Below are 57,671 nucleotides of genomic sequence, written 5' to 3'. Positions count from 1 at the left end.
GGGATGCGCCCCGGATGCCGCGAGCATGCAACTCGCCTACAACGATCTGCGCGAACCCGGCATGCAGCTCGCGCAGGAAGCACCGGCCGCCGTCCCCGCGCGACGCGCGCAGCCGGTTCCGCCCGCGGCCGATACCGCGCAGAACGCGCCCATCACGAGCGCCGCGCGCGATGCCGAAGCCCGCGTGCGCGACGCCGAAACCATCGCGACGCTCTCGAAGGAAGGGCAGTTGCTGCTCGCGCGCGATCAGGTCAAGCTCGACGGCTACGCGTACTGCAGCATGTCGGTCGCGGCGGCGGAACGGGGCGACTTTCGCGAAAGCATCGAGGCGGCGTCGCGCGCCCTCGTCGTCGCGCAACGCACGGACAACGCGAACCTCGCCGCGCTGTCGCGCCGCGATCTGGCGATCGCCTACAGCTACGCGGGCGATCTCGACGACGCCGAGCGTTACGCGAAGGAAGCCATCGCCGCGGGCGCGAAGAGTCCTGATCAAGTGCTCGCGCCCGCTCACAAGGTGCTCGGCGATATCGCGGCGCGCCGCGGCGACGCCAGCGCCGCGCTCTCGGAATACCGCACGGCGCTGGAGACGGCGTCGCCGCGCTATCGGCCGCTCGTGCTGCTCTCGCTCACCAGCGCGCAGATCGCAAGCGGCGATCCGGCCGGCGCGCGCGCGACCTTCGAGCAGACGGCCGGCGTCGATGGCACCCTGCTCGCGCCGCTCAGAAAGCGCATCGAAGGCAATCTGCTGCTCGCCGAAAACCGGCCCGAGGCGGCGCTCGCCGCATTCGCCGCGAGCGCGGGCAAGGGCGGCTCCGACGCGAGCTACGACAACCTGTGGGCGCACGAAGGCATGGGCCGCGCGTATCTCGCGCTCGGCCAGCGCGCGAAGGCGCGCGAGGCGTGGCTTGCCGCGCTCGACGATTCCGAGTCGATCCGCGCGCGCTTTCGCAGCGAAGAGTTCAAGACCGGCCTCTTCTCCGACACGCAGACGGTGTTCGAGGAAACCATCGCGCTCGTCGTCGATGACGGCGACTACGCGCTGGCCTGGACGCTTTCCGAGCGCAGCCGCAGCCGCGCGCTGCTCGATGTCGTGCGCAACCGGCTCGACAAGAGCGTCGACGCAACGCAGCTCAACGGCCGCACGCTCTCGCTCGACGAGGTGCGGCGCGCGCTCGCGCCCGGCGAGGCGATCGTCGAATATCACGGCCTCGCCGATCGCCTGATCGCGTGGGTCGTGCGCGCCGACGGCATTCAGGGCTTCACGCTGCCGATCGCGCGGCGCGACATGACGCTCGCCGTGAGCGACTTCCGCGGCGCGATCACGCGCGGCCGGCCGCAGGCGATCGCCTACGGCGCGAAGCTCGATGCGCTGCTCATCGAGCCGCTTGGACTGCGTCCCGGCGAGCGGCTCATCATCGCGCCGAACGGGGCGCTGCACTACATGCCGTTCCAGGCGCTGAAGAACGGCCAGGGCTTTCTGATCCAGCGCCATGCGATCGCGCTCGCGCCCTCGGCGAGCGTGGCGGTGCAGCTCGTGCGGCGCGAGCAGAAGATCGCCAGCAATCTCGTCGCGTTCGGCAATCCGCGTATCGGGCCGGAGTACGAACTGCCCGCCGCCGAGGCCGAAGTCAGGGCGATCGGCCCGCTCTTCGCGAAAAGCGAGACGTTCCTGCAAAGCGATGTGACGCGCAAGACCTTCAGCGACAACGCGCCGGGCGGCCGCATCGTTCATGTGGCGACGCACGCGCAGGCCGACACCATCGATCCGCTGCATTCGCGCGTGCTGCTCGCGCCCGCCGCGCAGCCCGCCGACGGCCCCGACCCGATGCTCGCCGCCGACATCTACAACCTGCGCTTCGATTCGGTCGCGCTCGTCACGCTCTCGGCGTGCGAGACGGCGCTCGGACGCATCGCGCGCGGCGACGAAATCATGGGCTTCACGCGCGCGTTCTTCTACGCGGGCGCATCGGCGCTGCTCGTGTCGATGTGGCCGGTCGCCGACGAATCGACCGAACTCACGATGCGCACGTTCTACGGCGCGCTCACCCGGGGCGAGCAGGCGATCGACGCGATGCGCGACGCCCAGCTCGCCGTGCTCGCCAACAGCCGGTTTGCCCATCCGTTCTACTGGGCGCCCTTCGATCTGATGGGCAACTGGCGGCTGTCGGTCGCCCGTTGATCTTGTACCGCTCCCGCGCATCGCGCCGGTCCCGATGAGGATGTCGCCGTGAACCACGCCATGAAAACCGAACGCCTCGTCTTGCGGCCACGCGCGCGCGCTCTGCGCATCCGGTGTCTCGCGCGCGTGGCCGGCGCGGGCCTAGCCTGCGCGGGCGCGCTCACGGCGTGGGCGCAGCAGACGCCGCTGCCCGGCACGGCGCAGGTGCCGAGCGCCGGCACGCTGCTCAACGAGCAGCCGCGCCCGCCGGTCACGGCGCCGCCGCCCGATGGCGAAGCCGTGTTGCCCGTGCCGGTCGCGCCGCCGCCGCCCGCCGCGCCCGAAGGCAGGAAGTTCGTGCTGAGGCGCATCCAGCTTGCGGGCAACGACACCTTGCCCGCGGATACGCTGCTCGCGCCTGTTGCCGGCAGCATCGGTCAGGAAGTTTCGTTCAGCGATCTCGACGCCATCGCCGCGCGCATCGCGCAGGTGTATCGCGATCGCGGCTATCCGCTCGCGCAGGTCGTGATTCCGCCGCAGGACGTGACCGATGGCGACGTCACCTTCACGGTGCTGGAAGGCAAGATCGGGCGCGTGCGGCTGACCATCGCGCCGGGCGCGCCGATCAAGGAATCGCTCGTGCGCGCGCGGCTCGCCGCCATCGAGCCGGGGCGGCCGCTCAGGCAAGGCGAGCTCGAACGCACGATGCTGCTGCTCTCGGACTTGCCCGGCATCCGCGTGACCTCGGCGCTGGAGTCGGGCAGCGCGCCTGGCACCGTCGATCTGAACGTGAACGTGGAGGGCGTGCGCCGCTGGAACTTCGCGCTCTCCGCCGACGACTACGGCTCCGCGCCCGCCGGACAGTGGCGTCTGGGCGCGCTCGGGCGTCTGGCTTCGCCGTTCGGCATCGGCGACAACCTCGACGTCAATCTGCTCGCCGCCGAGCGCGCCGACACGCTGTACGGGCGCATCGGCTACGACGCGCCGGTCGATGCCAACGGCACGCGCGTGGGCCTTGCGTACTCGCATCTGTACTACTACCTCGGTCAGGATTTCGCGTCGCTGCAGGCGCACGGCAACGCGGATGTCGTGACGGCGTCGGTCTCGCGTCCGCTCATCCGCTCGCGCAGCCAGAACCTGCTCTTTCGCGGCGCATTGGAGTATCGCGCGCTCACCGACAAGATCGACAGCGTCGCGTTCGAGAATCCGCAAAAGCTCTATGTCGCGAGCGTCGGGCTGTCGTACGAAAGCCGCGACAGCTTTCTCGGCGGTGGCTTCAACAGCGCGGATGTGCAGCTTGCGTTCGCGCATCTGAACATCGATTCGGCGGCGGGGCAGGCCATCGATCAGGGTCCGGGCGGACGCAACACGGCGGGCAACAGCGTGCGCCTCGTCATGCAGGCCAACCGCCTCAACGCGATCACGCAGAAGACGAGCTTCTTTCTGGGTGTGTCGGGGCAATGGGCGAATCAGAACCTCGACAGCTCGTCGCGCTTCGCGCTCGGCGGGCCGAGAGCGGTGCGCGCGTATTCGCCCTCGGAGGCGATCGTCGACGAAGGGCTGGTCGGAACCGCCTCGTTGCGCTACGCCGTGATACCGACGCTGACGCTCTCCGCGTTCTTCGATATCGGCGTGGGGCGCTACAACGCCCGGCCGGTGCCCGGACAGGGCGCCAACACGGTGACGCGCAGCGGAGCGGGGCTCGGGCTCTTCTGGAACGGCCCGTACGGCATCTCCGTGGACGCCAGCGTCGCATGGCGCACGACCCGCGCCGACAGCACCGGCGACGACAAGGTGCCGCGCGTGTATGTGCAGGTCTCCAAATCGTTCTAGCCGTTCAACGCCGCATCGAAGCAGTCAGACAGGAGTTCAAGATGAGCGACAACCACTGCCTTCGGACCCGCAGGGATCGCCGGGAATGGGAGCGCGCGGTGCGGCGTCTCGCGAGGCGCGCCGCGCGCCACGCGGGCATCGATCTCACGCCGGCCGCGCTTTTGCCGTTGATCGCGCTCGTCGTTGCGCCGGGCGCGTTCGCGCTGCCGGTGGGCGGACAGGTCGTCAACGGCGACGTGAGCATCAGCACGCCCGCGCCGAACGCAATGGCGATCACGCAAGGCTCGCAGAAGGGCATCGTCAACTGGAACGGCTTTTCCATCGGCGCGAACGAGACGGTGAACATCTCGCAGCCCTCGGCGCAGGCGGTGCTCCTCAACCGCGTGACGGGCGGCGACGCGAGCACGATCGCCGGCCAGCTCAACGCCAACGGCAAGGTCTTCCTGGTCAACCCCGCGGGCGTGCTGTTCGCGCGCGGCGCGTCGGTGAACGTCGGCTCGATCGTCGCCTCGACGCTCGGCATTTCGGACAGCGATTTTCTGGCGGGCAAGTATCGCTTCGTCGGCGCGCCGGACGGGCGCGGGCGCGTCGTCAACAACGGTTCGATCACGGCGGGCGAGCGCGGCACGGTCGCGCTGCTCGGCGCGCAGGTGGACAACGGCGGCACGGTGAGCGCGAAGCTCGGCACGGTTGCGCTGGGCGCGGGCAGCGACATCACGCTCGATTTCGCGGGCGACGGCCTCACGATGCTCAAGGTCGACGGCGCGGCGGCCCAGGCGCTCGCGAGCAATTCGGGCGTGCTCGCGGCCGACGGCGGCCAGGTGCTGATGTCGGTGCAGACCGCCGACGCGCTGGCCGCGACGGTGCTGAACCAGACGGGCACGGTGCGGGCGCGCAGCGTGACGGAGCGCAACGGGCGTATCGTGCTGGACGGCGGCGCAGTGGGCGTGACCGACGTGTCGGGCGGCATCGACGCGACGGGCGGCGCGGGATCGAAGGGCGGGGCCATCGACATCACGGGCTATCAGGTCGCCGTGACGGGCAACGCGCGCATCGACGCGAGCGGTTCGGCGGGCGGCGGGCGCGTGCGCGTGGGCGGCGGCGCGGCGGGCAAGGAGACCGACATCCATAACGCCGATGCGGTGTGGATGGGCCCGGGGGCCGCGGCGCGCGCCGATGCGATCGACAGTGGCGATGGCGGCCATGTCGTCGTGTATGGCGAGAACGCGGCGCGCGTGTACGGGACGCTCACGGCGAAGGGCGGCGCGGCGGCGGGCAATGGCGGGCTGATCGAAACGTCGGCGCGTTTTATCGATGTCGCCGGCGCGCACATCGATGCGTCCGCGCCGCACGGGGCGGGCGGCACATGGCTGCTGGACCCGTACGACGTCGATATCGTGGCGGACACTTCGGCGCGCGACTTCGGCACGTCGTCGGATGCGACGGGCGTCACCTTCCGGCCCGTGTCGCCCACGCAGAGCCCGAGCCAGCTTGCGGTCGGCCAGATCACCGGCCAGCTCGACGACGGCGTCTCGGTGACGGTGAACACCGGCACGGGCGGTTCGGAGTCCGGCACGATCCGCGTGCGCACCGACATCATGAAAAGCGGCGACCGGGACGCCGCGCTCACGCTGAACGCGGCGGGCTCGATCCATCTCGATAGCTACACCGTGCCGAGCGGCGAGTTCCCGATCCGTGTCACGCCGCAGATCGGCGTGACGAAGGGGCCGGGCAATGGCGGCAAGCTCGACGTCAATCTCAATGCGAACGTGAACGGCACGAATCCGTCCGCGCTCGTGACGATGGACGGCATGCTGGTCGATGGCGTGCCGACGCATCCGGGCATCGCGACCAACGGCGGCAAGCTGACGATCAACGGCGCGGCGTCGCCCGGCAACGCGGCGGGCGTGCAGCTCACCTACGCCAACATCGACACGACGTCCGCCGCGACGGACGGCGGCACGGGCGGCGACGTCATCGTGCGCGGGACCGCGCCGAGCGGCCCCGGCGTGAGCCTCGAAGACACGTCGATCACGACGGCGACGGGCGCGATCACCATCGAAGGGCATGGCGGCGTGCAGTATGTCGCGCCGGATGTTTCGGGCTACGACTACGTGGACGCCACGGGAAGCGGCGTCGTGCTCACGGGCGGGCGTCTTTCCACGACGCGCGGCGCGATCGGCGTGACGGGCTTCGGCGCGACCGGCGGCCCAGAGACGCTCGACGGCCGCGCGGGCCGCTTTCAGGGCGACGGCGTCGCGCTCTCGGGCGGCGCTTTGGTCGAATCGACGAGCGGGGCGGTCAGCATCCGGGGCACAGCGGCGAAGGGCAAGGACGCGCAGGTTCTGGTGCAGGGCGACGGCGTGAACGTCGCTGGCTCGACGATCCGCACAGGCGGCGCGCTCGATCTGAACGGCGTGGGCGCGACGGCCGATGAAAGCCGCGGCAGGGTGAGCGGCGCGGGCGTCGCGATCGCCGGTTCCACGCTCACGGCGGGCGGCGCGATGACGATCGATGGCACCGGCGCGGCGGCCGTGCAGACCATCAGCGGTGTCGTTGGCGACGGCGTTTCGATCACGGGCGAATCGAGCGTTGGCTCGACCGGCGGCGGCATCACCCTTCGCGGCACGGGGGCGAGCAGCACGACGAAGACGCTCACGGACCGCGGCGCGATTCAGGGCGACGGCGTGCTCATCGACGGCCCATCGATCAGTTCGGCGGGCGCGCTCGCGATCACGGGAACGGGCGCGTCGGCGCGCAACGAGCAACCGTCGGACGGCGGCACGGGCATTTCCGCCTCCGGCAACGGCGTGTCGATTCGCAATGCAACGATCACCGCGGGCGCGTTCAGCGTCGATGGAACGGCGGCATCGACGAGCGGCGCGCGAACGGCCACGGCGGGACCGGTCGTGTCCGGCGTCGGCGACGGCGCGCAAATCGTCAATACCACGATCGACTCGGCGGGCGCCCTGCGCATCAAAGGGACGGGCGCGCAGGCGAGCGGCCAGCAGGCGAGCGTCGCGGGCGCGGGCGTCTATGTCGCGGCATCGGCACTCACGTCGAGCGGCGGCGACGTCACGCTGGACGGCACGGGCGCGGCCGGGCTGAACCGCTTCGTCGCCGGTTCCGGCGTGGACACGCTTCATTTCGGCGGCACGTATGTCAGCGCGTCGGACATCGGCGCGACGGTGGGCAACGTGTCGGTCTTCGGCGTCGCGCCGGATGCGAGCGTTGCCGCGGGCGGCGTCGTCGTGAACGGTATGGACCGCGACCGGAATCGGGGCATCCACGCCAACGGCGATGTGCGGATTTACGGCATCGGCAATGTGTATAGCGGCGTGACGCTGTTCGGTCTGGGCGCGACCGTGCCCGCCTCGGCGAGCGTGCGCGGCACGGTCAGTTCGGCAGCCGGTTCCGTCGATATTCGCGGCGCGACCAATGCGCAATCCAATACGCTCTACCACGGCATCTCGCTCGGCTCGGTGAACCTGCAGGCGGACGGCGCGGGCCAGACGGTCTCGCTCACCGGCTCGACGCCAGTGGACGCCAACGCGATCGGCTTCGCCAACACGAACATCTCGGCGGGCTTGCGAGGCGTGATCGTCGTGCGCGCGGACAATGCGGGCGGCGATTTCACGGTGTTCGACGACCAGAACACCTCGTTCTACTCGCCTTCGGGCACGGTCGTGTTCGTGCCGGGCAAGGTCGGGCCCGGCTTCGAGATCGTCGACGACCCCGCGCGGCCCATCAACGTGTGGGGCGGCAGCGGCGGCTTCACGGTCGGACCGTCGATCCTCGGCGCGGTCTCGTCGAGCATCGATACGATCGTGATCGGCTCGTCGAGCCATACCGGGCAAATCACGGTGAACGCATGCAGCGGCGCGCGCTGCCAGGCGCCGGCGCAAACGGTGCGCAACAACCTCACGCTTCAGAACGAAGGCGCGGGCAGCGGCGGCATTTCCCTGGCCGCGGGCCTTTCCGTGCAGACGGCGCAAAACGGCGCATATGTGCCCGGCACGCTCACGCTCGCGTCGGCGGGACAGGTGAGGCAGGCGGCGCAAGCCACGCAAGCCATCACGGCCGGTCTCGTGACCCTCAGCGGACCCGGCGCCGTCACGCTCACGAACGCGGCCAACGTGTTTTCCGCGCTGGCGCTCGTGAACAGCGGCAACGTCGCCGTCACGCGCGCGGGCAATTTCAGCATCGTCGGCAACTATGGGGCGACGCCCGTCACGTTCGCCTCCTTCGATACGGCGACGCGCACCGTGACGCGCATCGGATCGGGCGGGCTCGTCACGCCCGGCGGCAACGTGACCGCAACCGCGCTGGCGGGACCGGGCGGTACGGGCGTCATCACGCTGAGCGATCCGCTCGTCAAGACGTCGGCGGGCGCCGCGACGCTCACGCTCAACGCGGCGGACACGGTTTCCATCGCCAATAACATCACGTCTTCCGGCGGCCCGCTCGATGTCAGGGCCGATGCCGGCACGCGCGTCCTCGTGTACGGCGAGCGCGGCGACGGTCCGCCTGCGCGCATCCGCATCGCCACCAACGGCGGCAGCGTCGCGCTGGGCACGCAGGGCGGGGCCTACGATGTGGTCCAGTCGGCGGATATCGATACGCGGAGGGGCGGGGCGGCGGGCGGCGATGTGACGATCCACGGCGTCGCGCCTTCGGCGCCGTACGAGGGCCTCGCGCGGTACGCGGTGGACCTGAACGACGTGAAGATCGACTCGGGAACGGGCGCGATCGAAGTGGACGGGCGCGGCGCGAACGGGTCGAACTACGGCGGCGGCGTGGTGCTGCGCAACGCGGGCAATCCCGCTTCGGTGCAGCCCGGCGCGACGCGGCTCACATCGAACGCCGCCGATGACGCCAATGGCGGCGCGATCCGCATTCGTGGCGCGGCGAACTCGGGCAGCGGCGTCGCGATGCTGGACGGCGCGGCGCTCCAGGCCCCGAACGGCACGGTCGATGTGCGCGGCAGCGCCACCGGCGCGAACGCGGCGGCGTACGGCGTGCGGCTGGATTCGGCGTCGGCTTCGGGCCGGGCGGTCGCGGTGACGGGCATGGGTGGCGCGGGCGGCGCGGGCGGCGTGTCGCTGCAGGCGGCGCGGCTCACGGCCGCGGGCGGCGCGCTGCGCGTCTATGGCGGCGGGCGCGGCGCGGGCGCATACGGCGTGGCGCTGCTCGACGGTTCGTCGCTCAGCAGCGCGGGCGGCCCGATCGACATTCGCGGCAGCCTCACGGGCGTCGCCGCGGGCGCGACTTCGCCGTCCTACGGGGTGCTGCTGCTCAACGGTTCGATCAACGCGAGCGCGCCGTCCGGCACCGTCTCGATTGCCGGTTCGACCTCCACCGCCGATGCCGGCATCGCGTACGGCGCGGTGCCGCTGCCCGCCAATGCCGGGCTCGTCGCCGGGCCGTTCTCGATCACCACGGGCGCGGGCGGCGTCGTCTCACTGCGCGCGTCCAACGACGGCACCGCGACCAGTCTGCTCGGCCGCAGCGGCGCGGGCTCGATCGGCGCGCCGGGCGGCACGCTCGCCATCGCGCCGGGATCGGTCGCGTCATCGGACTTCGGCGTCACCGCGCAGAACGGCACGCCGATCACGCTGTTCGGCACGAACGTGACGCCGGGCCTCTCGATCGACGACGCGACGTACCGCACCTTGTCGACGCAGACGAACACGCTCGTCCTCGGCTCGCCGACGCAAACGGGGCGCATCACGGTCGAAGGCGCGTGCGCGGGCGGCGCGAACTGCGCGGCGCGTCCCGCCGTCGCGACGAATCTGACGCTGCAAAACCCCGGCAGCGGCAGCCAGGGCATCGACCTGCCATCCGGCATCGCGCTACCCGCCAACGCCACGCTCGCGCTCGACACGGCGGGCGCGGCGACCGACCCGGGCGGCATCCAGGCCCAAACGCTCTTGCTCGCGGGCGACGGCGTCTTCACGCTGCTCGATGCGAACCAGGTCGATACGCTCGTCCTCGCCGGCGCGCGCACGGTGAATTTCAGGAACGCGGGCAGCTTCACGATCGGCACGGGCAGCGCGAACGGCATCGATGCGGCGACTGGCGCCGTCGTGCCGGTCGGCGGTCAGCAGGGCACGGTAACGGGCGATCTCGCGGCGATTTCCGACAACGGCAAGATCACGCTCGGCACGCAAGACACGCCGATGCATCTGCAGGCGGGCGGCAGCATCGACCTCGTGATGCAGAGCGCGCAGTTCGACAACCCGTTCGGCGGCACGCTGAGCGCGGGCGGCGCGTGGCGCGTGTGGGCCTCGACATGGCGGCAGGAGAACCGCAACGGCATCGCGCCCGGCGGCCCGATGCCGAATTTCTACGGCTGCAGGTACAGCAGCGGGTGCAGCTGGACCGACCGGCCTTCACGCGATGTCGTATCGGGCAACGGCAATCACTTCGTCTACGCAGAGCGGCCGACGCTCGATGTCGTCATCGGCGATCAGCAGCGTTCCGCGGGCGCGGACAACGCTCCGTTCTCCGTCTCCGTCGACGGAATGCGAACGGGCGACCTGCGGGACAACGTGCTCACCGGCGCGCCGCGTTCCGATGCCGACCGCAACTCGTCGCCCGGCACGTATGGCATCAACGGCGCGTATGCGTCGCCGGTGGGCTATGTCGTGAACGTGAAGCCGGGCACGCTCACGGTGCAGCCTGTGGATCCGCCGCCCACGCCGCTGGAGGGCGCGGTGTTCAACCGCACCGGCCTGCAGCCGCTTTTCACCGCGCAGGAACAGAGCTTTGTCTACGAGAGCAACCTCGGCGGCGTGAATGTCTGTGTGGGCACGAGCGAGCCAATCCTCGCCATGCAGCAGTCCGAAGGACCGGCCGATTCGCTCGCGTCCGAATGGAAACGCGTGCGCTCGCGGCCGAACCTGAACAACTGTCTCGTCGTGAACGGCCAGCACGGCTGCGGCGAATTCTGACAAGGAACCACGATGATCGACGTCGAACCCCTGCTCGCGCCGACCGAGACGATGCCGCCTGCGGGCATCGATCTCGAATACGACCCGGCGTTTCTCGCGCTCGATGCGCTCGCGCGCGGCAATCCCGAGCGCCAGTTCGAAGCGCTCGCCGAGCCGACCGCCTGGCCGGACGTGCTGGAAGCGTCGCAGGCGCTGCTCGCGAAGTCGAAGGATCTGCGCATCGGCGTGGTCTATGCGCGGGCGGCCTCGCGCGTGCACGGGCTCGCGGGTTTCCATGCGGGCTTGCGCCTTCTGACCGGGCTGTTCGAGCGCTACTGGGACACCCTCTATCCGCCGCTCGATGCCGACGACGACAACGATCCCGCGCTGCGCGTCAACGCGCTCGCGCCGCTCGCCGATGCGTACACGCCCTTCGCCGAAAGCGAAACGCTGCTGCACGATTTGCGGGAGTCCGAAGTGTGCCGCGCGCGCGGCGAACGGCTGACCGTGCGCGATATGCTCGTCGCGCAGGGAAGGCTGGCGGCGGCACAAGGCGAGAGCGCGGCGACGCCCGCGCGCGTCGAAGGCATGCTCGCCGACGCGCTCGCGCGGGATCGCGACACGCTCGCCGAAGGCCTCGATCTGCCGCGCGCCGTGCAGGCGCTCTCCGATGCGCTGACCGGCCGGCTCGGCGCGGAACGCGCGCCGCTGCTCGCGGACATGCTGGGCACGGCGCGTCTCGTGGCCGCGCAGATGCACGCGGCGGCGCCTCAGGCGGAGCCCCAAACCGAGACCGCGCCGCAAGCGGGCGTCGAAAGACGCATGACCGCGCGCCCCGGCGAGATCGCCACGCGTGAGGACGCCGTTGCGCTGCTCGATTCGGTTTGCGCGTTCCTGGAGCGCACCGAGCCCGCGCATCCCGCGCCGCTTTTGATTCGCCGGGCGCGCGGGCTGATGGGCAAGGACTTTCTCTCCGTGATGCGCGATCTCGCGCCCGGCAGCCTCGACCAGATTCATTTGATCGCGGGGACGAAGCCGGAGTGACGGATTCGATGCCGCTTTCAATCCCCGGCCGGCTGAATCGTCCTCCAGACGTGGTTCACGCTCACGCGAAGGAGACCTCATGGCAACCAGCAGTCAGAAATTCATCGGCCGCAATCGCGCGCCGCGCGTTCAGATCGAATACGACGTCGAAACCTACGGCAGCGAGAAGAAGGTCCAGCTTCCGTTCGTGATGGGCGTCATGGCCGATCTTTCCGGCAAGCCCGCCGAGCCGCTGCCGCCCGTCGACCAGCGCAAATTCCAGGAGATCGACATCGACAACTTCGACAGCCGCATGAAGGCGATGCACCCGCGCGTCGCGTTCCAGGTGCCGAACAGGCTGACCGGCGAGGGCAATCTGAGCGTCGATATCACCTTCGACAACATGAGCGACTTCTCGCCCGCCGCCGTCGCGCGCAAGGTCGATGCGCTCGGCAAGCTGCTCGAAGCGCGCACCCAGCTCGCCAATCTCGTCATCTTCATGGACGGGAAGACGGGCGCGGAAGAATTGATCGCGCGCGTGCTCGACGATCCCGCGCTGCTCAAGACGCTCGCTTCCGCCGCGCCGGCCGCGAACGATGCCACCGCCGCCGATCCCGCCGCCGATGCCGCCGCAAAGCCCGCCGAATGAGTCCCGAAAGGAAAACGACCATGTCCGACGTTTCTCAAATGACTGAAGCGAAACCCGACCTGCAGGGCGCGACGCTCGAAGGCAGCGATCTCGAATCGCTGCTGAACCGGGAGTTCCGCCCGAAGAGCGACGAGGCGAAGTCCGCCGTGCAAATGGCGGTGCAGACGCTCGCGCAACAGGCGCTCTCGCAGACGCAGATCATCTCCGGCGACGCGATCCGCTCGATCCAGTCGATGATTGCCGAAATCGACAAGAAGCTCACCGATCAGGTGAACGAGGTGATCCATCACGCCGACTTCCAGAAGCTGGAAGGCTCATGGCGAGGGCTGCACTATCTGATCAACAACACCGAAACCGACGAGATGCTCAAGATTCGCGTGATGAATATCTCGAAGAAGGAACTCGGCAAGACGCTCAAGCGCTTCAAGGGCGTCGCGTGGGACCAGAGCCCGCTCTTCAAGCAGATTTACGAGCACGAATACGGGCAGCTCGGCGGCGAGCCGATCGGCGCGCTGTGCGGCGACTTCTACTTCAATCAGTCGCCGCCCGATGTCGAACTGCTCGGCGAGATGTCGAAGATCGCGGCGGCGGCGCACGCGCCGTTCATCGCCGCGGCCGATCCGAGCCTGTTGCAGATGGACTCGTGGCAGGAGCTTGCCAATCCGCGCGATCTCACGAAGATATTCGGCACGCCGGAGTATGCGAGCTGGCGTTCGCTGCGCGCCTCGGAAGACGCGCGCTACATCGGCCTTGCGATGCCGCGCTTTCTGGCGCGCGTGCCGTACGGCGCGCGCACCGAGCCCGTCGACGAATTCGATTTCGAGGAAGACACCAACTCCGCCGATCACACCAAGTACACCTGGGCCAACTCGGCCTACGCGATGGCCGTAAACATCACCCGCTCGTTCAAGCTGTATAGCTGGTGCTCGCGCATTCGCGGCGTGGAGTCGGGCGGCGCGGTGGAGGGCTTACCCGTGCACAGCTTTCCGACCGATGACGGCGGCGTGGACATGAAGTGCCCGACGGAAATCGCCATTTCGGACCGGCGCGAAGCCGAACTCGCGAAGAACGGCTTCATGCCGCTGATTCATCGCAAGAACTCGGATTTTGCGGCGTTCATCGGCGCGCAGTCATTGCAGAAGCCGTTCGAATACGAAGACCCCGACGCCACCGCGAATGCCGCGCTCGCCGCGCGCCTGCCGTATCTGTTCGCGTGCAACCGCTTCGCGCATTATCTGAAGTGCATCGTGCGCGACAAGGTCGGCAGCTTCAAGGAACGCGCCGACATGGAAACCTGGCTCAACAAGTGGATCACTCAATATGTGGACGGCGATCCGGCCAATTCCTCCGAGCACACCAAGGCGCAGAAGCCGCTCGCCGCCGCGGAGGTGAAGGTGCAGGAAGTGCCGGGCGCGCCGGGCTATTACACGTCGCAGTTTTTCCTGCGCCCGCATTATCAGCTTGAAGGGCTTACCGTGTCGTTGCGGCTGGTTTCGCGGTTGCCGTCGGCGAAGCAGGCGGCTTGAGGGCCGCCATTCATGCGATGGGCATGGGCGCATGGTCACGTCACGGCGAATCCTGTTTCTGTTGTCGATCACTTCCTGCCGAAGCAGACGGGCAAGAAGGAACATCAACCCGCGATGCCTGGGCGTGACGTGCCCGCCTTAGTTAAGAAGCATGTTGCGGAGTTCAAGCAAGGCGAAGCGACGCGCATCGCCTTGCTATTCCAGATTCTGACGACGGCGCGCAGTGGCGAAAGTGCGTGGCGTCTCCGGCTATTGAACTTCCCGAATGGCCTGCTTCCTGCAACTTTCCAGTGACTTCTCGTCGCCATCCGTCATCCCATACGCATACTTGCAAAAATCGGAAAGCTCTTTTCGGACGGCAGGCGATAGTTCATTCGTAGGCAAAGGATTTCCCTCGTTCGCAAATGGATTGACGAACTCTCTTCGTAGCGTCAGCCGCCTTTTTAAGAAATAGACAAGGTTATCCTCATGATCGATATAGGAATGATAATATCCAACGCTTAGCCAAAATCCGAGTGCGGACAAAACAATCATCAAGGAAGCAGCAGCGGATTTTTTCCCCTTCATTGCAAACTGCCCCCAGGTTTGGATAGCGACAGTTCTGAGCGTAGTATTTTGACAATATCCATTCCCAAATTTCCGGGACATGCTCGCCCCTTATTTGTTGCGAGTCGCTGATATTCGCGATGCCCACCTAGTCCTTTAATATTAAAAAAATCTGTGAGCACACTACACAACGTTCTGCATGCTCTGATCTGTTCCAGAGTTGGCTTGTCATGCCACAAAACAGCCTGATCTGTGAGGATTCCGCGAAGATTCTTAATTTTGTCAACGAATGACAAGGAGCTATATTCTTCTTGATAGGCCTCACCTGCTTGCACAAGGTCCGCCAGAAAGACGATCCCAATCTCACCCGTATTGTCGCCAGCAACGTGTTCGCCGGTGAACCTGATATCGCGGCCCTCATATATTTCGCCGTGGCATGAAATGGCGTAGTGATATCCTGCATCCTCGAAAGGCGGGTTTCGATCCATATCCTCCGCCTGCACGCGTTGCATTTCTTCAATGGACGGCGCACCACAGGAATAGCTACGGCCAGCGTGATGCAAAACGATATCCCTGTAATCCCAATGACTCTCCATTAAGGCTCCTCTCGGCGGTTTTGCATGCCATTCCGATCGCTCGATCAGCCTGTAGCCTTTTCTTGATAGCGCATTAATAATCGCCTTTCGAGTCGCCGCCCGATTGTTCACAGATATAAATATCGCCTCATCTTTGGTACTTCCTGCCGCCGAACAATTCGAAGTCCAATGTTCGATCTTGTAATCCATGGTCATATGCTCAAACACCTCGTCCCGGATTGAGTTGACGTTTGGGTGACGAGAAAGAGACGTGGACATCGATCGTACTCACGCCATCCGTTTCGATCTTTGCGTAGCCGTTTGCGTCCGTCTTGCCGAATTGTTCGACGCCAGCTACGCGCGCAACATAACGCTGATTACGCAGCGGCTCACCGGTAACGCTGTCCTGCACATAAAACCAACTTGTATGCTTGACTTCGCTGCCAGCGTGTTTGGTCGGCGCTGCAATTGGAGCGCCGCCGCCCGTTGATGCGCGCGTTCCTTCTCCTTTCCCGTCCCTTATCAAGAAGTCGGGATGCCCCGAAAGCACGCGATTCTGCCCGCACGGACAAAGTACGCGATCCATATGCCTGACGAGAGGTAACCCTTCATCAAGGATCGTTTCGGCGGTGCCCAATATCGGAAAACTACCTTCACAGTCGCCACAGGTGGCAATGTCGTTGCGACGTGAGAGCGTTTGCCCATTCTCTGCAAAGAACGTCGAAGAACCGCCTAGAACTCGGCCTCGCGTGGTCGTCCAATCACCTTTCCCTACCAACCTGTCTGTCATGCAGCCCTCGCCGTTCTGTCGATAGCGAGGATGGTTGATTCGTTATACTTGCTTTTTGGCATCTACTCTGGCTCCTGTATGGAAACGCTCACTGAACCGGTGAGATTGCCAGCATACGAGAGCACCGACGGCACGCAACCGGGCACAGACAGAGGCACGTTACGATTAACGAATTTTGACAACACCGTAAAATCGGTGCTGAGGGGTTCTGTCGTATTTTGCGAAGGGTTTCGAATTGGCGGATGCCTGCTTCAGATGGCAGGCGTCCGCAACACCGTCGCCTCCGACCCACCCCCCACCCAAACCGCGCTAGCCGTAAAGTTGTCATGATCCGGCCGCGCGGCTTGCCGCAACTGCGCCACCATCAGATCGAGCCATGCCGCGGGCGTGGACGCCCGTCCAATCGCGTCGATCATCGCCGATTCGTCGAGATACTCCCAGAAGCCGTCCGTGCAGAGCAGGAACGCGTCGCCTTCGGCGATGGGAAACGGCGCGCCGGATGCCGCGATCGCGAGATCGTCCGCCGTGCCGAGCGCGGAGAACAGCACATTGCGCCGCGGATAGTGCCGCACGTCGCGGGCGTCGAGCAGGTTCGCATCGATCATGCTTTGCACGAGGCTGTGATCCTGCGTCTGCACGACCGTCGCGCCGCGCCGGAAGCAGTAGAGGCGCGTGTCGCCGCAATGCGCCCAGGCCGCGAGCCCGGCCGCCTCGTCGATGCCGAGCAGCACCGCCGTCGAGCGCATGTGCGCGAGGCCGGCGTCGTGCTCCTGCGCGTCGACGATGGCGTCGTTCGCGCGCAGAAGCACGCGCAACAGGTTCGGCCCGGTGAGCGCGACGCCCGCCTGCGCGATGCGCGCCAGTTCCGCGAGCACGGTATCGACGGCGATGCGCGATGCCGCATCGCCGCCGCCGTGACCGCCCGCGCCGTCCGCCACCACGTTCGCGAACAGCGTCGCGTGCCGCCATTGGCCGTGGGCGTCTTCGTTGCGCGACCGGCCGCCTGCCTCGCTCACGCTTGCGGTTTGCAGTTGCATGTCGGTTCTCCGGCGCGCGTCATGGGCGGCCGCGGCGCTTCAGTTCGTTGATCTGCGCCTCGTAGGCGGCGACGAACGCGCGGCCGAACAGCACATGGAAATCTTCGGTCGCCTCGTTCGAGAGCTGGCCGTAAGTCTCCATGAAGCGATCCCAGCAGCGCGCGCGCCGGTTGATGCCGGGCAAGAGGCCGTCCAGCATCGAGTGGCCCGACAGGCGCGCCTCGATGCGTTTGGGCTCGAAACGCTCGAACACGCCGTCGAGCGCCGCGCGCATGCCCGCGACCATGCCGACCTGATGCGCGCGCAAGTCGGCGTGTGCATCGGCGAGCGCGGCGGCGGGCGGCATGAAGCCGCGCACCGGCGGGCCGAACAGATGCGCGAGCGCGGCTTCCACGTTCGGCGAGAACTTGAGCGGATTGTTATCCGCCGCCGCGATGATCGTCGCGTCCGTACGCATTTCGCGCTTGAACGCGGCGCGTGCGGCCAGCAGATCGAGCGTGCCTTGCGTCGCTTCGTGCAGCAACTCGCCGATGAGCCGCATGAGCGCGGGCGTGAGCGCGTCGAGCCGCACGCCGGGTGCGCGCAGGCCTTCCAGAAAGGCGTCGATGAGCGCGCTATCGTCGGTTTGCACCTCAGCTGGCGTGAGCGCAGGCGTCGGCGCGGCGCGCGGTCTCGGCGGCGTGAACGCGCTGCGCAACTCCGGCCCCGCGTCGGACAGCGTCGCGAGCGGCGCGGCAGGTTGGGCGCCCGTCAGGCTGGCGAACGGATCGTCGGCGTGGGCGGTGTTGGGCTGCGTCAGCGGTTCGACGAGCGCGTCCATCGGCGCATCCGTCGAGTGATGCGCGCCCGGCGCGAGATCGAAAAGCTCGTCGATGGTGCGCTTCGAAGACGGATCGTCGAGACCCAGCTCGAAGCCGCCGCACACCACGTCGGCGTCGGGCGGCGCGAGCGATGCAGCCTGCGCCACCGAAGGCGCGGCGCACGCATCGAACAGGCCCGCGAACGGATCGTCCGATGCCGCATAGGTCGTCGCATCCGGCATCGCGCGCGCGTTCTGCGTATCGTCCCCGGCGGCGACTTCCGCGCGCAGTTGATAGCCGCCGATCTGCACTTCGTCGCCGTGCGCGATCCGCACTTCCTCGCCGGGGTCGAGCGGCGCGCCGTTGACGAGCGCCGGATTGCTGCCGCGGTCGATCAGCCGGTACGTGCCTTCGCGCCACACGATCTGCGCATGCATGCGCGAAACGGTGCGCTCGGCGTCGTCGAGCACGAGACGGTTCGTGACCGCGCGCCCGATCGTGCCGCCGCCGGCATCGAAGCTCGCCGCGAGGGGCCTGCGCGGCGGCTGGCCGTTGTGTCGTATCACCGTGAGTTTGAGCATCGCCTGCGCCTTTCGCGTGTGCGCGTGAGTTCAGTCGAACGCATAGACGAAGTCGTTCGCGCTCGCCGATAGCCGGATGCGTTCGAGCGCGCCGCCTTCGGTGAGCCGCGTCAGATACTCCGTCGAAATGCGCGGCAAGACCGTGTTGGTGAGCAGCGCATCGATCACGCGTCCGCCCGATTCGGCCTCCGTGCAGCGCGACACGATGAGCCGCACGGCGTCGTCGTCGTAATCGAACGGAATGCCGTGATTCTCCGCGACGCGCCTGCGGATGCGCTCCAGTTGCAGACGCACGATGTCGGCCATCATCGCGTCGGAAAGCGGGTAGTAGGGCACCGTGACGAGCCTGCCGAGCAGCGCGGCGGGAAACACGTCGAGGAGCGGCCGGCGCAGGGCGGCGGCGAGCCGCTCGGGCGCGGGCATGCCGGCGGGATCGCGGCACATCGACATGATGAGATCCGAGCCGACGTTCGAGGTCAGCAGGATGATCGTGTTCTTGAAGTCGATATAGCGTCCTTCGCCGTCCTCCATCCAGCCCTTGTCGAAGACCTGGAAGAAGATTTCGTGCACGTCCGGATGCGCCTTCTCCACTTCGTCGAGCAGCACGACGCTGTACGGACGGCGGCGCACCGCCTCCGTGAGAATGCCGCCTTCGCCGTAGCCCACGTAGCCGGGCGGCGCGCCCTTGAGTGTCGAGACGGTATGCGCTTCCTGGAACTCGCTCATGTTGATGGTGATGACGTTCTGCTCGCCGCCATAGAGCGTTTCGGCGAGCGCGAGCGCGGTTTCCGTCTTGCCGACGCCCGACGTGCCGGCCAGCATGAACACGCCGATGGGCTTGTCGGGATTGTCGAGGCGCGCGCGCGACGTCTGGATGCGCTTCGCGATCATCTCGAGCGCGTGGCGCTGGCCGATCACACGGCGATCGAGCGCATCGGCGAGATTGAGCACGGCGGCGAGTTCGTTCTTGAGCATCCTGCCGACGGGAATGCCGGTCCAGTCCGCGACCACGCCCGCGACGACGCCGGCATCGACGCTCGGCAGGATCAGCGGCGCGTCGCCTTGCAGGTCGGCGAGACGCGCCTTCAGTTCCGCCAGGCGCGCGAGGCGCTCGTCGCGCGAGGGCGGCGGCGCATCGACCGCTTCGCCTTGCTCGCGCAACGACGCCCGCAGCGCGAGCAGTTCGTCGACCACGCGCTTTTCGTCGGCCCAGCGCGCTTCGAGCCCGCCGAGCGCGTCGCGTTCGCGGGCGAGCGACGCTTCGACCTCCGCGGCGCGCGTGCCGACATCCACGCCGACATTCGCTTCGCGCGCGACGATCTGCGCTTCCACGTCGAGCGACTCGATGCGGCGCTGGCAGTCCTCGACCTGCGGCGGCGTCGCATGCTGGCTGACCGCGACGCGCGCGCAGGCGGTGTCGAGCAGCGAAACGGCCTTGTCGGGCAACTGGCGCGCGGGAATGTAGCGATGCGAGAGCCGCACGGCCGCCTCGATCGCCTCGTCGAGCAGTTGCACCCGGTGATGGCCTTCGAGCACGGCCGCCACGCCGCGCAACATGCGCACGGCCTTCGCCTCGTCGGGTTCGTGAACCTGCACGACCTGAAAGCGCCGCGTGAGCGCGGGATCTTTCTCGATGTGCTTCTTGTACTCCGACCACGTCGTCGCGCCGATGGTGCGCAAGTCGCCGCGCGCGAGCGCCGGCTTGAGCAGATTGGCCGCGTCGCCGGTGCCGGCCGCGCCGCCCGCGCCGACGATCGTATGCACTTCGTCGATGAAGAGAATCACCGGCTTCGGGCTCGCCTGCACGTCATCGACGACCTGACGCAGGCGCTGCTCGAATTCGCCCTTCATGCTCGCGCCCGCCTGCAGCAGACCGAGGTCCAGCGACCACAGCGCAACCTCTCGCAAGGACGGCGGCACGTCGCCGCGCACGAGGCGCTGCGCGAAACCTTCGACCACCGCGGTCTTGCCGACGCCCGCCTCGCCAGTGAGAAGCGGATTGTTCTGCCGCCGCCGCATCAGGATATCGATGAGCTGGCGAATCTCCTCGTCGCGGCCCGTGACCGGATCGAGCGCGCCCTGACGCGCGCGGTCGGTGAGATCGCTGGCGTACTTGTGCAAGGCTTCCTGCCGGCCCATGCTGGCCGGCGCGGCATCGCCATTGGACGGGGATGGCGGCGCGAGCGCTTCGTCCTCGCCTTCCTCGGCCGAATCCGCGACGATGCGCGCGAAGTTGTCCGAAAGATCTTCCGTCCCGATGCGCTCGAACTGCCGCGAGATGCCGACGAGCACATGGCGCAAGCGCGGCGTCTTGAGCATCCCGACGAGCAGATGGCCGGTGCGCACCTTGTTCGCGCCGTAGAGCAGGGTGCCGTACACCCAGCCGCGTTCGATCGCGTCGGTGATGTGCTCGGAGATATCGGAAATCGACGTCGCGCCGCGCGGCAGGCGATCGAGCGAGGCGGTCAGCTCGCGGGCGAGTGCGGCGGCGTCCACGCGATAGTGCGCGACGATGCGCTGCAGATCGGAGCGCGGCGTCTCCAGTATCTGCATCAGCCAGTGCGCGAGCTCCACGTACGGATTGCCGCGCATCTTGCAGTAGATCGTTGCGCTTTCGACGGTTTTGTAGCCGAGCCTGTCCAGCTTGCCGAACAGCGCCACCCGATTGATTTCCGCCATCGTCCGACTCCTTCTCAACGGGCGCGCGCCGACCGAAGCCGCGTCCTCATCCGGTAAGACGGCGCTTGCCGTGCGTTTTTGCAATGCCCGGCGCCGCGCGGCGTCTCACGGGCAACGCGCATCGGCATCGAGCGCGAGATCGGCTCGATCGGCGCGATGTTCACGCCGGCCGATCCACGCCGAATAGCCGAGCCGCCCGTAACGGCCGGGCTGCGCCGTCGGCACTTCGCCAGCGAGGAGCACGAGTTGCGCATCCCAGGCAAGCTCGCCGTTCAGATGCCGCCGAACCAGCGCGGCGAGCACCGGCAGCGCCGCGCCTCCGGGCAGAAAGGCTTCGTACTGCGCGAGGGTCAGCGGCCCGATCACGAGCCGGAACGCATGCTGGCGGTCCCACGCCCGCGCGCCGAGCATTGCGCCCCGGCCAAGCTGCGCGAAGCCCGCCGCCTGCGAGGAAAAGCGCGTCGCGCCCGCGCGCAACGCCGTGCGCTCCTCGCGCGGGAGCGTCATCCAGTGGCCGCGAAACGGCTCGACGCGCACCGGTGCGCGCAACAGCGCCGACGCGATGCTCTCGATCACTTCGGCGGGGCGCGTCTGCATATTCACGAGGCCCGCGAAGTGCAGCCGCGCATGATCGGAGACGGCATCGCGCGCGTGGCTCGCCGGATCGGCGGAACCGATCAGCGCGCCGGTATAGAACGCGAACCGGTCGTGCTCCGGCCGGTCGAGCCCGGTCACGGGCCGCCCTTGCGCCCACGCGCGATAGAACAGCAGCAGGAAGCGATGCAGCAGCGTATCGAGCAGCCGCGCGAAGGCCGTGTCGCCGTGATGCAGCGCGCGCTCGCGGGCAAAATCGGTCAGATGCAGCGGCAGCGGGCCATTCGGACCGAGAAAGCCGAAGAAGCGCTGAGTGAGACGCGGCGCGCCGCCGCCGTCCGGGTGCGCGAGCGCGGCGAGCGGCGCGGGCGCGAACGCGAGCGAAACGTCCTGGGCGAGGCGCACGGCTTCGTCGGCGGGACGCGCGCTTGCGCCGAGACGCGGCAGGTCCGGAGTGAGCGCCTCGACGCGCCGCATCAACTGATAAAAATCGAAGCGATGCGGTTCGGCGGCGACGGCCTCGAACAGATCGACGAGCGCGCGCGTGGACGCGGCCGGCGTCGCGATGGGCCGTGGCGCGGGCGCGTGCGCCGCCGCGCCTAGAAGATCGCTCGCGTGCCGCATCGCGTGCGCGAGCGCAGGATTTCGCCGCGCGCGTCGGTGCGCAGCGTCGTCTGCACGAACGAATTGATCGACACGTAACGCGCGAAAAAGCGGTCGAGCACGCAGCCGAAAAGCCAGGCGCTGCCGCCCTGAAACGCGAGTTCGTCGACCAGCACGTCGATCGACAGGCCGCGCCCGAAAGCGATCGGGCCGGGCATCGGCAAACGTCGCACGACGGGCTTCGCATCGACGGACACGACGCCCGCGACCTGGCCACGGCCCGCGCCGTCGTGCGGCGCGACATGCAGCATCAGAAGCGCGCGCAGTGCCGCCGCGGCCTCGCGCGGGCCGTTGCACAGCGACAGATAGTGCAGCGATAGCTGATCGATGAGACGCCAGGTCTGCGCGCCGTCGAGCGTCGCGGGCGCGGGCCGCGACGGGCCGCTCACGCAGCGCACGGCGGCGACGGGCGCGGCGATGTCGAGCGTGAAGTCGCTGCCCGCGCCGCCTGGCACGAGCATAAGCGGCAAGTCGCGGTTGCTGCACAGCGTGGCGAACGACAGTTGCCGCAAGGCGCCGCGATACGGCGCGGCGCGCGGATCGACGATCGATACATACGTTTCGCTGCCGACATAGTCGGTGCGCGCGCCGCTCTTTTTCCGCGCGGCAGGCACGAGGCGCGGCTCGCGCTCGACGGTGAAGTACGCGGCCTCGCCGGGCCGGTCCGCGAGATAGTCCGCATAGAACGGATGGAACGCCTGCTCGCTGTCGTCGCTCGCGCCGTAGCCGGTCACGCCCGTAACCGAATGCACTTCGTAATCGAGCGGATGCGTGCGGTCGGGAATCACATGAAAGCGCGCGGCGGCGTCGGTGACGAGCGCGGGGTTTGCCTGCTTCGGGAAGAGATTGACGGCGGGCACGCAGTGCAGCAGCACGTGATCTTTCGTGACGATGCGTTCGAGCGAGGCGTCGCCCGCCGCGAGCAGGAACGTAAGCTCGATTTCGCGCACGGCAAAGGCGCGCAGGACGCTCGCGAGCCCTTCGATGTGGGCGAAGCGAAAGCGCTCGGGCAGCGCGAAATACTCGTGCAGCACGCGGTAGCCCTGGAACGCGTTCGGCGTGACCGGCAGGAGCGCTTCGTCCGCGTCGAAGCCCGGCAGCGAGACGGCGTCGCCGGGCAGGACGGCGAGCGCGCGGCTCGGGCGCTCGGGCGTCGATACGACGATCGCGAGCGTGCCGCCGAGCACGCGTTCGGCGAGCCGGTACGCGGTGTCGTCGCCGCCCGCGAAGTAGAGCGGTAGCGTATCGAGACGCAAAGCGTCGAACGAGAGGCCTTCGGGCGTCGCGAGCCTGATGCGCAACGCGCCTTTCACGCGATGCGCGAGCGGGCGCGTCGCGGGCAGCGCGGCGAGCGGCAGGTCCGGAAGCTGCGCGAGATAGCGCGCGTCGGTGAGCTCGACGGGCCAGAGCGTGAGCGCCGCGGCCGTGCGGAATTCGCACGGCGTCGTGTCGGCGGGCGCGCGCGTGGAAAGGAGCGCGGTGTGACGCGGCACGGTGAAGCCATCGGCGAGATTCGGATTGGCGAGGTCGGGCGCGAGACGCGCGATCAGCATCGCGGGCGTCGGGCAGCCGGCCTGCGGCAGCACGACGTGCGCGAGTTGCTGCGTGAAACGCGGGAACTCTTCTTCGAGCTTCAGTTGAACGCGCGCGGCCAGAAACGCCGTGCCTTCGAGCAGCCGCTCGACATAGGGGTCGGCCACGTCGATGCCCTTCATGCCGAGCCGCGCCGCGATCTTCGGAAACTGCTGCGCGAATTCCGCGCCCATCTCGCGCAGATGGGCAAGCTCGGTGTTGTAGTGACGCAGCAGGCGCGGGTCCATGTGTGATCCCCTCAGCGCGGCAGTTCCATCACGGTGATGCCGCCTTCTTCCAGATCGATCTGCGTGCGCAGCGCGAATTCGAGCGGCACCGGCTGCGCCCACAGCAGGCCGCGGATCACGAGCGCGATCTGGTTGTGCATGTCGAGCACGGAGCGGTCGAGCACGGGTTCGATCTCCAGCGTCGAAGGATCGATGCGCGGCTCGAAGCGCTCGATCGCCTGACGGATCGCCTGTTCGAGCAACACCGTGTCGATGGTCGATGCGAAGCGTCCCGACAGGCACGGCAAGCCGTAGTTGAGCACCGAGGCGAACGCGTGCGGAAAGTGTTCTTCCTCGATCGCGCCGCCGAGGTTGGTCGTGTTGAAGAGCCACGACACGTCGCGCAGCACCGCCGCGCGCAGACTGCGATGCGTCATGAAACGCTCGGCGGCGGGATCGTCGTCGATCAGGCGATCGAGCAGCGACGGCTGGAGCCGGTCGGCGGCGCTGGGTTCGTTCATCGGCGCGAGTCCTTTTTTGAGGGCGCGCTAGCTCACGCGCCGCGTGGACACGTCGAGCGCGAAGGTCACGTCCGCGCCGCGGCTGCCGGCGTCGGTTTGCGGCGCGCAGGTCATCGTGAGCTGCTGCGCGGACAGTTCGAAAATCTCGCACGGGCGATTGAAGCGCGGGCTCGTGAAGACCTGATAGTTGCGGATATACGCCTGTTCGAGCTTCATCGACAGATATTCGATCTGCACGCCATGATCCGTGCCCGCCGACTTGAAGCAGCGGATGTGCGCGAGCGCGAGCAGTTCCGCCTGCGCGCACAGTTTCGCGATGACGGGCGACGCCGAATCCGCCGTCCTGATCACGCCGAGCGCCGTCACGCGCATGTCGTTCGCATTGAGCGCGGCCCCGTGCGAGGCCGCGTCGTAGCCTTGCGCCCAGCGCCAGCCGTGAATCTGCATCGGCGTGTCCCAGTCGCCGCGCTTGCCGGCCTCGCCCTTCACCGGCGTGTTGCTGCGCTTGGGCACGACCTGCAGCAGCATGTCGTCGGATTGCGCGAGCGCGAGCAGCTCGAACTGGTGCAGGGTGTCGATCGAGAGCGCGTCGTGCAGGCGTGGATCGCGTGATTCGGGGCTGGGCATCGTCCTCATCCGGAAGAAAGCGTCGGCGAAGACAAGACGGCCGCCGCCGCGCGATTTTGAATGCGGCCGACGTTGAAATTCGGCGGGCGGCGTTCGTTCTACCTCCAGGCGCGATACCCCGCGACGAAAGCCGATCACGACGGAGGACTTCATGGCAACGATCGACTGCTATCTCAAGGTGGATGGAATCGAAGGCGAATCGAAGCACAAGGGTGCGGAAGGGCAGATCGAAGTGCAGACCTTCGACTGGGATGCGACCAACTCCGGCAGCGCGACCGTGGGCGGCGGCAGCGGCCAGGGCAAGGCGCATCCCGGCCTGTTCACGTTCTCGCATTTCTACGACAAGGCCTCGCCCACGCTCGAAAAAAGCTGCGTGAGCGGCAAGCACCTCGCGAGCGCCAAGCTCACCGTGAGCAAGGCGGGTGAAGGTCAGAAGGAGTTCCTCACGGTGACGATGAAGCAGGTCACGGTGACGCACGTCGCGGTGGGCGGCGGCATGGGCGGCGAGTTGCGGGAGACCGTGAGCCTGATGTACGCGGACATCGAATTCGAGTACAAGCCGCAGGACGACAAGGGCGCGCTCGGCGGCGCGGTCAAGTTCGGCTGGGACGTGCGCACGACCGAAGTGCGCTGATTCTCGATGCGGAGGCGCCGATGGCCAGCAACGATGCCGTAACGGCGCAACCGCTCGCAAGCGTCGATACGCCGCTCGCCGACGACCTGCGCTTTCTGTCGCTGCGCGCGAGCGCGGCGCTCGGGCGCATGCCGTGCTGCGAGCTCACGCTCGTGTCGAAGCGCGCGGATATCGACATCGCGCGGATACTCGGCAAGCGCGTGAGCGTGTCGCTGCACCTGGAAGGCGCAAAGCCGCGCGTGTTCGGCGGCTATGTGGTGAGCTTCCGGCAGACCGGCATGCGCGGACGCCTCTTCATGTACGAAGCGGCGGTGCGCCCGTGGCTGTGGCTGCTCACGCGCCGCAGCAACTGCCGCATCTTCCAGAACAAGACGGTGGAGGAGATCGTGAAGGCGATCTTCGCCGATCCGGTCTACAAGCAGCTCGAAATCGGCGAAGTCAAGTGGAAGGCCAACGCGCGCACGCATCCGCCGCGTGAATACTGCGTGCAGTATCGGGAGTCGGATTTCAACTTCGTCAGCCGTCTGCTGGAAGACGAGGGCATCTACTACTGGTTTCAGGACACGGACGGCAAGGAAGCGCTCATCCTGACCGACACGCCCGCCGCGCACGACAGCGTCGCGGGCTGCGAATCGCTGCCGTACGGCGCGGTGATGAACGCCGCGCCCGCCATCGATTATGTGAGCGAGTGGCGTGTCAATCACATGATCGAAACGCGCAACTGGTTGCTCACCGACTACGACTTCAAGCATCCGTCGCGCGCCTTGCAGAAACAGGCCGTCAAGCAGATGCCGGGCTTCGACGCGTTTTCCGGGCTGGAGCATTTCGATTATCCCGGCGGCTATGCCGATGCGAACCACGGCGAAAGCCGGGCGAAAACGCGTGCGGACGAATGGCTCGTCGAAGGCGGCGCGAGCGCGGACCCCGACATCAACTGGCATCAGGCCGACGCGCGCACCAACAGCAAGCGCGTGCGCACGGGCGCATTGCTCAAGCTGACGCGCCATCCGCGCGCCGATCAGAACACGCAGTATCTCGTCACGCGCACGCAATACGAGATCGATCTGGCGGATTACGAAGCCTTCGACGGCGCGCAGTCGAACCGCTGCGAGTGCTGGTTCTCCGCGATCGACGCGAAGCAGCCCTTCGCGCCCGCGCGCGTGACGCGCAAGCCGTTCGTTCAGGGGCCGCAGACGGCGGTGGTCGTCGGGCCTGGCGGCGACGAAATTCATACGGACCCGTACGGCCGGGTCAAGGTGCAGTTCTTCTGGGACCGGCAAGGCAAGCGCGACGAAAACAGTTCGTGCTGGATACGCGTGTCGCAGCCGTGGGCGGGCAAGGGCTTCGGCGCGATTGCGATTCCGCGCATGGGGCAGGAAGTCATCGTCGATTTTCTGGAAGGCGACCCCGACCGGCCGATCATCACGGGGCGCGTCTACAACGCCGAGCAGATGCCGCCTTACGACCTGCCCGCGAACATGACGCAGACGGGCATCAAAAGCCGCTCGTCGAAGGGCGGCAGCGCGGCGAACTGCAACGAATTCCGCTTCGAGGACAAGAAGGGCGCCGAGCAGGTGCTGCTGCATGCCGAGCGCAATCAGGATATCGAAGTGGAGAAGGACGAGACGCATTGGGTCGGCAACGACCGCAAGAAGAACATCGACCACGACGAGACCACGGTCGTGAAGCACAACCGCACGGAAACGGTCGGCAACGACGAGAAGATCGATGTCGTGATGAATCGCACGGAGACGGTGGGCGTCGACGAGCGCATCACGATCGGCTCGAACCGCACCAAGACCGTGAAGGCGAGCGAGACCGCGACGGTGTTTCTGCAACGCACGCACAGCGTGGGCATCAACGAGACCATTACCGTGGGCGCGGCGCAGGAGGTCACGGTCGGCGCGTTCCAGGCCGTGACGGTCGGCGCGTATCAGATCGTGACCATTGGCGCTTATCACACGGAGACCGTCGGCGCGAGTCAGACGGTGAGCGTCGGGTCCAGCCAGACCGTATCGGTGGGCTCGGATCAGACCGTGAGCGTGGGCGGCAAGCAGTCGACCAGCGTGGGCGGCGATCAGTCGCTCGCGGTGAGCGGCGCACAGACGGTGACGGTCGCCAAGGACGCGAGCGAGTCGATCGACGGCGCGCAGTCGAGCACGGTAGGCAAGGGGCGCACGACCTCGGTGACCGAGGACGATGCGCTCAAGGTGGGCAAGAATCTGATCATCGAGGCGGCCGAGTCGGTGGTCATCAAGACGGGCGATGCGAGCATTCTCATGAAGAAGGATGGCACCATCCAGATCAAAGGGAAGAATGTGTCGATCGTCGCGAGCGGGAAGATCAACGCGAAGGCCGACAGCGAAATCTCGATGACGGGTTCGAAGATTCTGCAGAACTGAATCGTGCCGCCGGGCCGCCCGGCGCGTTCACGGCGTCTGCGCGCCAGGCTCCAGAAACGGATTCGATGCGGCGTTGGCTTGCCGGAGCAACGCCGCACTCCAGCGTGCGCCTTCGCCGATGTCATAGGCATGCGTCGTGTCGAGCACGCTGCGCGCGATCGGCGCACCGCGGCGGCGCACGGTTTCCTCCGAGAAGAGATCGTCGAACGGATCGTCGGGCACGAAGGGAAAAAGCGCGGTGAGGCGGGTCAGCACGTCGCGCAGCCATTGCTCGAATGGATCGCGCCACGGGCAGACATGCACGGCGAGACGCGTCAGGTATTGCAGCGCGTCTTCGATTTCGAAAGGGAAATCGTCGCCCGAGGCCACCGCGGGCCGAAGCCATGTGACCGCGCACCACAACGGGCCGCGCACGGGCCCGAGCCACTCGCGGCGCGCCAGCTCGAACAGCGCGATGCGCGACGGGTCCACGGTGGCGCACCACGCGGCTTCGAGCACTTGCCGGGGCACGGGGTCATCGACGAAAGCGTCGAAGCGCCACATGATCCATTCGTAAAGGCCGACGCACAGCACCATGTTGGCGCGCGTGGACATGCCCGCCGCCGCTTGCAGCACCCAGTCCGGATCGTAGCGATAGTCCGCCGAAGCGCGGGTGTCGTCCCAGATGTAGCGAAGCGGCGCATGCCGGTCGAGACAGGACGCGATGGGCGGCAGGCAGTCGAAGTGCATCATGGCTTTTGGGGCGGCACGGAAGCGGGATCGCGTTGCGCGCGCAGCACTTCGTCGGCGATCAGATACGGATTGCGCGCGGGGTCGAGCGAGGCGAGGAATGCGCGCAGTTCGGTGGTGGCGTGGGCGGGGGTCCAGTCGGGGGTGAGGTCGAAGAATTCGCGGGGGACGGGGGACTGCTGTTCGGGCGGTTCATCCTCCACGTAGGGGTAGTGCTTCGCCGCGCCCTTCAAGACGGCGGATAGCCACGCATCGTATTTCTTTCGCTGCGGACACACATGTCGCGCGAGCAAGGCCATGCTCAGCGACTCGTCCACCACGCCTTCGCCGTCTTTCATGTACTCGAACGCCGTCGTAATGATCATGCGGGCGAGTTTCAAGGGACCGTGCGCATCTTGCAGTTCGTCGGGGAACGGTTCGTCGGGCGTCGGCAGTGTCGCGAGCCGCGGGTCGATCACGGCGGCGTAGCCCGCCTCGATGCGCATGAGCGCGTCGCCGATATCGATGATTCCCTCGAAGCGTTGCGCCACCCATTCGGCGCTGGCCATCGCAAGCGCGAGCGCCGCGCGGTCGCTGATGAGTTCGAATGCGCGCGCGAGTCGCGGATGCTCCTCTTCGAGCGGATAGGTGATGCTTCTCGACACCTCGACGTCCCACTCGTACTGGAGCGGGGCGCCCGCAATGCCCGCGTCGCGGATGACAGAAAGAATTTCCATGTCGTGCCCTCGTGTGTGAGCGTGGTGCATCATCAGGTTATGCCATACAAGGGATGCTCGCCCATGCGCTTGTCGAGATCGGCGAGGCCGTCTTTCGCGGGATCTTTTTTCTTTTTGCCGCTGCATCCGGGTTTGCCGCTCGGGTTCTCGAACGGAACGAGCTCGTTATTGGCATTGCACAGCATGATCTCGAGGCCGCATTTCGTCGCTTTGCACATGGCCTGGTAGCAGCCACGGCACGGCATCCCCGATTGGCAGGCCCCTTTCTTTTGCTTCTTCCTGCGCAGCGACGTGTAGCGCCAGTCCGTTTTGAAAATGAGGGTGCCCCCGGTGAGGTTTCCGCCGGTCGCGTTCGCCACTTCCGTGATGAGCCGCGCTTCGGCGTGGTAGCCATACCCGCCCTGCTTGTGCTTGAAACTCGCGCCGTCGCACAGCCTGACGGTGGTGGTGCCCGCTCCCTGCTTGGATTCGCCGCCCGCCTTCAGCGAATCGGAGAAGCGCTCCTGGGCCTTCCCGCTGCTGCATGCGCTCCACGTTTGCCTGAGCGGGCCGCCGTTCGCAGCGGGGATGTTGGCGCGCATCGAGCCGAAGGTCATGCCGGCTTTCGACGCTTTCTCATGCACTTCCTTTCCTGCAACGGTGCGGGAGCCCTCGAATGCCTCGGTGACTTGCTCGCGGTTTTCCTGGTTCCGCTTCTCCATGTCCTCGCACCTGGGATCCACCTTCGGCTCCGCATTCGCCTTGTTGTTCGTCACGCCCCCGTTAGTCGTCATACTCACCTCAACTCGTATGGTTTCCTGTCGTCAGATCCAGTTGCCGCGCGGCGTTCTCGCCCTCGAACTTGACATCGAAGGACCAGGCCGCGAAGTAGCTCGGATGCGTGAGTTGGTGGCTCATCACACCCATGCCGAGCGACTTCGTCGCCGCTTCGTTGCCGGTGCTCGTCTTGTAGTTCGACGTGCTCTTGATCGTGACCTGCTCGTCGCCGATCTTTACCGAGCGCGTGCCATTGCTGATGTCCGACGCCTTCGCGAAGTTCGGATACGGAATCGGCACCGGCCCCGCCGGCGGACTCGGCGGCGACAGGCACACGTCGGGCATCATCGCGAGCGACTCGTTGCCGTCCTTGCCCGCCGACACCTCGCGTCCGTTGGCGAAAACGTTCTTGCTCATCGCGGCTCCCCGTTCATGCGCGCGACAATCGCCACGCGCTCGCCCGCGTCGCTGCCGATATGGCACAGCGCGACAGGGCCGGGCGCGTAACGCAGCGTCGCGGCGTGCAGCGCCTGCGCGAGCAGGCACGGCAGGATGGCGGCGCCGATCTCGCCCAGATATTCGACCGGATGCCACAGCGCAAGCGGGCCGCTTCGTTCGTCGTCCTTGAAACGGTTGTACGCGAACGCCGCTTCCTTGAACTTGTAGTGCTCGCCCGACAGATCCGTCAGCCGGTAGCCGATGTCCTTCATGCGCAACCCGGCGCGCGCGAGCGCCTCGCGGATCGCCCGGGTGAGCGCGCGCGCAGTCAGCGGATTCGTCGAATCGATCGTCGCGCTCTCGGTATCGGCGGCCATGCCTTCGATCACCAGCGCGCGCGCCGGCAGTTCTTCCGCACCGGCCACGAGCACCGCGCAGCCCGCTTCGCCGGGATAGAAGCCGTTGGAGTTCATTTGCGTCATCACGCGCCGCCGCTGCATGTAGATATCGAGCGCGGGCTGGCTCAGGAAGCTGTCGACGCCCGCGACGATCACACGCGTCGCCACGCCCTCGTCGATGAGCGCCTGCGCGTGCAGCAGCGCATGCGCGCAACCGGCCTGATCGTGCGCGAAAACGCGCGTATGCGGATGCCGCGCGAGCCGCAGACGGTCGTGCAGTTCATCGAGCAGGCCTTCGTCGAGGTGCGCGAGGCGTGCGGGCCGCCCCGGCGCGGCAATGCCGATGAGCAGCGGAATCTCGCGCAGCGGCAACGGATGCGCGGCGGCCGCGCACTCGTGGATCGCGGGCGCGAGCAGGTTCGCGAGCTTGCCGACGCCGTCCCACCATTGCGGCAAGCGCGCCTTCGCGCCGCGCAGCGGCACGCCCGATTCGGTGTCGGCGAGCCACGTCTGTTCGATGCCGCTGACGCCCGCGCGCAACGCGGCCAGCGTCGCGGGCGCGTTGAAGCCTAGCGCCGTGACCATGCCGCTCGCGAGCACGGCGAGGCGCGTCATGACCGGCTTCCTTTGCGCCGGTCGAGCGCGCGCACGGCATCGGCGAGACTCGGATACCACGGCTTGCCCGCGAAGCGCTGCGTCATGCGCGCCGCCCGCGAGCGCTCGCCGACGATGACCTCGCGCACATCGAAGATGCTCTTGCCGAGCGGCAGCACGCTGCGCCATGTGAGCGTATAGCGCGCTTCGTCGGGTTCCAGCACGATGGTGTCGAGGAGGGCGTCGCGCTCGACGTCGCGGCCCTGATACGGAATGAACGTGACCGGCATCGGCCGGTGAGGAATCGTGAAGCGCCGGTCGCCATCGGGCGTCAGGTTCGACAGCCGCACGTCGAGCGGTGCGCGCGGAAACGCGATGATCTGGTCCGGCGGCGCCGCCTGAAAGTAGCGGTCGTCGAAATCGTCGGGCCAGCACGGCGCGGTGTTGTCGATCCACTGCTGATCGTAGGTGCCCGCGAAGCGGCTGCGCGGCAGCCAGTTGCGTCCGATCGGCGAGAACGCCATCGGCGTGTAGCGCGCCTCTGCCTGCGTAACGGGCTTGCCGTGTTCCGACGTGAAGGGCAGAAGCTGCCCGTCGAGGCTCGCCGGATGACGCGCGAAACCCCTGCCGGCGGGATTGGGAAGAAACGTGTCGACGCGCCCGGTCCGCTTTTCCTCGCTGCGGTCGACGCCGCCGAACGCGGTGCCGTAGTGAATCGGCAGACGCTCGAACGCCGCGGGCGCGCTGGCGGCCATGACGCTCGTGCCGAGCCGCCGGTGCCACACGCGCGGGCCGGTCACGTCGAAGCGTTTGGTCATCGCGCCGACCTGCAGGCCGACCTGCACGCGCAAGGCGGCACGCTGGCCCGGCGCATGGGCGCTGCCGAGCAGCAGAACGTCGCACGCGGTCTTGCAGTGCGCGTAGTCGGTCTCCCACAACGGCGCGGAATACCCCGGTTCGCCGATAAACTGGTCCGCTTCCACGAGCGCTTGCTGCTGCGTTGCGAGCACGGTGGGTTCGCCGTTTTCCGGCAAGGTGTACGTGCCCTTCACGACGACGATGAGCCGCTCGCGTCCATCGCGCTGATAGCCCACGGTCCAGCTCGCGGGGCAGGTCGTTTCGTTGACGAAGATCATCCGCGTAGTCTCTCGTGCTGCCGGTCCGTGCGATCGCGCACGGGGAAAAGACCCAGCGCCGGATCGCTCAGCGAAAGTTCGAGCGCCGCCGCCGTGCGCTGGCGCTGGTAGCCTTCGGCCAGAACGCGGCGGGCCTGCGCGGCGCACACCGGCTGACCGCGCAGATGGCGCGTGCCGGCCGTGAACCGGCCGCGCTCTGCCTGCCACCACGCATGCACGCGCGGCGGGTCGGGCCAGTCGAGATCGTCGTCGTCCGGGTTCGCTTCGGGCGCATCGTCGGGCGGCGGGCGCTTCAGGCCGTCATAGTCGAGATCCGCGCCCGTGATGAGCGAGAACGCCGCGCCGGCCGCGCGCGCGCACGCCGGGTCGTCCGCATGATTGAGCAGCCACGGCACGCTCGCGGGATCGCCGAATGCGCCCGCGGCCCGCAGGGCAAGCCTGCGCTCGTCGTCGTTCGATGCGAGCGCGCGGATCGTGCCGCGAATCCAGCGGGGATCGCCACGGCGCATCGACATCTCCAGCGCGGCGAGGCGCAGCGGCGGCACGGCGTCGCCGGCTTCCATGAGCGCGGGGCAATGCCGTGCATCGCCGAAGAGCACGAGCGTCCACGCCGCCCAGAAGCGGCACGCCGGGTCCGGGTCGCGCAACGCGGCCTCCGCCTCGCGCGCCCGGCTCGTCAAAGCGAGCACGCCGATGCCGCGCAGGGCGATGGCGCGCAGTCCGGCGTCGTCGTCGCGCAAGGCGGTGTCCAGGCGGGCGAACGACGCCTGGCGCCGCGCGATGGCCGCCGCGAGCGCGAGCTTTCTGTGCTGCACGTGCCTCGACCGGCCGATGATCGCAAGCACCGCGCGCATCGCGCCTTCCTGCTGCCAGGCGAGCGCCGTGCGCACGGGCTTGTCGAAACGCGGTTCGTTCGCGAGCAGCGCGAGGACCTCGGCCATCGCGTTCGGTTCGAGCATCGCGAAGGCTACGAACGCCGCGACGAACACCGTGCCCGGCCCGGCGTCCTCGAGATTGCGCTGCGCCGCGCGCAACCCGGCGGCGCCCGCGATCTCCAGCCCGCACAGATGCGCGATGAGGCGCATGTCGAGCTTGTGGAAGTGAAGCAGCGTGTAATGCGGCGCATCCGCTGCCGACGTGCGCAGGCGCCACAGAAAGGCCGCTTCGCTCGCATGCTCGTCGATGACCGCGCGATGGGTCATCGTCGAGATTTCGCGAGGCTCGAAGCCGAGGTACGGCTGTGACGCAGAGGGCATCGCGCGGGCTCCGGTTGGGTCGGCATCGAACGCATCAGTTAAGGGAGATGCGCCCTCCGCGAATGCGATTCACCGCGACGGCCTCGCTCACGATGCTGTGTCCCTTGATGTCGATACGGCCGTCGCGATGCAGCACGATGCGCGCCTCGCCGCAGGCAAGCACGAGCTGCTCGCGGGCGCGCACGAGCATGCGCTCGCCGTCCGCCTCGACTTCGACCTGCGCCGGCATGTCGGGCAGCGGCCAGCCGGACTGGCCGCGCAGCACGCCGAGCACGATGGGGCGCGTGATGTCGCCCGCCTCGAAGGCCAGCACCACGGTCTGGCCGATATGCGCCGCGTGCAGATCGACCGTGGCGCGGGCGCGCACGACCTGAGGCTGTGCGTTGCGCTCGATCATGACCAGCGCGTCCCGGGTTTCGCCCGCGATCGCGAGCAGCTTGCCCGTGACGATCGGCGGCGGTGCGGCCGGGCACGCGGCGCTCGCACCCTCGGGCAGGCAGCCCGGTTCGGTCAACTGATCGCGGAATCCCATCGGTGGCTCCTGGCAGCGTGTCATCCACCGTTAGACGAGCGAAGGGCTCGCCGTTTGAAGTGCGGAAGCACGCGGTATCACGCCTCGAACGTCAGAGCAATCGATAGTCATCCCGATCGTATCCGGCATCCCCGCGCGTACGATGGGTCTTCCCGAGCGAATGCGATGCAGGAGACACGTCCCGTGAAAGCATCTCGTTTGATGGTCCTGTGCGCCGCGCTAGCCTCGTCCGCCACGGCCAGCCACGCGCAATCCCTGCAGAATCTCTATGTGACCGCCGGCTGGTTCCATCTGGCGCCGCAGGACAGCAGCGGCCCGTTCACGGTGACGTCGGTCAATGGCCGGCCCGTCAATATCGTGCAGCCCAACACGGGCGCGGGCGCGTCGAGCGCCGATACCTTCGGCGTCGTGCTCGGCTACTTCGTGACCCCTCATATCGCGGCGGAGCTCGAAGTCGGCATTCCGCCCAAATTCGATATTTCCGGCACGGGGTCGCTCGACAGCTTCGGCAAGCTCGGCACCGTCAAGCAATGGAGCCCCGCGCTGCTCTTCAAGTACGTGTTCTTTGAGCCGCAGGCGAAGTTCAGGCCGTATGTCGGCGTGGGCGTCACGCGCACCTCGTTCAGCGACGCGGAAATCACCAACGCCGCGTTCGAAGCGCGGGCGCTCGGCGGCGCGACGACCGCCGAGGCGGACACGACCTGGGCGCCCATCTTCAACATCGGTTTCAACTACGCCGTCAACGAGCACTGGTTCGGCGTGATGTCGCTGTCGTATATTCCGCTGCATACGACCGGCCACTTCACGACCACGAGCCAGACGCCGCTCGGACCCGTCACGCGGCGCTCCGAGGCCAAGCTCACGCTCGATCCCATCGTTTTCTCGCTGCGCGTGGGGTATCGCTTCTGATGCGGGCTCAGTCCGGCGTCGCGCACGTCGACAGCAGCCGCCGCGCTTCTTGCACCAGCGCGCAGTCGTGCTCGTCGGCGAAGCTCGGGACGATGGCTTCGAGACACGCGCTCGCTTCGTCGCCGCGTCCTTCGATGCGCAGCACGCCGGCCATCTCGATGCTGGCGCGCAGTTCCAGCAGCCGCAGGTTCTGCGCGCGCGCCTCGCTCGCCGCCGTGCGCAGCCGCGCGAGCGCGAGACCGGGCGCGGCGTGCGGATCGGCCTTCTCGACGATGCCCGCCGCATAGGCGAGATCGACGAGGCCGGTTTGCTGGCCCGTGCGCAGGCAATCGGCGCGCGCGGCGGCGATGCACTCGCGCGCGTCGTCGTGGCGTCCGAGGTGCGCCAGCGCCTGCGCGCGCCACGCATGCACATAGGCGAGATCATTGCGGCCGCCGTTGCCCGCGAGATGCGCGACCGCTTCGTCGAGCCGTGCGAGCGCGCTCGCGTGCTGTCCTTCGCGCGCCGACGCCACGCCTTCGTACACCATCGCCCAGCCCTTCCAGAAGGGCAGACGCTGCGTGTCGCACAGTTCGATGCAGCGGCGGCACAGTTCGCGCGCCGCGCCGATATCGCCGACCTCGACGAACGGCCGCGCGCCGACCGCCAGCGCCTGCGACAGCACGAACGGCTGCGCGAGCGCGTCGGCGTGATCGATGGCCATGCGCGCGAGCCACAGCGCCCGGCCGAAGCGGCCCGCCGCCAGCTCGCAATAGCCGAGCCAGGAGCACGCCGTCACCTTGGCGTCGTTGAAGCGCCCGTAGCCGGTGGAGTGCGCGACGTCATAGGTGTCGATCACGTATTGCAGGCACGTCGCGCAGCGTTCGAACTGGGCCTGCTGATACAGGATCGGCCCGACCGCCGCATAGGCGACGATCTTGCTGCCGGTATCTTCCGTGCGCGATGCGAGCTCGATCAGCCGTTCCGAGGTCGCGACGCACTTGGGCGAATCCGCGGCGGCGTACGCGAAATTGTTGATGCCGACGAGCGCCAGCACGCGTAGCCGTTCCTGCGTCACGCCGTCGAGCAGCGCTTCGGCGCGCGTCCAGAGCGCGGCGCATTCCTGGCACGCATAGCCCTTGAGCGCCCAATGGCACGCCGCGCCCATCACCAGCAGCGCGACTTCGCAATCGGCGCGACGGGCCGGATTCGAGTCGGCGACGAGCGCAAGCCCCGCATCGACATGCGCCAGCGCCTCGCGATGACGATAACGCGCCATCGCGACCCGCGTGGCCGCGATCCATTGCGCGAGCGCTTCGTCGATCATGCCCGCGCAGGTTAAATGCAGCGCGAGCAGTTCGGGACTCGCCTTGACGCGATCGGCGAACGCTTCTGCGAGCGCCTTCGCGATGCGTGCATGGATGCGCACGCGCTGGCTCTTCAGAAGGCTGTCGTAGGCCACGTCGCCGACGAGCGCGTGCTTGAAGCGGTAGATCGCGTCGTCGCCGCCGCCGCGCCGGAACACCAGTCCGCTCGCTTCGAGCGACGCGAGCGCCTGCGCGAGCCGCGTGCCGTCGACCGGCGCGATCGCGGCCAGCAGCGCGTGATCGAACTCGCGGCCGATGCACGCGCCGATCTGCGCGATCGTCTTGACCGGCGCGAGATGGTCCAGACGCGCCATCAGCGAATCATGCAGCGTGAAGGGAATCGCGAGCGGCGCGGCGCGTCCGTTCGTTTCCCAGTGATCGCCGGCGTCGCGCAGCAGGCCCGCTTCGAGCACGGTCTGCGTGAGTTCTTCGACGAAGAGCGGCACGCCGTCGGCGCGTTCCAGAATCTGTTCGAGGACGTCCGCAGGAAGCGGCTTGACGGCGGTCAACTCCGCCGCGATCTGCGCGCCCTGGCGTCTCGCGAGGCGGTTCAGATGCAAAAGCGTCACGTTGCCGTGCGCGGTCCACGCGGGCGTGAACTCGGGGCGGCACGTAATCAGCATCAGGATCGGCCAGTGACGGATTCGCTCGATGAAGCGCGCCATTGTTTCGAGGGTGTCGGCGTCGGCCCATTGCGCATCCTCGAAAATGATCAGCAGCGGCTGTCCGCTCGACAGCCGGATCGGCTGCTCGACGAGCGCTTCGATGGTCACTTCGCGCAGCCGCTGCGGAGAATCCATGCGCGGCGGATAGCGGTCGGTCGGCAGCGAAAGCAGCGCGGCGAACAGCGGCGCGACGTCGTCGCGTTCGCCGGGTTCGAGATGAAGCGTCGCTTCGAGCTTGTCGAGGCGCGTCTCGGGCGAGTCCTGACGCAGGAAGCCGCTCGTCTCGGACAAATGCCCGATGATCGGGTGAAACGACGAACTGGTCTGGAACGGCGAGCACTGGTAGAGCAGCGTCAGATGCTGCTCGCCGCTCAGCCGTTCGCGCAGCACATGCGCGATGCGGCTCTTGCCGATGCCCGGCTCGCCCATGAGCAGCACGGCCTGACCCTCGCCGTCGCGGGCGATGCCCCAGCGCGAAACCAGCAGATCGACTTCGTGCTCGCGGCCGACGAACGGCGTCGCGCGATTCGGCCGGAACGCGCTGTAGCGGCTTTCGCGATGCGCGAGGCCCGCCACGCGCGAGAGATTGACCGGCGTGCTGATGCCCTTGAGTTCGTGCTCGCCCAGTTCTTCGAGTTCGAACGTGCTGCCGAGCAGCCGGCGCGTGCTCGGCGCGATCACGATTTCGTCGGGGCCGGCGTGGGCGCACAGGCGCGCGGCGAGATTCGGCGTTGCGCCGACGGCGGTATCGAAAGGCGACGATTCGTGGCCTTCCAGTTCGCCGACCACGACCGCGCCCGTCGCGACGCCCATATGCACGCGCAGCGGCGCGCTGGCGGACAGCCGGCCGACTTCGGCGACGATATCGAGCGCGGCGCGCACCGCGCGTTCGGCGGCATCTTCGCGTGCCTGCGGGAATCCGAAATAAATGAGCATGCCGTCGCCGAGATATTGCGCGACGTGTCCCTCGTAGCGGGTCACGACGCGTGCGCAGGTCTCCTGAAAAGTGCGCATGACTTCGTGCAGTTCTTCGGCGTCCAGACGCTGCGCGAGTTCGGTCGAGCCGGCGAGATCGCAAAAGAGCACCGTGAGCTGACGCCGCTCGCCCGGCGGACGCTGGGCCCGCGAGGGTTGCGGCGCTTGCCGCGCGGTGTCGCGTTGCGGATGGGAGAGGGCGTCGAGCAGACGCCGGCGATGGCCGAGCAGCACGCCCAGTTCGGCGAGATCGCGGTCGGTGAGAAGCGGCAGCGCTTCGAGGTCCACACCATTGGCCTCGAGTACCGTCGCGTAACGTTCGAGGCCAAGCTCGCCAAGCCATGTCGAAAGCGAATCCATTACGCGACTCCTCTGTGCGAACGGACGCGCGGGCCGTGGGGCCGATTCGGCAGGGCTGTGTGGCATGCCGAAGGGGCGACGGACAGGCGCGGCAGAGTTCGTCTGGCGTATAGATTATGGTGGATACGAACGCTTTTAATTAGCCCCAAAAGGAGGGTATCGAGACGATTTGCGCGCGCGCGACATTCCACCCTGAAGCGGTCGCTTCAAAGGCCTGGCCGGGCGGGCGCGTCACGGCGAACGATCGATCGATCGGTTAATTCGAAGGAGCGACGCTCGCCGTGAATTCGAAGCGTTTGGCGATGGACTTGTCGCCTTCCCAGTGCCGCCACAACTTGAATGCGATGGCTTCCTGTCCCACGCCCTTTGCCCGCAGGAACCAGCATGTCTGCCCGCCGCTGCCGAGGTTCGCGGAGGCGGCGGTGTAGCGGTTGTCCTCGATGTCGAACAGTCTGGCTTCGCCGTCGAGCGCCCAGCGAAATCCGGTGCTCGGATTTTCGTTCAGGCATACGGCGAGGCGTTCTCCCGTGCGCATCTCGACGACGGCCCCGCGATCGGCTTCCGTGATGGTTCGTATGGCGTTCATGGTCGGATTGGACTGGGTCGAGCAGGCGAGGAGCGCGAGCGGCACGCACGCGAGAAGAAAGGTTGACCGCATCGCGACTCCGGTTCAATGCGCTTGCTGTGGTTCAGACGGTGATCCCGTAGCTTTCGTCGAAGAAGGCGTCGGTGATGTATTGCTCGGTGGCATAAGCGAAGCCATTATCGCCCCAGCCCGTGCCCCAACTGTTGCGAATGATGAAGCGCTGATCGGCGGTGTATCCCACGACGCACGGCGCATGTCCGCCACGGGTCGTCTGGGCATTGAAGACGTCCAGCTTGCCTTGCGTCGCGGTCGCGTTGTCCCAGGTCGAATCGACGTTCACGCCGACGAGAATCGGCCCGTGCGAGGCGAGCCAGGTCCGCCATTGATTGAAGTTCTTCCCGAGGTTGAAGTACGCGGTGGCGCGCCGTTGCGAGGCCGTCGCGAAGAATTCGTTCTCGTTTCCGGTGTACATCAGCGTGGCGATATTGAACGGCAACAGCGCATCGGTGACGACGCCATAGTTGCGGCAGATGTCCATCGCGGCTTTCAGCGTCGTCCCGGCGCCTTCGATGAAGGTTTCCGGACGCGACACGAACGTATCGGTTTCCTTCGACGCCATCCACGTGTAACGCGGCGACAGCATTTCCTCTTCGGCCAGCTTGCCGGCTTTGACCATGTGATAGCGCATCAGTCCGTCGGTCGATCCCCAGCCGACGCACGAGCCGGTCTGCCCCTGGTCCCCGACCGGCCACCACGGCGCGCGAAGATCGACGGCGTCCGGCAGCGCGGCGACGGCGCCGACCGCGCCTGCTTCCAGCGCATCCCTGAACTGCCAGTCCTTATGCGTGTTCCTGGATGGAATCAGATTGCAGATACGGTGAGGTTGGTTGGCGATCATGGCGTGCTCCTCGAAATGGTCTCGGTCGAAAGCCGGCGGCTTTCGCTCTGGAAGACGATGGAGTGCCGCGGAATTCGAAACCGGCGCGTCATGGCGCGCGCGCCGCGGCGGCATGACCGCGCCAGTGGGTATAGCATTCCTTACATGTACATCCTTCTCACCGGACCGGCGGGGCTGTTTCGCGACGGCGTTGCGGCGCTCTTGCGCGGATTCGCGCAGGATGCCGAAGTGCTGGCGTGCGACCGCCTCGGTGTGGAGTTGCCGGGCGCGCGCAAGCCCGACTGCATCGTGATGGATGGCGAGCGCTTGCGCGAGCGCAGCGACGAGTTCGATGCCGCGCGCGGCCATGCGCGCGCGACGCCCATCATCGTGCTGCTCGGCATGGCGACGCGCGAAGAGGTCGATGAACTGATCGCGGCGGGCATTGCCGGTTGCGTGGAGAAATCCGCGTCGGCGAAACTGCTTTTTGGCGCGCTGGGGCTGGTGCTCGCGGGCGGCGTCTCGCTGCCGCGCTCGCTGCTGACCGCATCAACGGAAGCGCCGTACGCGCCGCCCGAGTCGGTTCCATCGAGCGCGGCGGCCGCTGCCGACCCGTATCTCCACCTGCATCTGACGCAGCGCCAGCTAGAGGTACTCGCGCTGCTCGCGCGGGGACGCTCCAACAAGATCATCGCGCGCGAGTTGGGCGTCGCCGAAGCCACGGTCAAGACGCATCTGACGACGATCTTCAAGGCGCTAAAAGTGTCGAGCCGGGGCGAAGCGAGCGCGGTCGCGGCGCGCATGGAAAAGATCCGCGATACGCAGGCGAATCACGCCTTCAGCGGCCCTTTGCCGGTCGCGCGGCTGCTTGCGAGGATGGAAAGCCAGCGTTTTCGCGCGGGCGAAGTCCTGTTTCGCAAGGGCGATCCGAGCGGTCAGATGTTTTACGTCGAGACAGGCGTCGTGCGTCTCGCCGAGCCGGGCATCGAACTGGGCGCGGGCGCGGTGCTCGGCGAAATCGGCCTCTTTTCGCCGGAGCGCCGGCGCACGTCGACGGTGGTTTGCAAGACCGACTGCGAGATGCGCACGGTCTCGGCCGCCGACGCGATTCGCCTCTATTATCAGGAGCCTGAGTTTGCGCTTTATCTCGTGCAGCTTATCGCGGGGCGACTGCAAGCCGACAAGGAAAGGCGCGCGTAGGGTCTAGTTCCTTCACGCGTGCGCTTCCAGCGCCAGCAGATTCAGCACGATCAGAATCGCATCGCGGTTTTCCGGCGTGATCTCGATGCCGAGCGTCTCTTCCGTCCAGCGGCCGATCTTGGTCGCGGCGTAGCAGGCCGGCGTCGAATCTTTCTTCGTCGTCACGCCAAGCTTGCGCGCGCGATAGTGGTATGAAGGCACGTCGTACGCGTCGGCGACGCCCTTGAGGCCGCCCTTGCGCTCGCCGCTCGCGCCGAGGCTGCCCGCGAGGATCTGGCGGTCGTGCTCGTCGGACTGCGCGACGAACACCCGCGCGAGCGCGCGCACACGCGCCTCGGTCAATCCGAACTCCGCGAGCGTCGCCGCGATCGGATCGTCGGGTGCGTGCGCGCGGGAATCGACTTCGGCCTGCACGCCGTCGATCTCGAGCGACAGATTGCGTTGCAGGCTCGCGCTGCGCAGGCAGTCGATCAGGAAACGGCGAAAGTACGCGCACAACGCATGCGCGGTGGAAGGCGCGCTTTCCGGCGAGGCATGCGAGGCCCGCTGTTCCGAGTCGAGTCGCAGCACGCGCGAGAAGAAGAATTGCGAGATCAGCTCTTCCTTGTCCTCCGGCAGCCCGCGCAGCTCGGGCGGGTAGTAGGAGCGCAGCGCGGCGAGCACCATTCTGTAAATACTCCCGATTTCGACGTCCGAGAGACTGGCGCGGCGTTGCCAGAGATCGGCGAGCGTGGCGGTTTCCATCGCCAGGACGCCGGAGTCGCGAGGGCTTAGCGCATCCATGCTGACACCGCGTCGCGAAGACCTGAAGCGCGGCGCGCCGCGTGCATTCCTGTGGGTTGCGAGAACATGGCCCCTCCTGACGAGACCGGTGCGCCGCCAAGCGCGTGGCCGAGGCGATGCGGCTATAAAGCCGCGCCTGCGAGCCGGCGCTTGAAAATTAGTGGCGGGAGGGGGCGCGCAACATCGACCGGAACGCCTACATCGAAAGTCGTAGGCGGGCTGCGGCGCGCCAGCGCAGGCGGGGGCGGTGCAAAAAGCGTCCGCGCGCGCATTCAAATCGCGGTGTGCGGAATCGTTCTGCCTATCGAGCGGGAATTCAGTTCATCGAGATCGAGCGGCCCGGCACGAACGTCCGGCCTCGCTTTCGGCACCATCGACCCCAGTCATGTCCTCCCGCCCGCGCAGCCCCGGCATCGGGCCGCGATATTTGCAACTGGATGAACGACGGTCGAGGAAATCGGAGGAACCATGCACAAGCTCAGCTCGATGGCGCTGGCGGCAGCCACGCTCGCGCTCACGGCATGCGTCGACATGCCCAGCATTTCCCATCAGAACGTCGGCGAGGCCGACACGCTTGCCACCAAGGCGGACTCGCGCCTCGTCTATGCGCGCTCCCGCAACGCTCCCGCAGCGCCGCACGATGTGATCTGCGCCGAGCCCAGTCCCGAGGTGGCGAAAGCCTTCTCGACGGCATTCGGCGCGAGCGCCGAGGCCGAGGCGAAGGCGATTCCCGCGCTGTCGCAGGCGGGCGACGTGCGCGGCGCGCTGGCCGTGTCGCGCGCGCGCAGCGAGGCGATCGCCCAGCTCGGCAAGCGGCTCGGCACGATCCAGTTGTTGCGCAACGGGCTTTTCAGCGCATGCGAAGCCTACGCGAACGGCGCGATTTCGCCGATCAGCTACGCGTTCCTGCTGAGCCGTTTCGGCGATGTGATGGTCACGTTGCTGGCGGTGGAAATGGTGTCCGGCGACGGCATCGCGTCCGATGGCACGACGACCGAAGCAACGGCGCCGCCGCCCGGGACCGGAAAGTCGGCGCCCGGCGAGGCGCCGCAGGACGGGTCCGCGCCGGGCGCTCAGCCGGTGGCCGCGGACGGCGCGCCCGCGGCGATGAAGAAGGTGGCCGCCGTCAAGAAGGCCGGCACGGCCGATCAGGCGAACGCTCAGGGCGGCGATGCGGCTCCGGACAAGAGCGCACCGGGGGCGCACACGTCGGCGTCATCGACCCCGGGACAGGCCACCAAGGCCGGACTCAGCGATGCGCAGACCACGGCGATCGTGCAGTTGCAGCAAGCGTATCTGCGCGGCAGCGAAGCCGGTCCGCTGGTGCTGGCCTGCGCCGTCGCGCTGGACGACAAAGCGCAAGCCGGTGCCAACGGCGGGCCGCTCGCGCAGGCGGGATCGGGCGATTTGCCTTCCGTGTGCAGCGCGTTCCTTGGCGAATATGGACGCATGGTGGTGGATACCGTGAAGTTCGAACGCCGGGCCGAAGCGCAAGCCATGCTCGAAAAGGCGAGGGCGTCGATAAAAGACAGCCAGCCCAAAGAAGTTGAGACGGCAGGTTCAGTCAGGAATGCCGCCAACAATTGAGCGCGGCGGACGGTCGATCGTGAGCCCTGCTACGCAAACCTTGCACGATCGCGTTGTTTGGCCAAACTCGACGCCTTGTCCGCCATCCGATTTGCATAACCGGGCCGAGCGAATTTAATACAACGAGATCCGTTCTCATCGGATGGTTCCGGCAGCACCTGCTCACGAGGTGTACGAATCATGACTACCGTCCCCGCGCCCCGGCACTCGCACCGGCTCGACTGGCTCGTCAGGAAGCTCTCCCCAGCCATGCCGTGGCTGTTTCTCGCCTTGCGGCGCGCGCTTATTCCCACTGTGTGCCTCGTCATCCTCGCCGCGCTGTTCTATCTGGTGCCGCAAAGCCGCGAAGTGCTGCTCGGGCTGACGGAGCCGCCGCAGACCGGCCCGCTAAGTTCGACGCCGCTCAGCGTGGTGAACTGGACAGCCCTGATTTCGTACTACGTGGCGTCTTCCGTGCTCGCGCTCGCCGTGTGGTATAGCGCGCGCCTGCTCTGCACCGTGGAGGCGTGGCTCGGCATGCCGGCGGCGTGGAAGATACGGAACCTCGGTCCGCGCTGGCAGGCCCAGGTCTACAACCCGGCGGCGATGCGCTTCAAGGACAGCGACGGAGACAGCATCCGGCGGGCCATCAAGTGGCTGCCGCGCGCGTATGGCGTGCTCGCGCTGTCGGCCTCGATGGGCGCGCTGATCTTCGCCACCCTCATCTGGACGGTCGAACGCGGCACGGCGCTTGCCGTGACGACGCTGGCCATTATCGGCCCGCTGCTCTTCGTGTGGGGCGTGGCAATACGGCAGGCTGCCATGCAGAGCACGTCGAAATGGACGCAGCGCGCCGGTATCGTGATGGTGGCGGGCATAGTGATTTTCTGCGTCGGGCTCGGCCTCGCCTTGCTATTCCTGGACATGGCGAATTTTGCAGTCTGGCTGATCGACGTCACGGCATCGCTGCTGCCCGCGGTGCTGCTGGCGTTCGTGCTGTGGCGGCGCACGGTTTTCACACGCTGGATCGACAAGGAGTTCTGGGCGGAGTCCGCGCTCGATTTCGAAGACGTGATCGGACGCGTCGCGCTTTTCAGCGGCGCGGGACTGGTCGTGCTCGTGCTGCTCGCGGAGTTGAAGGCGGCCTATGTGCGAAGCGTCGGATCGGCGGCCACGGTCATGATCTTCCTCGCGGCGGCCGTGCTCTTCATTGCCGGATTGCAACTCTTTCTGCGCAGAATTTCACGCTCGGTGCCCGGCCTGACGTCCGCCGCGGCGATCGTCGTGTTCATTCTCGCGAGCGTCGCCGGCTGCGAGCCGCTCGGCAAGGAAGGGCTCAAGGCGCACGCCCGGACGGCCCCCGTCAACGCGATGCTATCCGGCGGCGCGGCGGGTTCGTCAGACGCGCCGCCGACACCGCGCCTGATCGTCAACGCCTATGGCGGAGGCTTGCGCGCCGCGATCTACACGTCGCAGGTGCTCGCGCGCGCCGACGACGCCTCGTGCGGCGAATTCGGCAAGCACATCGAAGCCATGAGCGGCGTGTCGGGCGGCAGTCTCGGCATTGCCGTGTATCTCGTTGCGCGGCAACAGCTCATCGCGCACGGTGATCCGTGGGCGCCGTGCGAGAAGGCGACGAAAACGCCGCTCACGGACGTGGTGGCGCGCGCGCTCGGGCAAGACCACCTTTCGCCTGTCATCGCGCGAACGCTCAGTCTGGACCTCGTGCCCTTCACGGACCCGGCGCGCGGGCAGGCCATTCTCGATAGCTGGAATGATGCGCTGGCGGATGCGCTCAAGCTCGCGTTTGCGCAGCAGGACGCACTGAAGCATCCGCCGCCGGGTCACGTGGACGACTTCGACGCGCCCCTTGCCATGAAGCTCGCCGATCTGAGCGGTGGCATCTCGCCGAAACCGCTGGTCTTCTTCAATACGACCGACGCCGACAACGGGAACATCGTGTGGTTTTCGAATGGCGCGAACAGTGCGGCGTCGAGCAGCTTCGGCGATTCATCGGCAAACGGGCTGATGGTCGGTCAGGCGGTGTTGCATAGCGCGCGGTTCCCCATCGTCACGCCGGCGGGCGAATTCATGCAAGGGAAAACAACGCATCGGCTGGTCGATGGCGGTTACGCCGACAATTCCGGCGCGCAGACGCTCATGGACCAGCGCGCACGCGTGAATGACGGGAAGTCGAGCAATGTCGTGCTCATCGATATCGACGGCAATCCGCCCGCGGTCTTCACGATCCACAAGTCGGGGCAGGACCATGAGTGCAAGCCGGACAAGCAGCTCGCGATTCCGACCGCACTTCTCGCGCTCTTGCAGGCGCGCTCGGCTCACGCGGAGCAGGCGGTGAAGCGGCTCGCGGACGCGCTGCCCGCTTGCACGGACAGCGCCGACAAAGCCCATTGCCTCAATCCCGTACGGCTGAGCGCCCCATTGGACGACAACGAGAAGTTGAGCGTGGAGCGTCAGTGCGACCAGTTGAAGCGAGCCCGCACGGCGCCGCTCGGCTGGTACACGGGCAACGAGACCGCCGCGACGGTTGCAGAAGCGGCGTACAGGACAGCGGACGACCTATGCCGGCGCGCTGGACTGAAAGAGCCCTGCATATCGCCCAAGCCGCGCGATGCATCGCCAAAAGGGCGCAGGGCTTTACTCGCCGATTCCGCGCCGTGACCGTGCGCTCCCGCCCTCAACGATGCCCGTGCGCTTTGATGAACGCCATCAGCGCTGCAAACGCGGGCGGCACGGAAGGATCGGCGCAGCTTAACTCTTTCGTGCCATCAGCGAAGGCGATGCGAATGCGATAGCTGCGCCCGTCAGGCACCGGTTTCGATGCCGCCGCGCGCGGGGCGGCCGGCTCCGCGCGGGCGGCGGACGCGAGCCGCGCAAGCTCGTCGCGCTCGTCAGCCGACAGAGCGTTCTCGTCGAGCACGATCGGCCGCGCAAGGCCAGGAAAGAAGCCCACGCCTCCGTCGATGAACAGTTCCGCTTGCATCGGCAGCTCCTCGTTCTGCGCGTTATCGGTCATGCAGCCCGCCGCGATGAGACAGGCCATGGCGAGCCCGGCCCGCAGGCCTCGCAGACCTGTCATCCGGCTCACAGCACACCGACCGTGTCCCACGCTTTGCTGACCGCTTTCGACTCGGCGCTGCCCGCGCCGAAGAGCCGGTTCGCGTTGGACACCGTGAGCCGCGCGAAAGTCTTGAAGCTGGCGGTGGGCTTGATGTGCGAATCGTTCAGCGTCTCGTACCAGACGCGTCCGGCCTTTTCCCACGCGTAGCCGCCGAGGTCGAGCGCCGCCAGGCAGAACGCGCGATTCGGAATGCCCGAGTTGATGTGAACGCCATGATTGTCCTGCGCGGTATTCACGTAATGGGCCATGTCCGCCGGCTGCGGGTCCTTGCCCAGCACGGGATCGTCGTATGCGGTGCCGGGCTCCTTCATGGATCGTAGCGCGACGCCTTTCACGCCGCTCGCAAGCAGTCCCGCGCCGATGAGCCAGTCCGCCTTGTCCGCTTTCTGCTTCAGCGCGTATTGCTTGATGAGCGAGCCGAACACGTCGGACACGGACTCGTTGAGCGCGCCGGCCTGCCCGGAATAGGCGAGATTCGCCGTATGCTCGGTCACGCCGTGCGTGAGTTCATGTCCGATCACGTCGAGCGCGATGGTGAAGCGATTGAACAGCGTGCCGTCGCCATCGCCGAACACCATCTGCTGGGAATTCCAGAACGCGTTGTCGTACTTGTCGCCGTAGTGGACCGTGCCGATCAACGGCATGCCCGCGTCGTCGATCGAATTGCGCTGGAATATCTCCAGATAAAACTCGAAGGTCGCGCCGAGCCCGTCGTAGGCTTCGTCAACGCTCACGTCCTTGGATTTCGGCGCGCCCTCGGCCCTGACCAGCTTGCCCGGCAACGTCTCGGTGTGATTGGCGGTGTAGATGCTTCGGTGTACGGAAGGAACGGCGGGTGCCGGCGCCACGGCCCCGCCGCGTCGCGGCGCGAGCAGCGCCGCCTGCACGGAGCGAATCTGCCGGAACGTATGATCAGTCGATAAAGTATCGACCGCCGCGACGCGCTGCGATGGCGTGCCGTTCTTCGCGATTTCCTTGAGCATATGCGGCGGCAGAATGCAGTAGATCGAAGGAACGCCGCGATGCCCGATGTGATTGCACATGATCTTCTTCCTCCTGAGAGTAGATGAATCCGGCGTGCTGCTAACGAACGGTCGGTCGGGTCGAGGCCCGGAACCGGCGGTATCCAAGGCATTCTATGCAGTCCGCAGGGCGGCGATACGTCTTTCTTGCTGCGTGCTATCTTTGACCGGTACGAACGTCTTCCGCCGGGGAGAGATCGTGGACGTCGCCGTGTGGTTGCGCAGCCTCGGAATGGAGCGTTACGAACCCGCGTTCCGCGAGAACGCCATCGACGAGGACGTGCTGCGCCAACTCACCGCGGACGATCTGAAGGAACTCGGCATCGCGTCGGTCGGTCATCGGCGCAGGCTGCTCGATGCGCTGGCCGAACTTCGGGCGCAGGCGAGCGAGGCGACAGGCGAGCGGCGGCAAGTCGCGGTGCTGTTCGCCGATCTCTGCGGCTACACGGCAATGAGCCGGGAAGCCGATCCGGAAGACCTCGTCGCGCTGCTCGACCACTACTTCGAGCACGTCGACCGCATCGTCGATCAGCACGGCGGACACATCGACAAGCATGTCGGCGACGCCATCATGGCGGTGTTCGGCGCGCCGGTTTCGCATGGCAACGATGCCGAACGGGCCGTGCGCGCCGCCCTCGCAATCGGCGACGCGATGCCCGGCCTGTCGCGCGCGCTCGGCCGCACGCTTGTCGCGCATATCGGCATTGCGGGCGGCGAAGTCGTCGCGAGCGGCACGGGCAGCGCAACGCATCGCGCGTACACCGTCACGGGCGACACGGTCAATCTCGCCTCCCGGCTCACCGACGCGGCCGGACCCGGCGAGATTTTGATATCGGACGCGGTGCGGCGTCCGCTGGCGAGCCGGCTCGATTGCGTGGAGCGCGGCGCGCTTTCGGTCAAAGGCTTCGCGCAACCGGTTTCGGCGTGGTGCATCGCCGGTTTTCGGCGCGCGACGCCGGATCGCGCGTTTGCCGGACGCCAAGACGAATTGCGGCGGTTTCGCGCAACGCTGCGCGCATGCCTCGAGACCGGGCGCGGAAGCGTCGTCGTGCTGCGCGGCGAGGCGGGGATCGGCAAGACGCGCCTCGCCGTGGAATTCGAAAGCGAGGCGCGCGCGTCGGGCTTCGCGTGTCACGGCGGCCTCGTGCTCGACTTCGGCGCGGCGACCGGGCGCGGCGCGGTCCAGTCGCTCGTGCGCGGCCTGCTGCCGGCCGGCGATGCGGCCGTGGAACGCGCGGCCAGCGACGGTCTGATCGATGCGAGCGACGCCGTCTTTCTCAAGGATCTCGTCGATGCGCCGCTGACGTTCGACGAGCGCACCGTCTACGAAGCGATGGACAACGCCATGCGCGTGCGCGGCCGGCGCAACGTCCTCGCGCGGCTGGTCCGGCGCGCGAGCCGCCGGCAGCCGCGCATTTTGTCCGTCGAGGATGTTCACTGGTCGGATGCGCAAACGCTTCGCGATCTCGCCGATCTCTCAGCGGCGGTGGCTGACTGCCCGGCGGTGCTGCTGCTGACGGCGCGCACGTCCGGCGATGCGGCCGGCGAACCGTGGCGCTCGGCGGCCGGCGCGCGATGCACGCTGATCGATCTCGGCCCACTCAGCGCGGACGAGGCGAATGCCATGGCCGGATCGTTTCCCGGCGCGGACGCGGATCTCGCGAAACGCTGCATCGCGCGAGCGGCGGGCAACCCGCTCTTTCTCGAACAGTTGCTCAACAACGCGGAGGAGAGCGCGGGAACCGGCGTGCCGGGTTCGGTGCGAAGCCTCGTGCAGGCGCGGCTCGACCGGCTTCATTCCGGCGACAAGTCGGTCTTGCAGGTGGCCTCGGTGCTTGGCCAGTACTTCGAGCGCGATGCAATCGAGCATCTTTTGGACGGCGCGGGCGCCGCATTGGAGCCGCTCGTGATGCGCGTCCTGTTGCGGCGGCAAGGCGGCGGGTTCATCTTCCATCACGCGCTGATTCGCGACGCCATCTATGACGGGCTGCTGAAAAGCCGTCGCCGGGAATTGCATCGCCGCGCGGCGCACTGGTATGGCGAGCGCGATCCCGTGCTGCGCGCCGAGCATCTCGATCGCGCGGAAGACCGCGAGGCCGCGCTCGCCTATTGCGATGCGGCGCGCGCGCAGGCTGCGCTCTATCGCTACGAATCGGCGCTTGCGCTGACCGAACGCGGGCTCGCACTCGCGGATACGAACGGCGAGCGCGTCGCGCTCGAATGCCTGCGCGGCACGATCCTGCACGATGTGAGCGACATGACGGCGGCGCTTGCGGCATTCGAGACCGCGCTCGCGCTCGCCGCGACCGACGCCGAGCGTTGCCGCGCGTGGATCGGCTGCGCCACGGTGAAGCGCGTGATCGACGATCTCGACGGCGCCTGGGCCGATCTCGATCATGCCGCCGCCGCGGCCACCGCGCAGGGGCTCGTGCGCGAAGAAGCGCGCATTCACTTCCTGCGCGGCAATCTGTGCTTTCCGCGCGGTGACCGCGACAACTGCGTGCGCGAGCACGGGCGCAGCCTCGCGCTCGCCCACGAAGCGGGCGATCCGGAACAGGAAGCGGCGGCGCTCGGCGGAATCGGCGACGCGGAGTACATGCGCGGACGCATGATCAGCGCGCACGACGCCTTCAGCCGCTGCATCGACGTATGCCGGCGCCACGGCTTCGGGCGAATCGAAGTCGCCAATCTGCCGATGCGCGCCATCACCGCGTGGTTCGCGGGCAACGCGCGCACCGGCCTCGATGCGGCGCTCGCCAGCGTCGCCGCGGCGCAGAAGGCGGGGCATCTGCGCGCGCTCGCGGTGGCGCATCACGCCGCGTGGCACTGCCTGCACGATCTCGCGCAGTGGGAGCGTGCGGGGGAGCATGTCGGCCCGGCGCTGTGGTGCGCGCGCGAACTGAAGTCGAAGCGGTTCGAAGGCGAAGCGCTCGCGCTGCGCGCGGAGTTGCATCGTCTGGCTGGACGGCGCAGTGAAGCGCTCGCCGATATCGCGCTGGCGTTGTCGATCAGCCGTGAAACCGGCATGACGTATCTCGGCGCGCACTATCTCGGCATCCTCGCTCATGCGACCGATGACATCGCCGTGTTCGACAGCGCGCTCGCAGAAGCCGAAGCGTTACTCGTCGCGGGCGCCGTAAGTCACAACCACTTTCTCTTTCGACGCGACGCGATCGACGCCTGCATCGATCGCGGTCTCTGGAATGCGGCCGCGCAACAGGCCACGGCGCTCGAAGATTACGCGCGCTGCGAGCCATCGCCGTTTTCGCGCTTCTTCGTCGCTCGCGCACGGGCGCTCGTTTCGTGGGGGAGCGGCGAAGCGATCGCGCCCGACGCGCTTCGGCGGCTGCGGGAGGAGGGCGCGGCGTTGGGATTTCTTCATGCGCTGCGGGAGATCGACGACGCGCTTGCCGGCGGGACGGCCTAGTCACGCCGGCGCTGCCTGACCCTTCCAGGCAGCGCCGCTTCAGCGTACTACGCGCCGTTCGCCTTGCCCGCGCCAAGATCCGCGCCCGTAGTCGGATCTGCCGACGGATCCGACGCCGTGCGCGATGCCATCGCCTGCAGCACCTGCACGTCCGCCTCGGTCACGGTGACGGTGGCGGTGCCGTCGCCGCCATCCACGGCCGGTTGCGGATCCTCGACGAACTCCCAGTCGCCGCCCTCGTTCCACGGCCCGCGCGCGTCCTCGCCCTTCGAGAGGTTGAAGTACACGCTCGCGAACTCGGGGTCGCCCGGCAGCTTGCCTTGCGGAAAGTTCGGCTGGATCGCGTGCAGCGCCTTCTCGAACGACTTCTGATGCGCGATCTCGCGCGTCATCAGAAAGCCCAGCGCGTCCTTGATGCCGGCATCTTCCGTCACGTTGATGAGCCTTTCGTAGACGATCTTCGCCCGCGCCTCGGCGGCGATGTTCGAGCGCAGATCGGCGGTCGGCTCGCCGATGGTGTCGATATAGGCGGCGCTCCACGGCACGCCCGCCGAGTTGGTGAGCGGCGTGCCCGCGCCGTAAAGCACCTGCGTGATGTGCGAATCGTTGCCCGCGCCGGTCAGCGAACGATAGAGCTCGGCTTCCTGCTCCACGGCCTCGGCGAGATGGCCCTTCGCGCCCTTGTTCAGCATCGCGACGATGGAGCCGATGATCTCCAGATGGCTCAGTTCCTCGGTCGCGATATCGAACAGCAGATCCTTGCGGCCCGGATCGTCTTCGCTGACGGCTTGCGTGAAGTAGCGCATCGCGGCGCCGAGCTCGCCTTGCGGCCCGCCGAACTGCTCCAGCAGCAGGTTGGCGAGACCGGGATTGGGTGCGCCCACGCGGACGGTGTATTGCAGGCGTTTGTTATGGACGAACATTTGAACGACTCCTTTTTCAGAGCGAGCGAAGCCCTTCGCGGACTTCGCGCGAATCGTTGAGATTGAATGGTGTGCTCGTGCAGCGGCCGGGAGGAACGCACAGGCGTCGCTTTCGGCCGTGAGGCTGCGGTCTCAGCGCGTCGGAATTGCGCTGGCGTCGTGCGGCGGGAACCGCGTCGTCAGGAGGAGGCCGCTCGTCCGATGGGTTCGGTGGCAGCAGCCCGCAAGCGCTTCAGCAACGGGTATGCCACCGGGCAAAACGCCGCTCGCGCCTATTGCTGAAAGCCTCTCAGGACCGCGCCGAGCTCTTCGAGCGTGAAGGGTTTGCGCAACGCCGCCCATCGAAATGACATCGAGGGCAGCGCCGGCATTTCATACCCCGAGGAAAACACGACGCAGATCGACGGCTGGTCGCGCGCCGCCCGCCTCGCGAGTTCGACGCCGTCCATGGCGGGCATGCTGAGGTCGGTCATGAGCACGTCGAACGCCTCTTGCTGCAGGCGGTCCAGCGCCTCGTGGGGCGAGGTCGTCGAAGTCGCCGCATGGCCGAGCAGACGCAGTTGCTCGTTCATCGCCTCGCAGAGATTGGCGTCGTCGTCGACGAGCAGCACGCGCAGTGTGCGCCCGCCGGCCGCCGATGCGTCCAGCGGGCTGCTCGCCGGCGTCGCGGGTTTCGCGCGGTCGAGCATGCTGCGGATCTTGCGGGCGAGCTGATCGCGGCCGTAAGGCTTGCTCAGAAGCTCGACGCCCGGATCGAGCCTGCCGCCGTGAACGATCGCGTTCTGCGTATAGCCCGACGTGAACAGCACCTTCATGTGCGGCAGCATGCGCGAGGCCTGCGCCGCCATTTGCGTGCTGCTGATGGGGCCGGGCATGACCACGTCGGAAAACAGCAGGTCGACGTCGATGCCGCTGCGCAGCACCGTGAGCGCCTGTTGCGCGTCGTCGGCCTTGAGCACGCGATAGCCGAGTCCCGTCAGCGTATCGACGGCGGTGGACTGCACTTTCGGATCGTCTTCGACGACGAGGATGGTTTCGCTGCCGCCCTTGACCGGCGCGGCGTGCGCGCGCGGCGGCGGCTCGATCGCCTCGCCCGTCGAGCGCGGCAGATAGATCTTGACCGACGTGCCGTGACCGATCTCGCTGTAGATCTTGATATGCCCGCCGCTTTGCTTGACGAAGCCGTACGCCATGCTGAGGCCGAGGCCCGTGCCCTTGCCTTCGGTCTTGGTCGAAAAGAACGGATCGAACGCGCGTTCCAGCACGTCCTGCGGCATGCCCGTGCCCGTATCGGTGACGGCGAGCAGCACGTATTGACCTTCGGCGACATCGGGTTCGGTGGCGACGTACTGATCGTCGAGCATCGCGTTGGATAGCTCCATCGTCAGCCGGCCGCCGTCGGGCATCGCGTCGCGAGCGTTGATGGCGAGATTCAGCACCACGTTTTCGAGTTGATGGATGTCGACGGACGTGTTCCACAGCCCGCCCGCAACCACCGTCTCCACGCGCACGGTCTCGCCGAGCGCGCGGCGCAGCAGGTCGTCCATGCCGCGCAGCGCCGCCGCGAGGTTGATGACCACCGGCTGCAACGGCTGCTGGCGGCCGAACGCGAGCAGTTGCGACGCGAGCTTCGAGCCGCGCTCGACGGCTTCGATCGCCTTCGTGATACGGTCGCGCGTCCACGCATCGCGGTGATGCCGGCTGTCGAGCAGTTCGAGATTGCCGCGCAGCACTTGCAGCACGTTGTTGAAATCGTGCGCGACGCCGCCGGTCAGCTTGCCGACGGCTTCCATCTTCTGCGCCTGAAAGAGCGCCTTGCGCGTTTCTTCGAGCACGCGGCTGGCTTCCATGCGTTCGGTGATGTCGCGCGTGATCTTGGCGAAGCCGGCGAGCGTGCCGCTTTCGTCACGGATCGCGTCGATCACGACGTGCGCCCAGAAGCGCTTGCCGTCCTTGCGCACGCGCCAGCCTTCGGCTTCGAACCGTCCTTCCCGCGCCGCGATGGACAGGCCGCGCTGCGGCAGGCCGGCCGCGGCGTCTTCCCGCGTGTAGAAACGCGAAAAGTGCGAGCCGATGATTTCATCGGACTGGTAGCCCTTGATGCGCCGCGCGCCCGCGTTCCAGTTCGTGACGATGCCTTCGGGCGACAGCATGAAGATCGCGTAGTCCGTCACGCCGTTCACGAGCATGCGAAAGCGCTGTTCGCTCTCGACGACGGCTTCGTGGGCGATGCGCTTGTCGGTCATGTCGCGGACGATCTTGCCGAAGCCGAGCAGGCGGCCATGCTCGTCGACGAGCGCGGTGATCACGACGTTGGCCCAGAATCGCGCGCCGGACTTGCGCAGACGCCAGCCTTCGGCTTCCGAGCGTCCGTCGCGCCGCGCGGCGTCGAGCAGGGCAGTGGCGCTGCCTTTTTCGCGATCTTCCGGCGCATGGAAGATATCGAACGACCGGCCGACGACTTCCTCGGGTTGAAAGCCGTGGATCTGACGCGCGCCCACGTTCCACGTCTCGATCATGCCTTCGGGAGACAGCCCGATCACCGCATAGTCGCGCACACAATTGATCCACCGGCGGCACCAGTCGTCGGGAATGGAAAAATCGTCGTGTTCGTCGGCTTGCATTGTCTGGTCCCCGTTTGCCGCATTGTTTCGCTCTGAGCATGGCGCACGTGAATGCGCGCGAGCCTTTGCGTATCTCGCATTTGACCACGACTGCGCCGTTGCCAGCGATGCGCGGTTCTACGCGGCTTGCTTCGTCACCAGCCTGGAACGTCGATGTCCGCGCTCGCCGTGCAACCGTAACGCATCCTTTACGTACTGAGAAGGCCGCAATTGCGACCGTAGATTCGATCAAGTGTGCGACCATTCCGCGTCTGCCGGGCTGTACGAAACGCTCGTGCGGCGGTCTTTTCCCGAACCCCGTTCGATGTCTCGAGGAACATTGCCTTGCTTGCTGCGCTCGCCACCTTGCTCGTCTTCCAGTGTCTGGGAGAGGGCCTTTCGTATCTTTTCCGTATTCCCGTGCCGGGGCCGGTGGTCGGCATGCTGCTGCTGCTCGGCTATGTTGCGGTGCGTCCAGCCGCCGCCGCGGCGCTCGAAGGCACCGCGCTCGAAATCCTGAGGCACCTGTCGCTGCTGTTCGTGCCGGCGGGCGTCGGCATCATGGTCTCGGCGGGCGCGCTGCGCGGCGATATGCTCGCGGTCGTGCTGTCCGTCGCGATCAGCACGGCATTGGCGATCGCGGTGACCGCGCTCGTCATGCGCGCGATGTTGCGCCGTCAGCGCCGCGTGCCGGGCGGACCGGGAGAGGGCGCATGACCGGCGTGCCGCGCATCGGCGCGATCTGGGTGTATCTCGCGGCCACGCCGCTGCTCGGGCTGACCATTACGCTGCTGGCCTATCTCATCGCGCAGCGCATCTACGCGGCGTGCCGCTTCAACCCGCTCGCCAATCCGGTGCTGATCGCGGTGGCGATCGTCGTCGTCGTGCTGAAGACCAGCGATACGCCTTACGAAACCTATTTCGATGGCGCGCAGTTCGTCCATTTTCTGCTGGGCCCGGCGACCGTTGCGCTGGCGCTGCCGCTCTACCGGCAGTTGCCCAACCTGAAGCGGCTGGCGTTGCCGATCGTCGTGAGCCTCGCGGCGGGCTCGCTGACCGCGATCGTGTCGGCGGTGTCGGTGGCGGCGTTGCTGGGCGCGTCGCGGCAGTCGATCGCGTCGCTCGCGCCGAAATCCGCGACGACGCCCATCGCGATGGCCGTCGCGAAGGAGATCGGCGGCTTGCCGTCGCTGACGGCGGTGCTCGTCATCACGACGGGCGTGTTCGGCGCGGTCACGGCGCGCGGCATCCTGAATCTGTTGCGCGTCACGGATGTCGAAGCGCGCGGATTCGCACTCGGCGTCGCGTCGCACGGGATCGGCACGGCGCGCGCGTTTCAGGTGAGCGAGGAAATGGGCGCGTTCGCCGGGCTCGGCATGGGGCTGAACGGTATTTTCACGGCGTTCGTCGTGCCGGTGATGTTGCCGGTTTTGTCGCGGTTCTTGTGAATTTCCGGATGGGGCTTGCGGGGTGCGCCGTCCGCGGCACGACGGTTGCTCAGCCGATGAGGGTGCAAGTGTTCAGCGAATCGCCGCCACATTGTCGCGTTACGGGAGAAAGTCATGGACGAGCAGAAAGAGCAAGACCGCATTCGTCGCCGCGCTTACGAACTCTGGGAACGCGAAGGCAGCCCCGAGGGTCGCGCCGAAGAATTCTGGCAGCAGGCGATAGAGTCGCTCGGCGCGGAGGATGCGTCGGGTACGGGCGGGGAACAGTCCGCGAGCACCGATAGCGACGGTAGCGCTGGGCAGGGCGAACGCCCGGCCGAAGAGAAGAGCGCCACGACGACGAAGTGATGGTGTGAGGTTGAGGTTGGTCTTGGCATGCGCTTGATGTCGCTGTGCGTTTTGCGCTTCGATGCTTGAGCTTTCCGGAATATGTTCGGAGAGCTTGTAAAAGATGGAAGGTGAGAAGCCGATGCCCCCGTTTAAGGGGCATCGGCTATTTCTCGTGCTGATCAAGCGATCAGTAAGATTGATGGTCGGACTGCGAACCGCTTATCGACCGCGGCCGCCGCCACCGCCACCCGCGCCACCACCACCGCCACCGCCAGAACCGCCGCCACCGTGGCCGCCGCCGCCATGACCGCCGCCGCCGTGGCCACCGCCTGAGCCGTTGCCGTTGCCGCCGCCGTTGCCGCCGCCATTTCCGCCGCCACCATTCCCACCGCCATTGCCGCCGCCACCGTGGCCACCGCCGCCGTGACCGCCACCTGAGCCGCCGCCGCTGCCACCACCGTTACCGCCACCATTACCGCCGCCGCCATGGCCACCACCGGAACCGCTGCCGTTGCCGCCACCGCCGCCGCCGCCGTTGCCGCCGCCGCCATGGCCGCCACCGGAACCGCCGCCGTTGCCACCACC

Annotated in this window: 43 protein-coding genes (1 of these 43 running past the window's edge); 16 read left to right on the top strand and 27 right to left on the bottom strand. The window is 67.3% G+C overall.

What is annotated here, in order from left to right:
- The 6 genes from AWB70_RS08975 to tssC all read left to right on the top strand — a co-directional run.
- On the top strand, positions 1–2,179 hold the 3' portion of the coding sequence (locus AWB70_RS08975; RefSeq protein ID WP_235024179.1) for a CHAT domain-containing protein. Its footprint begins 170 nt before the window's first position; 2,179 of the gene's 2,349 nt are visible here — the last part of the coding sequence; its start codon lies beyond the left edge, outside the window; it ends in the stop codon at positions 2,177–2,179.
- A gap of 60 nt (positions 2,180–2,239) precedes the next feature.
- Complete coding sequence (locus tag AWB70_RS08970) at positions 2,240–3,991, top strand: ShlB/FhaC/HecB family hemolysin secretion/activation protein (RefSeq protein ID WP_082378211.1); 1,752 nt, start codon at positions 2,240–2,242, stop codon at positions 3,989–3,991.
- Positions 3,992–4,032: 41 nt separating this feature from the next.
- Positions 4,033–10,944, top strand: coding sequence for a two-partner secretion domain-containing protein (locus tag AWB70_RS08965; protein ID WP_053572014.1), 6,912 nt, complete (start codon positions 4,033–4,035; stop codon positions 10,942–10,944).
- Between the two features lie 12 nt (positions 10,945–10,956).
- Positions 10,957–11,967 carry a type VI secretion system protein TssA gene (gene tssA / locus AWB70_RS08960; protein WP_053572015.1) on the top strand — a complete coding sequence of 337 codons (1,011 nt, stop codon included), beginning with the start codon at positions 10,957–10,959 and terminating at the stop codon, positions 11,965–11,967.
- A gap of 79 nt (positions 11,968–12,046) precedes the next feature.
- Positions 12,047–12,595 (top strand): type VI secretion system contractile sheath small subunit, encoded by a 549-nt coding sequence (gene tssB / locus AWB70_RS08955; RefSeq protein WP_053572016.1) that lies wholly within the window; start codon positions 12,047–12,049, stop codon positions 12,593–12,595.
- Between the two features lie 38 nt (positions 12,596–12,633).
- Complete coding sequence (gene tssC / locus AWB70_RS08950; protein WP_374730232.1) at positions 12,634–14,121, top strand: type VI secretion system contractile sheath large subunit; 1,488 nt, start codon at positions 12,634–12,636, stop codon at positions 14,119–14,121.
- A 249-nt stretch (positions 14,122–14,370) separates the two neighbouring features.
- Here tssC and AWB70_RS38695 read toward each other — a convergent pair whose 3' ends face one another.
- From AWB70_RS38695 to AWB70_RS08900, 10 genes are all read right to left on the bottom strand, one after another.
- Positions 14,371–14,688: a hypothetical protein gene (locus AWB70_RS38695; protein WP_159680197.1), complete on the bottom strand. Its 318-nt coding sequence runs from the start codon at positions 14,686–14,688 to the stop codon at positions 14,371–14,373.
- Positions 14,685–15,452: a peptidoglycan recognition protein family protein gene (locus AWB70_RS08940; RefSeq protein WP_082378231.1), complete on the bottom strand. Its 768-nt coding sequence runs from the start codon at positions 15,450–15,452 to the stop codon at positions 14,685–14,687. The genes AWB70_RS38695 and AWB70_RS08940 overlap by 4 nt, the downstream gene beginning before the upstream one ends.
- Before the next feature lie 10 nt (positions 15,453–15,462).
- Positions 15,463–16,032 carry a PAAR domain-containing protein gene (locus tag AWB70_RS08935; RefSeq protein WP_075644323.1) on the bottom strand — a complete coding sequence of 190 codons (570 nt, stop codon included), beginning with the start codon at positions 16,030–16,032 and terminating at the stop codon, positions 15,463–15,465.
- A 251-nt stretch (positions 16,033–16,283) separates the two neighbouring features.
- A complete protein-coding gene (locus tag AWB70_RS08930; protein WP_053572020.1) occupies positions 16,284–17,069 on the bottom strand; it encodes a PP2C family protein-serine/threonine phosphatase in 786 nt (261 codons plus the stop codon).
- A 19-nt stretch (positions 17,070–17,088) separates the two neighbouring features.
- Positions 17,089–18,450, bottom strand: a complete 1,362-nt coding sequence (tagH, locus tag AWB70_RS08925) for a type VI secretion system-associated FHA domain protein TagH (protein ID WP_053572021.1) — start codon at positions 18,448–18,450, stop codon at positions 17,089–17,091.
- Between the two features lie 30 nt (positions 18,451–18,480).
- A complete protein-coding gene (tssH, locus tag AWB70_RS08920) occupies positions 18,481–21,129 on the bottom strand; it encodes a type VI secretion system ATPase TssH (protein ID WP_053572022.1) in 2,649 nt (882 codons plus the stop codon).
- A 105-nt stretch (positions 21,130–21,234) separates the two neighbouring features.
- Positions 21,235–22,347 (bottom strand): type VI secretion system baseplate subunit TssG, encoded by a 1,113-nt coding sequence (gene tssG / locus AWB70_RS08915; protein WP_200826404.1) that lies wholly within the window; start codon positions 22,345–22,347, stop codon positions 21,235–21,237.
- Positions 22,323–24,206: a type VI secretion system baseplate subunit TssF gene (gene tssF, locus AWB70_RS08910; RefSeq protein WP_053572023.1), complete on the bottom strand. Its 1,884-nt coding sequence runs from the start codon at positions 24,204–24,206 to the stop codon at positions 22,323–22,325. Before tssF ends, tssG begins: the two co-directional genes overlap by 25 nt.
- Positions 24,207–24,217: 11 nt before the next feature.
- Positions 24,218–24,706: a type VI secretion system baseplate subunit TssE gene (tssE, locus tag AWB70_RS08905; RefSeq protein WP_014251938.1), complete on the bottom strand. Its 489-nt coding sequence runs from the start codon at positions 24,704–24,706 to the stop codon at positions 24,218–24,220.
- Positions 24,707–24,733: 27 nt separating this feature from the next.
- Positions 24,734–25,333 carry a type VI secretion system tube protein Hcp gene (locus tag AWB70_RS08900; RefSeq protein WP_235024178.1) on the bottom strand — a complete coding sequence of 200 codons (600 nt, stop codon included), beginning with the start codon at positions 25,331–25,333 and terminating at the stop codon, positions 24,734–24,736.
- A gap of 151 nt (positions 25,334–25,484) precedes the next feature.
- Here AWB70_RS08900 and AWB70_RS08895 point away from each other — a divergent pair, with 151 nt between their 5' ends.
- Positions 25,485–25,967, top strand: coding sequence for an Hcp family type VI secretion system effector (locus AWB70_RS08895; RefSeq protein WP_053572024.1), 483 nt, complete (start codon positions 25,485–25,487; stop codon positions 25,965–25,967).
- A 20-nt stretch (positions 25,968–25,987) separates the two neighbouring features.
- Positions 25,988–28,369: a type VI secretion system Vgr family protein gene (locus tag AWB70_RS08890; RefSeq protein ID WP_053572025.1), complete on the top strand. Its 2,382-nt coding sequence runs from the start codon at positions 25,988–25,990 to the stop codon at positions 28,367–28,369.
- A 27-nt stretch (positions 28,370–28,396) separates the two neighbouring features.
- Here the strand turns inward: AWB70_RS08890 and AWB70_RS08885 are convergent, their stop codons facing one another.
- The 8 genes from AWB70_RS08885 to AWB70_RS08850 form a co-directional block, all read right to left on the bottom strand.
- Complete coding sequence (locus AWB70_RS08885; protein WP_053572026.1) at positions 28,397–29,101, bottom strand: hypothetical protein; 705 nt, start codon at positions 29,099–29,101, stop codon at positions 28,397–28,399.
- Positions 29,098–29,814: a hypothetical protein gene (locus AWB70_RS08880; RefSeq protein ID WP_053572027.1), complete on the bottom strand. Its 717-nt coding sequence runs from the start codon at positions 29,812–29,814 to the stop codon at positions 29,098–29,100. The genes AWB70_RS08885 and AWB70_RS08880 overlap by 4 nt, the downstream gene beginning before the upstream one ends.
- A gap of 32 nt (positions 29,815–29,846) precedes the next feature.
- Entirely contained in the window at positions 29,847–30,515 is a 669-nt protein-coding gene (locus tag AWB70_RS08875; protein WP_143281622.1) for a hypothetical protein, read from the bottom strand.
- A 79-nt stretch (positions 30,516–30,594) separates the two neighbouring features.
- Entirely contained in the window at positions 30,595–30,987 is a 393-nt protein-coding gene (locus AWB70_RS08870; RefSeq protein ID WP_014251945.1) for a DUF4150 domain-containing protein, read from the bottom strand.
- The gene (locus AWB70_RS08865) at positions 30,984–32,021 is read right to left on the bottom strand and encodes a hypothetical protein (RefSeq protein ID WP_053572028.1); all 1,038 of its coding nucleotides are present in this window, start codon (positions 32,019–32,021) and stop codon (positions 30,984–30,986) included. The genes AWB70_RS08870 and AWB70_RS08865 overlap by 4 nt, the downstream gene beginning before the upstream one ends.
- A complete protein-coding gene (locus tag AWB70_RS08860; RefSeq protein ID WP_053572029.1) occupies positions 32,018–33,136 on the bottom strand; it encodes a DUF2169 family type VI secretion system accessory protein in 1,119 nt (372 codons plus the stop codon). The genes AWB70_RS08865 and AWB70_RS08860 overlap by 4 nt, the downstream gene beginning before the upstream one ends.
- A complete protein-coding gene (locus AWB70_RS08855; RefSeq protein ID WP_053572030.1) occupies positions 33,133–34,392 on the bottom strand; it encodes a TIGR02270 family protein in 1,260 nt (419 codons plus the stop codon). Before AWB70_RS08855 ends, AWB70_RS08860 begins: the two co-directional genes overlap by 4 nt.
- 34 nt (positions 34,393–34,426) lie before the next feature.
- Positions 34,427–34,924, bottom strand: coding sequence for a DUF6484 domain-containing protein (locus AWB70_RS08850; RefSeq protein WP_235024177.1), 498 nt, complete (start codon positions 34,922–34,924; stop codon positions 34,427–34,429).
- A gap of 201 nt (positions 34,925–35,125) precedes the next feature.
- Between AWB70_RS08850 and AWB70_RS08845 the strand changes: the two genes are divergently transcribed.
- Positions 35,126–35,833 carry an OmpW/AlkL family protein gene (locus AWB70_RS08845; RefSeq protein WP_167351028.1) on the top strand — a complete coding sequence of 236 codons (708 nt, stop codon included), beginning with the start codon at positions 35,126–35,128 and terminating at the stop codon, positions 35,831–35,833.
- A gap of 7 nt (positions 35,834–35,840) precedes the next feature.
- Here AWB70_RS08845 and AWB70_RS08840 read toward each other — a convergent pair whose 3' ends face one another.
- The 3 genes from AWB70_RS08840 to AWB70_RS08830 all read right to left on the bottom strand — a co-directional run bounded on the left by AWB70_RS08840 (position 35,841) and on the right by AWB70_RS08830 (position 40,663).
- Positions 35,841–39,179: an adenylate/guanylate cyclase domain-containing protein gene (locus AWB70_RS08840; protein WP_053572031.1), complete on the bottom strand. Its 3,339-nt coding sequence runs from the start codon at positions 39,177–39,179 to the stop codon at positions 35,841–35,843.
- A 256-nt stretch (positions 39,180–39,435) separates the two neighbouring features.
- Complete coding sequence (locus AWB70_RS08835; protein WP_053572032.1) at positions 39,436–39,837, bottom strand: protease inhibitor I42 family protein; 402 nt, start codon at positions 39,835–39,837, stop codon at positions 39,436–39,438.
- A gap of 31 nt (positions 39,838–39,868) precedes the next feature.
- Positions 39,869–40,663 (bottom strand): C1 family peptidase, encoded by a 795-nt coding sequence (locus AWB70_RS08830; RefSeq protein ID WP_235024176.1) that lies wholly within the window; start codon positions 40,661–40,663, stop codon positions 39,869–39,871.
- Positions 40,664–40,807: 144 nt separating this feature from the next.
- Between AWB70_RS08830 and AWB70_RS08825 the strand changes: the two genes are divergently transcribed.
- Positions 40,808–41,842 carry a LuxR C-terminal-related transcriptional regulator gene (locus AWB70_RS08825; RefSeq protein ID WP_053572034.1) on the top strand — a complete coding sequence of 345 codons (1,035 nt, stop codon included), beginning with the start codon at positions 40,808–40,810 and terminating at the stop codon, positions 41,840–41,842.
- Positions 41,843–41,854: 12 nt separating this feature from the next.
- On the opposite strand, the gene AWB70_RS08820 is transcribed toward AWB70_RS08825, so the two are convergent.
- Positions 41,855–42,625 carry a hypothetical protein gene (locus AWB70_RS08820; RefSeq protein ID WP_053572035.1) on the bottom strand — a complete coding sequence of 257 codons (771 nt, stop codon included), beginning with the start codon at positions 42,623–42,625 and terminating at the stop codon, positions 41,855–41,857.
- Positions 42,626–43,093: 468 nt separating this feature from the next.
- Here AWB70_RS08820 and AWB70_RS08815 point away from each other — a divergent pair, with 468 nt between their 5' ends.
- Positions 43,094–44,212 carry a hypothetical protein gene (locus AWB70_RS08815; protein ID WP_053572036.1) on the top strand — a complete coding sequence of 373 codons (1,119 nt, stop codon included), beginning with the start codon at positions 43,094–43,096 and terminating at the stop codon, positions 44,210–44,212.
- 180 nt (positions 44,213–44,392) lie between these two features.
- Entirely contained in the window at positions 44,393–46,873 is a 2,481-nt protein-coding gene (locus AWB70_RS08810) for a patatin-like phospholipase family protein (RefSeq protein ID WP_075644325.1), read from the top strand.
- Between the two features lie 16 nt (positions 46,874–46,889).
- Here AWB70_RS08810 and AWB70_RS08805 read toward each other — a convergent pair whose 3' ends face one another.
- A complete protein-coding gene (locus tag AWB70_RS08805) occupies positions 46,890–47,291 on the bottom strand; it encodes a protealysin inhibitor emfourin (RefSeq protein ID WP_235024175.1) in 402 nt (133 codons plus the stop codon).
- Between the two features lie 5 nt (positions 47,292–47,296).
- Positions 47,297–48,376 (bottom strand): M4 family metallopeptidase, encoded by a 1,080-nt coding sequence (locus tag AWB70_RS08800; protein ID WP_053572038.1) that lies wholly within the window; start codon positions 48,374–48,376, stop codon positions 47,297–47,299.
- A gap of 178 nt (positions 48,377–48,554) precedes the next feature.
- Here AWB70_RS08800 and AWB70_RS08795 point away from each other — a divergent pair, with 178 nt between their 5' ends.
- Entirely contained in the window at positions 48,555–51,782 is a 3,228-nt protein-coding gene (locus AWB70_RS08795) for an adenylate/guanylate cyclase domain-containing protein (protein WP_053572039.1), read from the top strand.
- Between the two features lie 47 nt (positions 51,783–51,829).
- On the opposite strand, the gene AWB70_RS08790 is transcribed toward AWB70_RS08795, so the two are convergent.
- Both AWB70_RS08790 and AWB70_RS08785 read right to left on the bottom strand, forming a co-directional pair.
- Positions 51,830–52,705, bottom strand: a complete 876-nt coding sequence (locus tag AWB70_RS08790) for a manganese catalase family protein (RefSeq protein ID WP_053572040.1) — start codon at positions 52,703–52,705, stop codon at positions 51,830–51,832.
- Between the two features lie 272 nt (positions 52,706–52,977).
- Positions 52,978–55,329 (bottom strand): hybrid sensor histidine kinase/response regulator, encoded by a 2,352-nt coding sequence (locus AWB70_RS08785; protein ID WP_053572041.1) that lies wholly within the window; start codon positions 55,327–55,329, stop codon positions 52,978–52,980.
- A 324-nt stretch (positions 55,330–55,653) separates the two neighbouring features.
- Between AWB70_RS08785 and AWB70_RS08780 the strand changes: the two genes are divergently transcribed.
- The 3 genes from AWB70_RS08780 to AWB70_RS08770 all read left to right on the top strand — a co-directional run bounded on the left by AWB70_RS08780 (position 55,654) and on the right by AWB70_RS08770 (position 57,104).
- Positions 55,654–56,025 (top strand): CidA/LrgA family protein, encoded by a 372-nt coding sequence (locus AWB70_RS08780; protein WP_053572042.1) that lies wholly within the window; start codon positions 55,654–55,656, stop codon positions 56,023–56,025.
- Positions 56,022–56,756, top strand: a complete 735-nt coding sequence (locus AWB70_RS08775; protein ID WP_053572043.1) for an LrgB family protein — start codon at positions 56,022–56,024, stop codon at positions 56,754–56,756. The genes AWB70_RS08780 and AWB70_RS08775 overlap by 4 nt, the downstream gene beginning before the upstream one ends.
- A 114-nt stretch (positions 56,757–56,870) precedes the next feature.
- Complete coding sequence (locus tag AWB70_RS08770; RefSeq protein ID WP_053572044.1) at positions 56,871–57,104, top strand: DUF2934 domain-containing protein; 234 nt, start codon at positions 56,871–56,873, stop codon at positions 57,102–57,104.
- 161 nt (positions 57,105–57,265) lie between these two features.
- Here AWB70_RS08770 and AWB70_RS38975 read toward each other — a convergent pair.
- On the bottom strand, positions 57,266–57,671 hold a 406-nt coding region (locus AWB70_RS38975; protein WP_200826403.1), incomplete at its 5' end, for a hypothetical protein.

Origin of the sequence: Caballeronia cordobensis (genome assembly GCF_001544575.2) — a bacterium.
In the GTDB taxonomy this organism is placed as follows: domain Bacteria; phylum Pseudomonadota; class Gammaproteobacteria; order Burkholderiales; family Burkholderiaceae; genus Caballeronia; species Caballeronia cordobensis.
The sequence above is the reverse complement of the archived record's forward strand: the minus strand, read 5'-3'. Positions and strand labels throughout refer to the sequence as shown.

Excerpts from the sequence above, each read along its gene's own strand:
- AWB70_RS08970 (WP_082378211.1), top strand. The coding sequence starts at position 2,240 with ATGAAAACCGAACGCCTCGTCTTGCGGCCACGCGCGCGCGCTCTGCGC.
- AWB70_RS08965 (WP_053572014.1), top strand. The coding sequence starts at position 4,033 with ATGAGCGACAACCACTGCCTTCGGACCCGCAGGGATCGCCGGGAATGG.
- tssA (WP_053572015.1), top strand. The coding sequence starts at position 10,957 with ATGATCGACGTCGAACCCCTGCTCGCGCCGACCGAGACGATGCCGCCT.
- tssB (WP_053572016.1), top strand. The coding sequence starts at position 12,047 with ATGGCAACCAGCAGTCAGAAATTCATCGGCCGCAATCGCGCGCCGCGC.
- tssC (WP_374730232.1), top strand. The coding sequence starts at position 12,634 with ATGACTGAAGCGAAACCCGACCTGCAGGGCGCGACGCTCGAAGGCAGC.
- AWB70_RS38695 (WP_159680197.1), bottom strand. The coding sequence starts at position 14,688 with ATGAAGGGGAAAAAATCCGCTGCTGCTTCCTTGATGATTGTTTTGTCC.
- AWB70_RS08940 (WP_082378231.1), bottom strand. The coding sequence starts at position 15,452 with ATGGATTACAAGATCGAACATTGGACTTCGAATTGTTCGGCGGCAGGA.
- AWB70_RS08935 (WP_075644323.1), bottom strand. The coding sequence starts at position 16,032 with ATGACAGACAGGTTGGTAGGGAAAGGTGATTGGACGACCACGCGAGGC.
- AWB70_RS08930 (WP_053572020.1), bottom strand. The coding sequence starts at position 17,069 with ATGCAACTGCAAACCGCAAGCGTGAGCGAGGCAGGCGGCCGGTCGCGC.
- tagH (WP_053572021.1), bottom strand. The coding sequence starts at position 18,450 with ATGCTCAAACTCACGGTGATACGACACAACGGCCAGCCGCCGCGCAGG.
- tssH (WP_053572022.1), bottom strand. The coding sequence starts at position 21,129 with ATGGCGGAAATCAATCGGGTGGCGCTGTTCGGCAAGCTGGACAGGCTC.
- tssG (WP_200826404.1), bottom strand. The coding sequence starts at position 22,347 with ATGCGGCACGCGAGCGATCTTCTAGGCGCGGCGGCGCACGCGCCCGCG.
- tssF (WP_053572023.1), bottom strand. The coding sequence starts at position 24,206 with ATGGACCCGCGCCTGCTGCGTCACTACAACACCGAGCTTGCCCATCTG.
- tssE (WP_014251938.1), bottom strand. The coding sequence starts at position 24,706 with ATGAACGAACCCAGCGCCGCCGACCGGCTCCAGCCGTCGCTGCTCGAT.
- AWB70_RS08900 (WP_235024178.1), bottom strand. The coding sequence starts at position 25,333 with ATGCCCAGCCCCGAATCACGCGATCCACGCCTGCACGACGCGCTCTCG.
- AWB70_RS08895 (WP_053572024.1), top strand. The coding sequence starts at position 25,485 with ATGGCAACGATCGACTGCTATCTCAAGGTGGATGGAATCGAAGGCGAA.
- AWB70_RS08890 (WP_053572025.1), top strand. The coding sequence starts at position 25,988 with ATGGCCAGCAACGATGCCGTAACGGCGCAACCGCTCGCAAGCGTCGAT.
- AWB70_RS08885 (WP_053572026.1), bottom strand. The coding sequence starts at position 29,101 with ATGATGCACTTCGACTGCCTGCCGCCCATCGCGTCCTGTCTCGACCGG.
- AWB70_RS08880 (WP_053572027.1), bottom strand. The coding sequence starts at position 29,814 with ATGGAAATTCTTTCTGTCATCCGCGACGCGGGCATTGCGGGCGCCCCG.
- AWB70_RS08875 (WP_143281622.1), bottom strand. The coding sequence starts at position 30,515 with ATGGAGAAGCGGAACCAGGAAAACCGCGAGCAAGTCACCGAGGCATTC.
- AWB70_RS08870 (WP_014251945.1), bottom strand. The coding sequence starts at position 30,987 with ATGAGCAAGAACGTTTTCGCCAACGGACGCGAGGTGTCGGCGGGCAAG.
- AWB70_RS08865 (WP_053572028.1), bottom strand. The coding sequence starts at position 32,021 with ATGACGCGCCTCGCCGTGCTCGCGAGCGGCATGGTCACGGCGCTAGGC.
- AWB70_RS08860 (WP_053572029.1), bottom strand. The coding sequence starts at position 33,136 with ATGATCTTCGTCAACGAAACGACCTGCCCCGCGAGCTGGACCGTGGGC.
- AWB70_RS08855 (WP_053572030.1), bottom strand. The coding sequence starts at position 34,392 with ATGCCCTCTGCGTCACAGCCGTACCTCGGCTTCGAGCCTCGCGAAATC.
- AWB70_RS08850 (WP_235024177.1), bottom strand. The coding sequence starts at position 34,924 with ATGGGATTCCGCGATCAGTTGACCGAACCGGGCTGCCTGCCCGAGGGT.
- AWB70_RS08845 (WP_167351028.1), top strand. The coding sequence starts at position 35,126 with ATGGTCCTGTGCGCCGCGCTAGCCTCGTCCGCCACGGCCAGCCACGCG.
- AWB70_RS08840 (WP_053572031.1), bottom strand. The coding sequence starts at position 39,179 with ATGGATTCGCTTTCGACATGGCTTGGCGAGCTTGGCCTCGAACGTTAC.
- AWB70_RS08835 (WP_053572032.1), bottom strand. The coding sequence starts at position 39,837 with ATGCGGTCAACCTTTCTTCTCGCGTGCGTGCCGCTCGCGCTCCTCGCC.
- AWB70_RS08830 (WP_235024176.1), bottom strand. The coding sequence starts at position 40,663 with ATGATCGCCAACCAACCTCACCGTATCTGCAATCTGATTCCATCCAGG.
- AWB70_RS08825 (WP_053572034.1), top strand. The coding sequence starts at position 40,808 with ATGTACATCCTTCTCACCGGACCGGCGGGGCTGTTTCGCGACGGCGTT.
- AWB70_RS08820 (WP_053572035.1), bottom strand. The coding sequence starts at position 42,625 with ATGGATGCGCTAAGCCCTCGCGACTCCGGCGTCCTGGCGATGGAAACC.
- AWB70_RS08815 (WP_053572036.1), top strand. The coding sequence starts at position 43,094 with ATGCACAAGCTCAGCTCGATGGCGCTGGCGGCAGCCACGCTCGCGCTC.
- AWB70_RS08810 (WP_075644325.1), top strand. The coding sequence starts at position 44,393 with ATGACTACCGTCCCCGCGCCCCGGCACTCGCACCGGCTCGACTGGCTC.
- AWB70_RS08805 (WP_235024175.1), bottom strand. The coding sequence starts at position 47,291 with ATGACAGGTCTGCGAGGCCTGCGGGCCGGGCTCGCCATGGCCTGTCTC.
- AWB70_RS08800 (WP_053572038.1), bottom strand. The coding sequence starts at position 48,376 with ATGTGCAATCACATCGGGCATCGCGGCGTTCCTTCGATCTACTGCATT.
- AWB70_RS08790 (WP_053572040.1), bottom strand. The coding sequence starts at position 52,705 with ATGTTCGTCCATAACAAACGCCTGCAATACACCGTCCGCGTGGGCGCA.
- AWB70_RS08785 (WP_053572041.1), bottom strand. The coding sequence starts at position 55,329 with ATGCAAGCCGACGAACACGACGATTTTTCCATTCCCGACGACTGGTGC.
- AWB70_RS08775 (WP_053572043.1), top strand. The coding sequence starts at position 56,022 with ATGACCGGCGTGCCGCGCATCGGCGCGATCTGGGTGTATCTCGCGGCC.
- AWB70_RS08770 (WP_053572044.1), top strand. The coding sequence starts at position 56,871 with ATGGACGAGCAGAAAGAGCAAGACCGCATTCGTCGCCGCGCTTACGAA.